Annotated in this window: 58 protein-coding genes and 2 tRNA genes (2 of these 60 cut by a window edge); 38 read left to right on the plus strand and 22 right to left on the minus strand. The window is 36.9% G+C overall.

Going from position 1 to position 57,671, the window contains the following annotated elements; translation table 11 throughout:
* From hutG to hutH, 4 genes are all read right to left on the minus strand, one after another.
* Positions 1-790: the 5' portion of a formimidoylglutamase gene (gene hutG / locus ACKWCD_RS10090; RefSeq protein WP_413983821.1), read on the minus strand. It extends 170 nt beyond the left edge of the window; the window shows 790 of its 960 coding nt (coding positions 1-790); its start codon is at positions 788-790; the stop codon falls past the left edge of the window.
* Positions 791-793: 3 nt separating this feature from the next.
* Entirely contained in the window at positions 794-2,797 is a 2,004-nt protein-coding gene (locus ACKWCD_RS10095) for a urocanate hydratase (RefSeq protein WP_413983822.1), read from the minus strand.
* A 280-nt stretch (positions 2,798-3,077) separates the two neighbouring features.
* Complete coding sequence (gene hutI / locus ACKWCD_RS10100; protein ID WP_413983823.1) at positions 3,078-4,331, minus strand: imidazolonepropionase; 1,254 nt, start codon at positions 4,329-4,331, stop codon at positions 3,078-3,080.
* Positions 4,332-4,421: 90 nt separating this feature from the next.
* A complete protein-coding gene (hutH, locus tag ACKWCD_RS10105; RefSeq protein WP_413983824.1) occupies positions 4,422-6,002 on the minus strand; it encodes a histidine ammonia-lyase in 1,581 nt (526 codons plus the stop codon).
* A 79-nt stretch (positions 6,003-6,081) separates the two neighbouring features.
* Between hutH and ACKWCD_RS10110 the strand changes: the two genes are divergently transcribed.
* Both ACKWCD_RS10110 and ACKWCD_RS10115 read left to right on the plus strand, forming a co-directional pair.
* Positions 6,082-6,972: a LysR family transcriptional regulator gene (locus tag ACKWCD_RS10110; RefSeq protein WP_413983825.1), complete on the plus strand. Its 891-nt coding sequence runs from the start codon at positions 6,082-6,084 to the stop codon at positions 6,970-6,972.
* Between the two features lie 43 nt (positions 6,973-7,015).
* Positions 7,016-7,570, plus strand: coding sequence for a nitroreductase family protein (locus ACKWCD_RS10115; RefSeq protein WP_413983826.1), 555 nt, complete (start codon positions 7,016-7,018; stop codon positions 7,568-7,570).
* Positions 7,571-7,573: 3 nt separating this feature from the next.
* On the opposite strand, the gene ACKWCD_RS10120 is transcribed toward ACKWCD_RS10115, so the two are convergent.
* Complete coding sequence (locus tag ACKWCD_RS10120) at positions 7,574-8,077, minus strand: DUF456 domain-containing protein (RefSeq protein ID WP_413983827.1); 504 nt, start codon at positions 8,075-8,077, stop codon at positions 7,574-7,576.
* Between the two features lie 232 nt (positions 8,078-8,309).
* On the opposite strand from ACKWCD_RS10120, the gene ACKWCD_RS10125 reads away from it, so the two are divergent.
* From ACKWCD_RS10125 to ACKWCD_RS10210, 18 genes are all read left to right on the plus strand, one after another.
* Positions 8,310-8,675: a BlaI/MecI/CopY family transcriptional regulator gene (locus ACKWCD_RS10125; protein WP_413983828.1), complete on the plus strand. Its 366-nt coding sequence runs from the start codon at positions 8,310-8,312 to the stop codon at positions 8,673-8,675.
* Positions 8,672-11,827, plus strand: a complete 3,156-nt coding sequence (locus ACKWCD_RS10130) for a TonB family protein (RefSeq protein ID WP_413983829.1) — start codon at positions 8,672-8,674, stop codon at positions 11,825-11,827. The genes ACKWCD_RS10125 and ACKWCD_RS10130 overlap by 4 nt, the downstream gene beginning before the upstream one ends.
* Positions 11,824-12,963, plus strand: coding sequence for a tetratricopeptide repeat protein (locus tag ACKWCD_RS10135; protein WP_413983830.1), 1,140 nt, complete (start codon positions 11,824-11,826; stop codon positions 12,961-12,963). Before ACKWCD_RS10130 ends, ACKWCD_RS10135 begins: the two co-directional genes overlap by 4 nt.
* A 42-nt stretch (positions 12,964-13,005) precedes the next feature.
* Positions 13,006-13,482 carry a ubiquitin family protein gene (locus ACKWCD_RS10140; RefSeq protein WP_413983831.1) on the plus strand — a complete coding sequence of 159 codons (477 nt, stop codon included), beginning with the start codon at positions 13,006-13,008 and terminating at the stop codon, positions 13,480-13,482.
* Positions 13,483-13,555: 73 nt separating this feature from the next.
* Positions 13,556-14,110, plus strand: coding sequence for a crossover junction endodeoxyribonuclease RuvC (gene ruvC, locus ACKWCD_RS10145; RefSeq protein ID WP_413983832.1), 555 nt, complete (start codon positions 13,556-13,558; stop codon positions 14,108-14,110).
* Positions 14,111-14,138: 28 nt separating this feature from the next.
* Positions 14,139-14,504 carry a four helix bundle protein gene (locus ACKWCD_RS10150; RefSeq protein ID WP_413983833.1) on the plus strand — a complete coding sequence of 122 codons (366 nt, stop codon included), beginning with the start codon at positions 14,139-14,141 and terminating at the stop codon, positions 14,502-14,504.
* Between the two features lie 43 nt (positions 14,505-14,547).
* Positions 14,548-15,678 carry a radical SAM family heme chaperone HemW gene (gene hemW / locus ACKWCD_RS10155; protein WP_413983834.1) on the plus strand — a complete coding sequence of 377 codons (1,131 nt, stop codon included), beginning with the start codon at positions 14,548-14,550 and terminating at the stop codon, positions 15,676-15,678.
* A 23-nt stretch (positions 15,679-15,701) separates the two neighbouring features.
* Positions 15,702-16,439, plus strand: a complete 738-nt coding sequence (locus ACKWCD_RS10160) for a cyclase family protein (protein ID WP_413983835.1) — start codon at positions 15,702-15,704, stop codon at positions 16,437-16,439.
* Positions 16,439-16,777, plus strand: a complete 339-nt coding sequence (locus ACKWCD_RS10165) for a DUF4260 domain-containing protein (protein ID WP_413983836.1) — start codon at positions 16,439-16,441, stop codon at positions 16,775-16,777. Before ACKWCD_RS10160 ends, ACKWCD_RS10165 begins: the two co-directional genes overlap by 1 nt.
* A gap of 16 nt (positions 16,778-16,793) precedes the next feature.
* On the plus strand, positions 16,794-17,420 hold the full coding sequence (locus ACKWCD_RS10170; protein ID WP_413983837.1) for a DUF4230 domain-containing protein: 627 nt from the start codon (positions 16,794-16,796) through the stop codon (positions 17,418-17,420).
* 7 nt (positions 17,421-17,427) lie between these two features.
* A complete protein-coding gene (locus tag ACKWCD_RS10175) occupies positions 17,428-17,862 on the plus strand; it encodes a Dabb family protein (RefSeq protein ID WP_413983838.1) in 435 nt (144 codons plus the stop codon).
* Between the two features lie 8 nt (positions 17,863-17,870).
* Complete coding sequence (locus ACKWCD_RS10180) at positions 17,871-18,230, plus strand: MmcQ/YjbR family DNA-binding protein (RefSeq protein WP_413983839.1); 360 nt, start codon at positions 17,871-17,873, stop codon at positions 18,228-18,230.
* Between the two features lie 4 nt (positions 18,231-18,234).
* The gene (locus ACKWCD_RS10185; protein WP_413983840.1) at positions 18,235-18,708 is read left to right on the plus strand and encodes a DinB family protein; all 474 of its coding nucleotides are present in this window, start codon (positions 18,235-18,237) and stop codon (positions 18,706-18,708) included.
* A gap of 41 nt (positions 18,709-18,749) precedes the next feature.
* The gene (locus ACKWCD_RS10190) at positions 18,750-20,522 is read left to right on the plus strand and encodes a MutS-related protein (RefSeq protein WP_413983841.1); all 1,773 of its coding nucleotides are present in this window, start codon (positions 18,750-18,752) and stop codon (positions 20,520-20,522) included.
* Positions 20,523-21,524 carry a metal-dependent hydrolase gene (locus tag ACKWCD_RS10195; protein ID WP_413983842.1) on the plus strand — a complete coding sequence of 334 codons (1,002 nt, stop codon included), beginning with the start codon at positions 20,523-20,525 and terminating at the stop codon, positions 21,522-21,524.
* A gap of 21 nt (positions 21,525-21,545) precedes the next feature.
* On the plus strand, positions 21,546-22,190 hold the full coding sequence (locus ACKWCD_RS10200) for a DUF998 domain-containing protein (protein ID WP_413983843.1): 645 nt from the start codon (positions 21,546-21,548) through the stop codon (positions 22,188-22,190).
* 135 nt (positions 22,191-22,325) lie between these two features.
* Positions 22,326-22,646: a hypothetical protein gene (locus ACKWCD_RS10205; RefSeq protein WP_413983844.1), complete on the plus strand. Its 321-nt coding sequence runs from the start codon at positions 22,326-22,328 to the stop codon at positions 22,644-22,646.
* Between the two features lie 119 nt (positions 22,647-22,765).
* Complete coding sequence (locus tag ACKWCD_RS10210; protein ID WP_413983845.1) at positions 22,766-23,248, plus strand: hypothetical protein; 483 nt, start codon at positions 22,766-22,768, stop codon at positions 23,246-23,248.
* A gap of 45 nt (positions 23,249-23,293) precedes the next feature.
* On the opposite strand, the gene ACKWCD_RS10215 is transcribed toward ACKWCD_RS10210, so the two are convergent.
* The 6 genes from ACKWCD_RS10215 to ACKWCD_RS10240 form a co-directional block, all read right to left on the minus strand.
* On the minus strand, positions 23,294-24,394 hold the full coding sequence (locus ACKWCD_RS10215; protein WP_413983846.1) for a DUF4407 domain-containing protein: 1,101 nt from the start codon (positions 24,392-24,394) through the stop codon (positions 23,294-23,296).
* 205 nt (positions 24,395-24,599) lie between these two features.
* Complete coding sequence (locus ACKWCD_RS10220) at positions 24,600-27,815, minus strand: M56 family metallopeptidase (RefSeq protein WP_413983847.1); 3,216 nt, start codon at positions 27,813-27,815, stop codon at positions 24,600-24,602.
* Positions 27,816-27,817: 2 nt separating this feature from the next.
* The gene (locus ACKWCD_RS10225) at positions 27,818-28,183 is read right to left on the minus strand and encodes a BlaI/MecI/CopY family transcriptional regulator (RefSeq protein WP_413983848.1); all 366 of its coding nucleotides are present in this window, start codon (positions 28,181-28,183) and stop codon (positions 27,818-27,820) included.
* A gap of 127 nt (positions 28,184-28,310) precedes the next feature.
* Positions 28,311-30,269, minus strand: coding sequence for an adenylate/guanylate cyclase domain-containing protein (locus ACKWCD_RS10230; protein ID WP_413983849.1), 1,959 nt, complete (start codon positions 30,267-30,269; stop codon positions 28,311-28,313).
* Entirely contained in the window at positions 30,269-30,859 is a 591-nt protein-coding gene (locus ACKWCD_RS10235; protein ID WP_413983850.1) for a Pycsar system effector family protein, read from the minus strand. Before ACKWCD_RS10235 ends, ACKWCD_RS10230 begins: the two co-directional genes overlap by 1 nt.
* A 287-nt stretch (positions 30,860-31,146) precedes the next feature.
* Positions 31,147-31,689 (minus strand): hypothetical protein, encoded by a 543-nt coding sequence (locus tag ACKWCD_RS10240; RefSeq protein ID WP_413983851.1) that lies wholly within the window; start codon positions 31,687-31,689, stop codon positions 31,147-31,149.
* 135 nt (positions 31,690-31,824) lie between these two features.
* Between ACKWCD_RS10240 and ACKWCD_RS10245 the strand changes: the two genes are divergently transcribed.
* The gene (locus ACKWCD_RS10245) at positions 31,825-32,403 is read left to right on the plus strand and encodes a PhnA domain-containing protein (protein WP_413983852.1); all 579 of its coding nucleotides are present in this window, start codon (positions 31,825-31,827) and stop codon (positions 32,401-32,403) included.
* Positions 32,404-32,484: 81 nt separating this feature from the next.
* Here the strand turns inward: ACKWCD_RS10245 and ACKWCD_RS10250 are convergent, their stop codons facing one another.
* Positions 32,485-33,873, minus strand: coding sequence for a dipeptidase (locus ACKWCD_RS10250; protein ID WP_413983853.1), 1,389 nt, complete (start codon positions 33,871-33,873; stop codon positions 32,485-32,487).
* 120 nt (positions 33,874-33,993) lie between these two features.
* On the opposite strand from ACKWCD_RS10250, the gene ACKWCD_RS10255 reads away from it, so the two are divergent.
* Positions 33,994-34,075: transfer RNA gene (locus tag ACKWCD_RS10255), tRNA-Leu, on the plus strand.
* A 154-nt stretch (positions 34,076-34,229) separates the two neighbouring features.
* Here the strand turns inward: ACKWCD_RS10255 and ACKWCD_RS10260 are convergent.
* The 4 genes from ACKWCD_RS10260 to ACKWCD_RS10275 all read right to left on the minus strand — a co-directional run bounded on the left by ACKWCD_RS10260 (position 34,230) and on the right by ACKWCD_RS10275 (position 37,434).
* On the minus strand, positions 34,230-34,358 hold the full coding sequence (locus ACKWCD_RS10260) for a hypothetical protein (RefSeq protein ID WP_413983854.1): 129 nt from the start codon (positions 34,356-34,358) through the stop codon (positions 34,230-34,232).
* A gap of 140 nt (positions 34,359-34,498) precedes the next feature.
* Positions 34,499-35,830, minus strand: coding sequence for a sugar porter family MFS transporter (locus ACKWCD_RS10265; RefSeq protein WP_413983855.1), 1,332 nt, complete (start codon positions 35,828-35,830; stop codon positions 34,499-34,501).
* A gap of 59 nt (positions 35,831-35,889) precedes the next feature.
* Positions 35,890-36,141 carry a hypothetical protein gene (locus ACKWCD_RS10270; RefSeq protein ID WP_413983856.1) on the minus strand — a complete coding sequence of 84 codons (252 nt, stop codon included), beginning with the start codon at positions 36,139-36,141 and terminating at the stop codon, positions 35,890-35,892.
* 18 nt (positions 36,142-36,159) lie between these two features.
* On the minus strand, positions 36,160-37,434 hold the full coding sequence (locus tag ACKWCD_RS10275) for a 3-deoxy-D-manno-octulosonic acid transferase (protein ID WP_413983857.1): 1,275 nt from the start codon (positions 37,432-37,434) through the stop codon (positions 36,160-36,162).
* Positions 37,435-37,512: 78 nt separating this feature from the next.
* Between ACKWCD_RS10275 and ACKWCD_RS10280 the strand changes: the two genes are divergently transcribed.
* From ACKWCD_RS10280 to ACKWCD_RS10295, 4 genes are all read left to right on the plus strand, one after another.
* Positions 37,513-38,667: a DegT/DnrJ/EryC1/StrS family aminotransferase gene (locus ACKWCD_RS10280; protein ID WP_413983858.1), complete on the plus strand. Its 1,155-nt coding sequence runs from the start codon at positions 37,513-37,515 to the stop codon at positions 38,665-38,667.
* Positions 38,668-38,720: 53 nt separating this feature from the next.
* Positions 38,721-39,743 (plus strand): UDP-glucose 4-epimerase GalE, encoded by a 1,023-nt coding sequence (galE, locus tag ACKWCD_RS10285; protein WP_413983859.1) that lies wholly within the window; start codon positions 38,721-38,723, stop codon positions 39,741-39,743.
* 79 nt (positions 39,744-39,822) lie between these two features.
* Positions 39,823-41,097 carry a metal-dependent hydrolase family protein gene (locus tag ACKWCD_RS10290; protein WP_413983860.1) on the plus strand — a complete coding sequence of 425 codons (1,275 nt, stop codon included), beginning with the start codon at positions 39,823-39,825 and terminating at the stop codon, positions 41,095-41,097.
* Between the two features lie 6 nt (positions 41,098-41,103).
* Positions 41,104-41,457, plus strand: coding sequence for a hypothetical protein (locus tag ACKWCD_RS10295; protein WP_413983861.1), 354 nt, complete (start codon positions 41,104-41,106; stop codon positions 41,455-41,457).
* 4 nt (positions 41,458-41,461) lie between these two features.
* Here the strand turns inward: ACKWCD_RS10295 and ACKWCD_RS10300 are convergent, their stop codons facing one another.
* Positions 41,462-41,995: an alpha-ketoglutarate decarboxylase gene (locus tag ACKWCD_RS10300; RefSeq protein WP_413983862.1), complete on the minus strand. Its 534-nt coding sequence runs from the start codon at positions 41,993-41,995 to the stop codon at positions 41,462-41,464.
* Between the two features lie 101 nt (positions 41,996-42,096).
* On the opposite strand from ACKWCD_RS10300, the gene ACKWCD_RS10305 reads away from it, so the two are divergent.
* The gene (locus ACKWCD_RS10305; RefSeq protein WP_413983863.1) at positions 42,097-44,877 is read left to right on the plus strand and encodes a 2-oxoglutarate dehydrogenase E1 component; all 2,781 of its coding nucleotides are present in this window, start codon (positions 42,097-42,099) and stop codon (positions 44,875-44,877) included.
* 21 nt (positions 44,878-44,898) lie between these two features.
* Positions 44,899-46,113, plus strand: coding sequence for a 2-oxoglutarate dehydrogenase complex dihydrolipoyllysine-residue succinyltransferase (gene odhB, locus ACKWCD_RS10310; protein WP_413983864.1), 1,215 nt, complete (start codon positions 44,899-44,901; stop codon positions 46,111-46,113).
* A gap of 72 nt (positions 46,114-46,185) precedes the next feature.
* Here the strand turns inward: odhB and ACKWCD_RS10315 are convergent, their stop codons facing one another.
* Positions 46,186-47,532 carry a cytochrome-c peroxidase gene (locus tag ACKWCD_RS10315; protein ID WP_413983865.1) on the minus strand — a complete coding sequence of 449 codons (1,347 nt, stop codon included), beginning with the start codon at positions 47,530-47,532 and terminating at the stop codon, positions 46,186-46,188.
* 117 nt (positions 47,533-47,649) lie between these two features.
* On the minus strand, positions 47,650-48,096 hold the full coding sequence (locus ACKWCD_RS10320) for a retropepsin-like aspartic protease family protein (protein ID WP_413983866.1): 447 nt from the start codon (positions 48,094-48,096) through the stop codon (positions 47,650-47,652).
* A 38-nt stretch (positions 48,097-48,134) separates the two neighbouring features.
* Here ACKWCD_RS10320 and ACKWCD_RS10325 point away from each other — a divergent pair, with 38 nt between their 5' ends.
* The 10 genes from ACKWCD_RS10325 (at position 48,135) to ACKWCD_RS10370 (ending at position 54,642) form a co-directional block, all read left to right on the plus strand.
* Entirely contained in the window at positions 48,135-48,902 is a 768-nt protein-coding gene (locus ACKWCD_RS10325) for a TatD family hydrolase (RefSeq protein WP_413983867.1), read from the plus strand.
* Positions 48,903-48,917: 15 nt separating this feature from the next.
* Positions 48,918-49,946, plus strand: a complete 1,029-nt coding sequence (locus tag ACKWCD_RS10330) for an asparaginase (protein WP_413983868.1) — start codon at positions 48,918-48,920, stop codon at positions 49,944-49,946.
* Between the two features lie 67 nt (positions 49,947-50,013).
* Positions 50,014-50,101 (plus strand) — tRNA-Ser (locus ACKWCD_RS10335).
* An 84-nt stretch (positions 50,102-50,185) separates the two neighbouring features.
* The gene (locus tag ACKWCD_RS10340; RefSeq protein ID WP_413983869.1) at positions 50,186-50,977 is read left to right on the plus strand and encodes a MotA/TolQ/ExbB proton channel family protein; all 792 of its coding nucleotides are present in this window, start codon (positions 50,186-50,188) and stop codon (positions 50,975-50,977) included.
* A gap of 91 nt (positions 50,978-51,068) precedes the next feature.
* Positions 51,069-51,449: a hypothetical protein gene (locus ACKWCD_RS10345; RefSeq protein WP_413983870.1), complete on the plus strand. Its 381-nt coding sequence runs from the start codon at positions 51,069-51,071 to the stop codon at positions 51,447-51,449.
* Between the two features lie 8 nt (positions 51,450-51,457).
* Positions 51,458-52,081, plus strand: coding sequence for an ExbD/TolR family protein (locus ACKWCD_RS10350; protein WP_413983871.1), 624 nt, complete (start codon positions 51,458-51,460; stop codon positions 52,079-52,081).
* Positions 52,082-52,104: 23 nt separating this feature from the next.
* Complete coding sequence (locus ACKWCD_RS10355) at positions 52,105-52,587, plus strand: ExbD/TolR family protein (protein WP_413983872.1); 483 nt, start codon at positions 52,105-52,107, stop codon at positions 52,585-52,587.
* 80 nt (positions 52,588-52,667) lie between these two features.
* Positions 52,668-53,354: a porin family protein gene (locus ACKWCD_RS10360; RefSeq protein ID WP_413983873.1), complete on the plus strand. Its 687-nt coding sequence runs from the start codon at positions 52,668-52,670 to the stop codon at positions 53,352-53,354.
* A 190-nt stretch (positions 53,355-53,544) separates the two neighbouring features.
* A complete protein-coding gene (locus ACKWCD_RS10365) occupies positions 53,545-54,144 on the plus strand; it encodes an ExbD/TolR family protein (protein WP_413983874.1) in 600 nt (199 codons plus the stop codon).
* Between the two features lie 12 nt (positions 54,145-54,156).
* The gene (locus ACKWCD_RS10370; RefSeq protein ID WP_413983875.1) at positions 54,157-54,642 is read left to right on the plus strand and encodes an ExbD/TolR family protein; all 486 of its coding nucleotides are present in this window, start codon (positions 54,157-54,159) and stop codon (positions 54,640-54,642) included.
* Between the two features lie 18 nt (positions 54,643-54,660).
* On the opposite strand, the gene ACKWCD_RS10375 is transcribed toward ACKWCD_RS10370, so the two are convergent.
* The 3 genes from ACKWCD_RS10375 to asnS form a co-directional block, all read right to left on the minus strand.
* Entirely contained in the window at positions 54,661-55,266 is a 606-nt protein-coding gene (locus ACKWCD_RS10375; RefSeq protein WP_413983876.1) for a hypothetical protein, read from the minus strand.
* Positions 55,266-56,723 (minus strand): RNA polymerase factor sigma-54, encoded by a 1,458-nt coding sequence (gene rpoN / locus ACKWCD_RS10380; protein WP_413983877.1) that lies wholly within the window; start codon positions 56,721-56,723, stop codon positions 55,266-55,268. Before rpoN ends, ACKWCD_RS10375 begins: the two co-directional genes overlap by 1 nt.
* 84 nt (positions 56,724-56,807) lie before the next feature.
* Positions 56,808-57,671 carry the 3' portion of an asparagine--tRNA ligase gene (gene asnS / locus ACKWCD_RS10385; protein ID WP_413983878.1) on the minus strand. It continues 570 nt past the right edge of the window, so the window shows 864 of its 1,434 coding nt (coding positions 571-1,434); its start codon lies beyond the right edge, outside the window — the gene reads right to left on this strand; it ends in the stop codon at positions 56,808-56,810.

The following is a 57,671-nucleotide window of genomic DNA, read 5'->3' on the forward strand; positions in this document are numbered from 1 at the left end:
ATGGAGCACTCACCCCTGAAGCGTAAGCAGAGGAAAATCCGTCGAGGTCTATCGTGACATAAATACAATCTACTTCTCGAATGAAATCTAAAACAACTTGAACCACCAGTTTCGCATAATGTGTTTTGAACTTGGTGTTCTCGATATAAGTTACCCCTAAATCGTTAGCTGTTTTAAACAACACTTTGTCATTGGCATCTTTTCGAATTCCTAAACAGAGGTATTTGAATGTTGAATTATCTTTTTTACAGTTTTCGGCTATTTGGAAAAAAGGAGTTCCAGAATTGTTGCCGGTTTTATTGGAGCGTAAGTCAAAATGCGCGTCGAAATTTATGACACCAATGGTTTTGTCTTTTCCCAGGTGATTTTTTATACCGTTATAATGTCCATAAGCGATATCGTGACCACCTCCAAGTAAAATAGGAAATGTACCTTGCTGCAATAGCTGAACCACTTTTTCAGCGAGATGAGTTTGAATATTTTCAAGCTTACCATCGATACACTCTAAAGTTCCTGCATCAATAAGCGAAGTGCTTTTTTTGAGATGATTGGGTAGTTTTGCAAGTGCTTTTCGGATCGCTTCAGGTCCGTCAAAAGCGCCAATTCTTCCTTGATTTCGTTTAACCCCTTCATCACAGGCATAGCTCAGAAGTGTAAAACTCTTTTTTGATTTCTTCGGAAGTGATTCTCGTTCAATATTGATGCATTGTACCTTTTCATGCAAATAGAGTTTCTTACCAGACTTTCGCCCAGTCCAGAATTCAGGATTTGTTTCAAGGTATCTGTTCATCTTTCAATCAAATAAATTGCTTAGCAACTCATCTTCTACTAAGTTAGGTAAAGTAACTTTTAGTTCAGGCGTGCGTTCCATTTCTCTTTTGATGGCGAAAATAGCTTCGTCATTTCTGGCCCAGCTTCTTCTTGATATTCCGTTATTCACATCATAGAACAGCATATTTTTTAATCGTTTTGAAGCTTCTGGTGTACCATCAAGCACCATTCCGAAGCCGCCATTCATGACTTCACCCCAACCGACTCCACCGCCATTGTGAATGGAGACCCAAGTTGCTCCCCGAAAGCTATCGCCAATGACATTGTGAATCGCCATGTCGGCAGTGAACTTACTGCCGTCGTAAATATTACTGGTTTCTCTAAAGGGAGAATCTGTGCCGCTGACATCGTGATGGTCTCTGCCCAAAACAACAGGGGCAGATAGTTCTTCGGATTGAATGGCTTGATTAAAAGCCTCTGCAATTTTCGCTCGTCCTTCCGCATCGGCGTATAGAATTCTTGCTTGCGACCCGACTACCAATTTGTTGTTTTCAGCTTCGCGAATCCAAGTGATGTTATCTTGCATTTGCTGCTGTATTTCTTTGGGAGCGGTCAACTTTATCTCCTCCATTACCCTTAATGCAATAGCATCTGTTTTTCTTAAATCCTCAGTTTTTCCAGAAGTACATACCCATCTGAAAGGACCAAATCCGTAGTCAAAACACATGGGGCCTAAAATATCTTGTACATAAGAAGGATACCTGAAATCGATATTGTTTTCCGCCATCACATCTGCGCCGGCACGGGATGCTTCCAAAAGAAATGCATTCCCATAGTCAAAGAAATAGGTTCCTTTTGCTGTATGTGCATTAATTGCAGCGGCATGTCTACGTAAGGTCTCTTGAATTTTCACTTTGAATTCCTCCGGATGCTCACTCATCAAGTGATTCGATTCTTCAAATGATAATCCGACAGGGTAATAACCACCTGCCCAAGGATTATGCAATGAAGTTTGGTCAGAACCTAAATGGATAAATAGATTTTCGGAGTCGAATCGCTCCCATACATCAACAACGTTACCTATAAATGCTAAAGCAACTACTTCCTTGTTTTGAATAGCTCTTTTGACGCGTGATACCAATCCATCTAAATCATCAAGTAATTCATCAACCCAACCTTGTTCGTGTCTTTTTTTCGCAGCCGCAGGATTCACTTCAGCACAGATCGTTATGCATCCGGCAATATTTCCCGCTTTGGGTTGGGCACCGCTCATACCTCCTAATCCTGCAGTAAGAAATATTTTTCCTTCGGGATTTTCATCCGTTTTCAAAACCTTTCGAAAAGCATTCATCACGGTAATTGCTGTTCCGTGGACAATGCCTTGCGGACCAATATACATGTAGGAACCAGCTGTCATTTGTCCGTATTGAGTAACACCTAAAGCATTGTATTTTTCCCAATCATCGGGTTTTGAATAGTTGGGAATCATCATTCCATTGGTGACCATAACCCTTGGCGCCTCCTTCGAAGATGGAAACAATCCCATCGGATGTCCAGAATAAATATGAAGCGTTTGCTCTTCGGTCATAGTAGCCAAATACTGCATGGTCAAAAGATACTGCGCCCAATTTTGAAACACAGCTCCATTACCGCCATAGGTAATCAACTCTTCTGGATGTTGCGCTACTGCAGGGTCTAAATTGTTTTGAATCATCAACATAATACCCGCCGCCTGAATGCTCTGCGCAGGGTATTCGTGAATAGGTCTTGCATACAATTCGTAATCAGGTTTGAAGCGATACATATAAATTCGACCATACCTTTTTAGTTCCTCAGCAAATTCCTTAGAAAGTGCTGCATGCCAAGCTGTCGGAAAATAGCGAAGTGCATTTCGAATGGCTAATTTTTTTTCATCCAAAGAGAGAATATCTTTTCGTTTGGGAGCATGATTCGCGTCGCGCCTATATTCCTTTTTCGGAGGAAGATTCTCGGGAATTCCCTGAAGTATTTGCTGTTTAAAAGTCATTTTTATTCAAATTTTTTAGCTCCCCTCCTTTTTCAAAGAGGGGAATGAATTGAGCTTTAGCTCAAGAAAGGGGTGGTAAAGCCCAAGCCTTTATTTTTATCATAAACAGAGCGTAAGAAAATTAACATCAGAGTTTACCACCCCGTCTTCTTGTTCTGCCTTTGGCAAATCAAGAATCCACCCCTCCTTGAAAAAGGAGGGGAGCTATTAAGGTTTTCTCAAAAAGATCGGTTTTATTTTTAATCATTTTCCTCAATTTAAGAATTCCCCCTTTTGGGGGTTAGGGGGCTTTGTGTTTATCAAAAACCAATTCCCCATTTTTCCAGACCATACAGGGTTTGAAATTGCCTTGATTGTATAAAATTTCTTGATAGTTATCTGTATGAAAACCAATGAAATCGCCGGTATACCCTTTTGCTAACTGGCCTCTATCGCTTAAATTCAAAGCAGCCGCGGCGCGGAAAGTGATTCCCGCTAAAACTTCCGCGTTAGAAAGCTTTTCAAAAGTTCCCAAAATTGATGCCTGAGTTAGCAAATCACCCATAGGTGCAGAACCTGGGTTGTGGTCACTTGCAATGGCTAATGCTCCACCTGCATCAAGAATCTTACGTGCCGGAGTGAAATCACAGCCTAACCCTATGGAAGCTCCTGGTAAGGCGGTCGCTATAACTTTGCTATTCGCCAGAAGTTCAACTTCTTTTGGTGTACTCGCTTCCAAATGGTCTGCACTTACGGCATCAAAATCAATTGCAACTTGACTCCCGGAAGTTGAGAATTGGTCGGCGTGAACCGTAATATCAAAGCCCATTGCCTTTGCTTTTTCGAAATACGGAGCGATTTGCTCTGCAGAAAAAGCACTTTCTTCAACAAAGGCGTCGATACGATTTGCAAGTCCTTTCTCCTTTAAAATGGGAAATAGTTTTTCACCTATTTCACCTAAGTATTGTTCATGGCTTCCATTGTAATCCTTCGGAAGCATATGGGCAGCCAAACAAGTCGAAATCAAATCGGCCGAAACAGCACTATTGGTTTCTTTAATAGCATGAAGCATTTTAAGTTCTTCATCAACTGATAAACCATAGCCACTTTTGACTTCAATAGTGGTTACTCCGTTTTTCAAATGGCGATTCGCTAGTTTGGTGGTTCTTTTTATCAATTCCTCTTTGGTAGCTTTTCGGGTTTGAGTTACGGTATCCCAAATGCCGCCACCTGCTTTTGCTATTTCCAAATAGGTTTTGCCCGCATTTCGCATGGCGTAATCTTTAGCTCTTGAGCCTCCAAAACAAATGTGAGTGTGAGAATCAATAAGGCCGGGAAGACAGGTATGATTTCCTTTTAGTTCATGAATTTCGATTCCTTCGGAACGCTTAGCGAGGTCATCAAAGTTTCCAATAGCTTTTATTTTTCCATTTTCAACTATGATTCCACCGTCTTCAATGATGTTAAGTTGACTATCAGAAATAGCACCCTTTAAGGATAATCCCGTCATGGGGATGATTTGTTTGAAGGGGCCAATGAGTTTCATTTTGTTCATGTTTTATTTTAATTCAGAAAATAGAGAAGAGAATATAGAAAAGAGATTTTCCCCCGTCTTTTTTCTCTTATCTAATCTCTTTATTCTTTTTTAATATACTTCAAATTCATCAGAGTATTTGGTCGCCAAAGAGATTTTCTCTCTCTTGCCTATTTCATTAATCAAGCGAAGTATAGTCTTGTCTTTTATCATTTGAATTCCCATTTCAATATCATTGGCAAAAACTCGGTCCTTATCTGCAAAGGCCACTTTTTTACGGACTTCTTTATGAATTTCCTCCAAGAAAATTCCTGATTTCATGGGTTTACGAAACTCAAAAGCTTGAGCGGCCGTAAGCAGTTCGATTGCTAATATTTTTTCGACATTACCAATTACTTGAAGTGCTTTTCTACCTCCTATGGAACCCATACTTACATGGTCTTCTTGTCCCAGTGAAGTAGGAATACTATCTGCACTGGATGGAAAACACAGACCTTTATTCTCACTCGCCAAAGCAGCTGTTGTGTATTGTAGAATCATGTATCCGGAATTGATTCCGGTATCTTCCATTAGCAATTTGGGTACTCCAGGACTGTTACCTTCAAGAGCTAAATAGATACGACGGTCTGAAATATTCCCGATTTCTGAAGCGGCTAAACAAGCATAGTCCAAAGCCATTGCGAGCGGTTGCCCGTGGAAATTCCCTCCGCTAATGGTGAGCTCTTCATCGATGATAACAGGATTATCCGTGACAGAGTTCAATTCAACTTCAACCAATTCTTTCAAATGCAGCCAGGCATTTCGAGAAGCACCGTGCACTTGTGGAATACATCGCAGCGAGTAGGGGTCTTGCACACGTTCACAATCAATATGGTCTTCCATGATTTCCGAACCTTTCAAGAGTCGTTTTACTCTTTTGGCAACATGTATGTTTCCTTTGAAAGGACGTAGGGCATGAAGCTCATTGAAAAACGGTTTGACCGAACCCTGCAAACCTTCAATCATCATGGCGCCAATTACATCTGCTTGCGAAAGACAAGAATGTAATTTCTCAACCACTTTGACAGCATGAGCAGCGATAAACTGAGTTCCGTTGATTAAAGCAAGCCCTTCTTTCGGACCTAATTCTAGCGGTTTAAGATTGTATTTTTTAAAGAAGCTGGATGTGTCATAAGTTTTTCCTTGGTGTTTGATTTTACCAAGTCCAATTAGAGGGAGGAATAAATGAGAGAGTGGTGCTAAATCCCCCGAAGCTCCAACTGAACCTTGCGACGGAACAATTGGTATAGCATCGTTTTCGATATGCCAGATAATTCGGTCTAAGGTGGTTTCCGCAATTCCTGAAAACCCTTTTGCTAAAGAATGTACTTTAAGAATCAACATTAATTTTGCAATCTCTTTATCTATAGGGTCACCCACACCAACACTATGACTTTGTAGAATATTAGTTTGCAGAATAGTGGTTTCTTCTTTGGATATTTTTGTCGTACATAAAGGACCAAAACCAGTATTGATTCCGTAAACAGGATGCCCCTTATCAACAATATTTTGAACGATTTCCCAACTAGAGGCTATTTTTTTTCTAGTAGATGAGCTTAGTTCTAATTTGGTTTTTCCAGATGAAATAGCCAAGGCAATGCCTGCAGTAAGCCAATCTTCTCCGAAACTAAAACTTGTGGGTGCTGAAATCATATACTTCGATTTTGGAGTATTAAAATTACATCTTATCTTTAATAATTACCAATACCATTTTTGTTAACATTCAATGCTTATGAGTTATCAAATAGAATTGCGCCATTTTAAATATTTTATGGCTGTTGCTGAAGAATTACATTATCGGAAAGCAGCCGAAAGACTATTCATTTCCCAGCCAGGTTTGAGCAGACAAATCAAGCAAATGGAAGAAATTCTCGATGCGCAGTTGTTCAATCGTACTAAGAAAAAAGTCTCGCTTACAGCAGCAGGGGAGTACTTGAAAGGCGAACTTGAATTCGTTTTAAACCACTTGGAGTTGACCAAAAAACAGCTAAAACTTATTAAGGAAGGAAGTTCGGGAGAATTACGTATTGGATTTCTTGGTTCAGCCATGCAACACGTTGTGCCGAAATTGTTGGTGCGCTTACGTGATACCCATTCTAATATAAAAACAAGTCTTGATGAACTCTCGAATCATGCTCAGGTTGATGCTGTTCAAAAAGACAAACTTGATTTGGGTTTTGTTCGCTTGGCTAGAGTCCCTAAAGAACTTCATATAAAGCCTGTTTTTGAAGATACATTCTCAGTAGTTCTGCCTAAGCATCATACCCTAAATCAAAATTCATTTAAGAGTATGAAGCAACTCAAGGAAGAAAGCTTTGTGCTCTTTTCACAAGATTATAGTCCCCTGTACTATGATAAAGTAATGAGCATTTGTGAAGATGCTGGTTTTACGCCAAAGGTGTCGCATCGGTCAGTACATGCACAGACCATTTTTACTTTGGTGGAAAATAATTTGGGCATAGCGATCATTCCCACTTCATTGCAGTATGGTTTTGATATGGATGTTAAATTCATTGAGCTCAAGAAAATTAAGCAACGCGCGCAATTGTCTGTTATTTGGAAAAAAGATAATCGGAATCCGGTGCTTCAGCATGGTGTGAATTTGCTGTTAAACGGACATTGATTCCCTCTTCAAAATCTTAAATTTGTATTCAAATAGAATAGCTATGATTTTTGATTTGATAAAAAAAAGGCGGTCTGTCTTTCCCTCAACATATATTAACAAACCTATTGCTAAAGCTGATATAGAGAGGATTTTGGAAGCCGCAAACTGGGCTCCCAATCATAAGAAAACAGAGCCTTGGCGTTTTAAGGTTCTGCAAGGAGAATCACAGGTGAAACTAGGTCAATTTTTATCAGAAAAATATCTTGAAGTTGCTGAGAAACCCAAACAAATTAAGACTAGGAAACTTTTAGAAAATCCCCCTAAAGCTGGGGCAATCATTGCCATATGCATGCAACGTAATGCTAACGAGTGTGTTCCTGAATGGGAAGAAATTGCTGCGACAGCAATGGCCGTTCAAAATATGTGGCTTTGTACTGCGGAACTAGGCATCGGAAGTTATTGGAGCTCACCCGGACTCATAAAACACATGGATGAGTTTTTCAACCTGAACGAAGGAGAAAAATGTTTGGGCTTCTTCTATATGGGGTATTATGATGCCGAACTTCCTGAAGTTACTAGAAAACCTATAGCTGATAAAGTGATTTGGATGGATTGAGACTTAGAACGGATTTAGTCCGGACCAATTATCAAATACAGTTTTAACAAACCACCCAGCAAAAATCATTGTGACCACGAACTTCATAAAAGTTCCAGTAAGGAATCCTAAAAATGAACCAAATGCAGCTTTTAAAGCTGTTTTGTTGTCTGCTTTATTTGAAAGCTCTCCTAAAAATGCTCCAACAAACGGACCTATAATAATTCCGAATGGAATAGGGGATAGAATACCTACAATAAGTCCAACCGTAGTACCTATCATTCCGGCACGAGTGCCCCCAAATTTTTTGGTGCCTACTGCGGGTATGACGTAATCCATAGCAAAAACAAAAAGAGCAACTGCTCCGGCAATTCCTAGATAGAGCCAGTTGTCTGGTACGGCATCAGTTAAATGAAGAAGTAATAATCCCACCCAACTTACCGGCGGGCCAGGCAATACAGGAAGAAAACTTCCTAGAATACCAAGTAGACATAATATAAATCCAAAGATAGGTAAGGCAATATCCATCAATCTCGTTTTGCTATAGGACGAAGATACTACTGAATTGTTACAGGTGAAATAAATTATTCAACTAAAAAATTAGTTTAAACTAAATATTTAGTTATATTTGTTCAACTAAAAAACTAGTTTGCGGTCTGGTAGAGCCTGCCTGCCGAAAGGCAGGCGCAGTCGAGACCTAATTCGAATATAGATAAACAGATTCCCGCGAAAGCGGGAATGAAAAATAAATAAATTTTCTATGAAACAATTGACAAAAGCAGAAGAAGAAGTAATGCAGATTTTGTGGCAGTTGCAAAAGTGTAATGTTGCTTCTATCATAAAAGAGTTGCCTGAACCAAAACCTGCCTACAATACCGTTTCTACAATTGTTCGAATTTTAGAAAGCAAGGGGTTTGTTGACCATGAACAAGAGGGAAAGGGCTATTTGTATTTTCCAATTCTAAAGAAATCGGACTATAGCAATCAATCGATTAATAAGTTGGTTGATGGGTATTTTCAAGGTTCTTTTAAGAGCATGGTGTCGTTCTTTATGAAAAAGAATGATATGAGTTTATCTGAATTGGAATCTATCCTAAAAGACATTAAAAAAGAAGACCAACCATGATACAATACATCTTAGAATGCATCGCATTCCAGTTAGTGTTTCTCATCATTTACGACTTGTTTTTGAAGCGGGAAACCTTCTTTCAATGGAACCGTTTATACTTAATTGGCACCTATATCATATCAATGGTTTTGCCATGGATAAAAATAGAGGCCATGAAAACCACTGTTCCGCAGTCGTTTCAGGCCTATCCTGAATTTTTGTGGAATACAAACGATATTGCCATAACCGCTACTACCGTGCAGGAAACCTCTTTTACTATTTCTTGGGAGTATGCGCTCCTCTATGGAGGTATGCTTTTAGCAACGGTATTTTTTGGATATAAGTTATACCAGATTTATAGTTTAAAGCGAAAGGGCGAAGTCCATTATTTTAAAGATTTCACTCAGATTGTTATTTCGAATAGCTCCATAGCATTCTCTTTTTTCAAATCTATTTTTCTTGGGGATAAAGTCATTGCAAAAGAGCATCAAAGTATCGTACAACATGAATTGGTGCATATTCGCCAAAGGCATTCGTATGACTTGATATTCTTTGAATTAATGCGAATTGTCGGTTGGTTCAATCCCTTAGTATATGTCTATCAAAGTCGTGTATCTGAATTGCATGAGTTTATTGCCGATGCTCAGGTGGCTAAAACGAATAAAAAAGAGCAATATGAATTTTTGTTATCGCAAGTATTCCAGACACAAAATATATCATTCATCAATCAATTTTTTAAAACCTCATTAATCAAAAAACGAATCGTCATGTTACAAAGAAATCAATCAAAAAAAATATGGAAGCTTAAATACTTATTGTTATTGCCTTTGGTTTTTGGAATGCTGGCTTACACCTCTGCGGAGCCAGAAGATGGTTTTTTAGAAAAAATTGAACAGTTAGAAAACAATGGTGATAAAGAACTTATTCTAGAAGTTCAAAAACAGATAGAAAAGGAAATGAAATCCTTTATCAATAGCAGAGGAGAAATTTTAGAGAATAAAGAATTTGATGTTCAAACGAAAGCAATATATAATTTATATCAAGACGCTTGGGAGAATAATAACTCTGAACATATTCTTTCAAAAAAGGCTTATTTCAAGAAAGTAATTATTTCAAATATGCTTTTTAGAAATATGGAAGACTTGATAAGCACACCAAATAATCCACTTGGGGATTACCGCGATATTATCACTTTACCATCAACAGGTGGATATGAAAATTATGTGAACAGAAAAAAAGCTTTTAAGATTCTGGATCAGAATTTAAAATACTCCATTGCCGCTTTTAACCAAGATATTATGTTGTTTGATAAGAGTGGGAAGTTTTCAAATCAATCGTTAGTTTTTGAGGTTATTGATGTAAAAGATTTGACAGGAAAAGAGTTAAAAAACCTAAATGATAAGTTATCAGAAGTTTTTGAAAAAGAAAACTCAAAGTACGCTGATATTGTTCTAGCGGATTCAAATTATGTTTTCAAAATAAGTTCTACTACCAAGAATTCTGAACTTCAGATGCACCTTAGAAACATGTCTTTCCCAATAGGAAAAACTGAATCCGATACCATTGATATTCGGGAGGTCAAAAACCGGAATAAAACCATAGTTCGAGACACCGACCCCATACCCTTTGCAAAAGTTGATCAAGTACCTGTCTTTCCCGGCTGCGAAAATTTCGATGATAAAAGAGCCTGCTTCCAAGAAATGATGCAAAGGCATATTAGTAAGAACTTCAACTATCCTAAAGAAGCGCAAGAAAAGGGAATTCAGGGTAGAGTAAACACCATATTTATTATTAGCAAAAAAGGAGAAATTGAAGGCTTGCGAATGCGAGGGCCAGATTCTCTTTTGGAAAAAGAGGTAGCTCGAATTATAGGTAAGTTACCCAAAATGAAGCCTGGTAAGCACAAAGGAAAGAAGGTTGATGTGCCCTTTTCAATTCCAGTGACTTTCAAATTAAAAGGTAAGGATAACTTTGAAATATTGCCTATAGACCCTAATCGATTTGGTCCTAAGGTTGCTGCAGCATTAAAGCAGTATAATCAGTTGGTGACAGAGCGAAGCAGGCTTTTGAAAAGCTCCAATGAGAAAAATCCCATCATAGTAAATCTTGATGAACAGCTGAGAAGACTAAAAGAGTCTTTAAGTAGTTCGTTGGAAGTTTCAGTGAATAACCTGAATAATTCTTTGGGCTCCTTGAAAGAGTCGATAAACAAGTCCAAATCATATTCAGCTGTAATTGACAAAAGAGGCGCTGAAGAACAGTATCTTTTACTGTTAAAAGAACGTGAGCGTTTGTTGCTAAATTCAAATGAAAAAAACCCTATCGTAGTAAATTTAGATATGCAATTGGAAAGTCTCCGAAAATCTATTTATCAAGACAGTGAAACAGTGCCCTTTGCCACCGTCGATAAGGTGCCAGTCTTCCCGGGTTGTGAAGATGTCGAGAATAAACGCAAATGTTTTAATGAAAAGATGCAGAAACACATTAGCAAGAATTTCAACTATCCAAAAGAGGCGCAAGAAAAAGGAATTCAAGGGCGAGTAGCTGTTATGTTTACAATTGCCTCGAATGGCTCTGTTCAAAACATAAGAAAAAGAGGTCCAGATGAGCTTTTAGAGAATGAAGTCGAACGTATCATTAAACGCTTGCCCAATATGAAACCTGGTGAGCATAAAGGAAAGGCTGTTAATGTTCCATTTTCGATTCCGATAACCTTTAAATTAAAAAAAGACAATGATAGCCTTCCGTTGAATTTAATTCTAGATGGCCCAAGTGGCAAAAGCCCTCTTGTAATTATTGATGGCAAGGAGAGTTTTAATGTTAAATTACATGAATTAGAACCTGATGAAATAGAATCTATAAATGTTTTTAAAGATGATGCCGCAACTCGAAAATATGGGGAGAAAGGAAAAAATGGAGTCATTGAAGTAAAAACTAAGAAGTTTGTTTTCAGTAAACCCAATCTTGATACAATAAAACTCGACACGAATAACGGTACAGACCCAATCTATTTTATTGATGGGAAGGAATCTTCCGGGGAAAAAGCAAAGGCAATAAATCCGAATTATATTGAATCAATTAACGTTTTGAAGGGTGAATCAGCGGAAGCCGTATATGGCAAAAAAGGGAAAAACGGAGTTATTCAAATAACAACTAAAAAGAAAGAGTGAAAAAAGCTATTTTTTTAATACTATTATCATGCCTCTTTCAAGCCGAAGCACAGTCTTCGGCTTTGACCATGGCAGACAGTTTATACGCAACTGGTAGCTATACAAAAGCCATAAATTTCTACGCTAAAGTTGGCTCGTCAAGAGGGAATCTGCAAATAGCAAGAGCATACAATTCTATTGGTAATTACGACAAGGCAATTCTGCAATATGAAAGCTTGATGGATGGGAGTCCCGAGTTGCAAATCGCCCGTTTTGAATTGGGGAAATTGTATCTAAAAACGAAACGTTTTGATGATGGTCGTAAACTGTTTACATCTTTGGTAAGTGATGATGCGAACAATCCAGAATACTTATATTATCAGGGAGAGTCTTTTCGAGAACTAGATCAAAGCGCGAGTAGTTTGGTTGCTTATAAAAAGGCTGTTGAAGTTGATAGTACCCATCTCAAAAGTATTTTTCAATTAGGAAAATACTTTGTTGTAAAACAAGAAACTCAAGAAGCCCTGAAATATCTTAATTTGGGCTTGCTTTTTTTTGAAAATGATGTGTCGCTAATTAATTTAAAGGCTTTAGCCCTATTCAATAATAACGAATATAGCAAGGCATTACCTTTTTTTGAACGTCTATTGGAGTTAGAGGAGCACAAACCTCATATCTATGGAAAATTAGCACATTGTTATTTTAAAGAGTGGGACTTTGAAAAGTCTAAAAATACCTATCACGCCTTAATTCGTATGGACAAAGACGATCCTGATCCATATTTTAATTTAGGACATGTTTTCCTAAAGGAGCAGCAATTAGACAGTGCCAAATTCTATATCAAAAAATCTAAAGAAGTTCAAGACCCTTCATTTCATAGGGAATATAGGAGTCTTGCTGGGATTGCTAGGGAAGAAGAAGACTTAAAAGGAGCTTTTGAATATTATAAATTGGCTTTTAAAGAAGAACCTTCAGATTATATGGCCTATTATCAAATCTGTACCACAGCAGATCAACTCTTTAAAGACCCTAACCTGAAACTACAGTATTATGAGAACTTCATAAAGAAGTTTGGTCCTGACATCAGATATTTTTCCGAAAGAGCTAAAAAACGCATATCTGAACTAAAACAAGAGCTTCACTTCGCGAAGGATTAATGTCCTTAAAAAATCGTAATTTCCGCCCAAGAACACAGGTACATGCGGAAGCTTTTCACAATATTGATTTTATGCGTATTTACGTCGTGCAGTCTATTTGAATCTACCGAAAAAAAGACGCAAAAGCTGGTCGAAAAAGAACTTTTACAAATCGACTGGACTGATGTTGACGACTACCCGCTATTTAGCGATTGTGATGAAACGGTTTCCAAGACGCTACAAAAAAGCTGTTTTGAACAGAAGATTATTTTACATTTGTCAGCGGACTTACAAGAGTTTCGACTGACAAGCCAAAAGGAAATCGAGGATGTGATTTTCCTTGATTTTGTAATTGAAAATACCGGAGATATATCAATTGTTGAAATAGAAAATAAGGAGATTTTTGGTAGTCAAATGGCCGACTTTAATGCTCGAATAGAACGAAGTTTGAAGAGCCTCCCGAGAATTGAACCTGCTCTAAAGAGAGGTATTCCTGTAAGTGCAAAATTTCGAATTCCAATTTTTCTAAACTCGAAGTAGTTTTATTAGAGACAAGAATGTCATGCGGAGCGCAGTCGAAGGGCTACAGTGCTAAAAATTAAAACACTAAGAATTGTCAAAAGAAAAAATCATATTAGGTATTGATCCGGGAACAACCATTATGGGTTTCGGACTCATAAAAGTAGTGGGCAAGAAGATGGAATTCATTCAAATGAATGAGCTGCTTTTAAGCAAATACAAAGACCATTATGTCAAACTTAAATTAATATTTGAGCGCACTATAGAACTCATTGATACCTATCATCCTGATGAAATAGCGATTGAAGCACCTTTCTTTGGAAAGAATGTACAATCAATGCTTAAGTTAGGTCGTGCTCAAGGCGTGGCAATGGCTGCGGGACTTTCCAGAGAAATACCAATCACAGAGTATCTTCCCAAAAAAATAAAAATGGCAATCACCGGAAACGGAAATGCGAGCAAAGAGCAAGTCGCTAAGATGTTGCAAAGTATGTTAGGGCTAAAAACACTCCCAAAGAATTTAGATGCCACTGACGGACTTGCGGCTGCTGTTTGTCATTTTTATAATGAAGGGCGTGTTGATATTGGGAAGAGTTATTCTGGTTGGGATGCTTTTGTCAAGCAAAATGAGAAGCGGGTAAAGAAGTAAAAAGTAATGAGTAATATGTAAACAGTTTATGAGACTTCAAGACCTAATTGCTTATCAAAAATCATTTAAGTTGGCTATGGAAATTTTTGAAATTTCTAAAAAATTTCCAAAAGAAGAAAAATATTCTTTAACCGATCAAATACGGAGATCTTCAAGAAGCGTAAACGCAAATATTGCAGAATCATATGCAAAACGTATATATCAAAAGCATTTCATTAACAAATTAACGGATAGTGATGGGGAAAACCTAGAGACACAGACTTGGTTAGAATTTGCTAAGGAGTGTAGGTATATTGAAAAGGAGAAATTTGATTCTCTTTTGGATGAAAGTATTCAAATAGGAAAGCTTATTCATTATATGATTCGCAACCCTGTTAAATTTGGTTCAAAATAACTCACCTTACTATTTACTTATTACTGTTCACTAATTACTATCGATGGCAGGTATCTACATCCATATCCCCTTTTGCAAGCAAGCTTGTCATTATTGCGATTTTCACTTTTCGACTTCCATGGGAAAGAAAGAGGCTATGGTCTCTGCACTTCGAAAAGAACTTGAACTTCGCAAAGATGAATTTAAAGACGAACCTGTCGAAACTATCTACTTCGGAGGAGGAACACCGTCAGTTTTAACATCCGAAGAAATCAATAGTATTATTCAATCCGTTTATGAAAATTATAAGGTTTCTGAGAATCCGGAGATTACTTTAGAAGCCAACCCAGACGATTTATCTAAGAATCAAATAATCGAACTATCCAAGAGTCCAATAAACCGTTTAAGTATAGGAATTCAATCTTTCTATGAAGAAGATTTAAAGCTGATGAATCGTGCTCATAATGCTCAAGAAGCTAAGAATTGCATCCGCGAAGCGACAAAACATTTCGATAACATATCTATAGACCTTATTTACGGAATCCCGGAAATGACGAATGAACGTTGGATTCAAAATATTGAAAAAGCACTTTCTTTTGGCGTTCCACATATTTCAAGTTATGCCTTGACCGTAGAACCTAAAACCGCTTTAGCAAGCTTTATCCAAAAAGGACTTATCAAAAATGTTGAGGATGAAGTGGCACAAGAGCATTTTAATATCCTACTAGAAAAAATGGAAGCGGCTGGTTTCGAAAGTTATGAGATTTCCAATTTTGGAAAACCTGGCTACTTCTCCAAGAACAATACTGCCTATTGGCAGCAGAAAAAATATATTGGTATTGGTCCGTCCGCACATTCATATGATGGTGAGCGACGGGGTTGGAACATTAATAACAATCCGAAGTATATAAAATCCTTAGAAAAAAATCAATTGCCCATTGAGATTGAAACGCTTTCGACTACTGACAAATACAATGAATACTTAATGACTGGTTTACGAACGATTTGGGGTGTTTCGCTGATCAAGGTCAAAGAAGAATTTGGGAAACAATACCATAAGTACTTATTACAACAAGCAGATAAATACGTCGATGAACAACTATTATTTATATATGGTGACAAATTAATAGCCACTAAAAAAGGGCGTTTTTTAGCTGACGGTATTGCAGCGGATTTATTTATGATTAACTTGTAAATACTGAATTAAGTTCAGCACATATGCTAGCCAAAATAAAAAACGACTTCATCGATTTATCCAAACCTTTAGATATATCTATCCCCCTCAGCGGAGATGCCAGCAACGTAAATGCTTGGTATGTTGACCACCCAAAAATTGAACCTCATACCGAAGGTGATTTTGTAGGGAAGGTTTCTGAAGGTGCTTCAACCAATTTCAATAATATTTCATTTAATCCGCATGCACATGGTACACATACCGAATGTGTTGGGCATATCACTAAGGATTTTCATTCTGTCAATCAAAATCTAAAACGATACTTTTTTAAAGCTGAGGTCATCACTTTAGCTCCTGAGAAATATCAAGATGATTTTGTTATTTCTAGAAAACAATTGCAGTATGCCTTGGGAAATAAAAAAAGGGAAGCTTTGGTTATTCGAACCTTACCCAACATAAATGATAAACTTTCGAAGAAATATTCGAATACGAATCCGCCGTATCTATTGGAACAAGCTGCAGAATTTCTTGTGGAAAAAGGAATAGAGCATTTGCTCATAGACCTTCCTTCAGTGGATAAAGAAAAAGATGGAGGCGCACTTTTAGCCCACAATGCTTTTTGGAACGCGCAAGGGGAAATTCGAAAACAGGCTACCATTACAGAATTTATTTTTGTACCCAACTCTGTAAAGGATGGAAAGTATTTTTTAAACTTGCAAGTAGCTCCTTTTGAGAATGATGCAAGCCCAAGTAGACCAGTGCTGTATAAAATTGAAGATTGATGAAAACTAGTTTAAAAATCGAAGAACTTTTCATGTTCGGACTAGGGGTATACCTCTTCAGTCTGTTGCCCTATGAATGGTGGTGGTTTTTGGTGCTGATTTTGGTTCCAGATATTGGAATGATCGGTTATCTGTTTGGAAATAAAGTTGGTGCCTTCATGTATAATTTGTTTCATCATAAGGGAGTGGCGATTGCGATTTACCTTTTAGGGGTTTATCTTTCCAGTACGATAGCGCAGTTAATAGGAATTATTTTATTTGCACATTCGGCTATGGATAGAATGATGGGCTACGGATTAAAATACGAGAAAGGTTTCAAATTCACGCATTTAGGATAGATAGGAAATAGTAATAATGGATAGCATATTTGATACGATATTAGGATTGATTCTAGGAGCAATTGCCACCTATTGGGTCTATACTTTCTTTAAGAAAAAGCAGAGTAAAGAAGTGACCCTTCATCAATCTACTGTCCTGTTAGAAAAAATAAGAAGTGTAAGTAAACTGGTTTCCGTTGAGGGCGAGTTTGCTGAAATCTATAAGTACGAGAATACGAAAGAACGTTTTCTGAGTTTGGTTTCTAGTAAGAAAAAGGCCTTGATTGTGATTAATGCAAGAGCCCAAATTGGTTATGATCTAAAGAAGGTACAAATAGAATCAGATGTAGATAATAAGCGTATTATCTTAACGAATTTTCCACAACCTGAGATTCTATCCATAGAACCTGAATTGGAGTTTTACGATATTAAAAACGGTATGTTCAATTCTTTTTCTCCAGATGATTTGACGACTTTGAACAATGAGGCCAAGAATCATATTCGAGAAAAGATACCAGAGAGCGGGTTAATGCAAACCGCACGCACGGAAGCTTTACAAGCTGTTTTAATTATAGAATCAATTGTCGCTACCATTGGTTGGAAACTGGACTATTCAGCTTTAAAAATTGAAGATAAAGAGAAGAAACTTCTTGAAAACAAATAGAAAATTCATGAAAAAAGCATTTTATACCTTACTATTTTTAACTTTTACAATGACCAGTTTTGGTCAAACTGATACTGATTCTCGTCTTCACGAGGATGACAATAAATCGAATAACATGAGAGAATTTGATCCTGCCTTTGCACATACCGTTTATTTCTGGTTGGCGAATCCAGATAGTAAAGAAGACCGAGAAGCTTTCGAAAAATCGCTTCAAAAGTTTTTAGACAACTCTGGCTATGCCAAAACTAGTTTTATTGGAGTGCCTCCCAGAGCTAGTCGTGAAGTTGTTGACGGATCATTCACATATTCTTTAATCGTGTCTTTCGAATCGGCAGAGGCGCAGCAAAATTACCAAGACGAGGCTCCTCATAAGTTGTTCATTGAAGAATCAAGTAAACTATGGACAAAAGTTATCGTTTATGATTCTAAGGGAGTAAACTAATTCGCTATATGAACATCGAAGAATTCAGAAACTATTGCATTTCTAAAAAGGGAGTAACCGAAAGTTTTCCTTTTGATGAACATACCTTGGTGTTTAAGGTAATGGGTAAAATGTATGCCTTATGCGGATTGGAAAGGGTGCCAACTCAAGTGAATTTGAAATGTGATCCTGAAAGAGCGATAGCACTTCGTGAAGAATATGATGGTGTGATTATTCCTGGGTATCACATGCACAAAGCGCAATGGAATACCCTAATGATTGAGCAATTGCCTCCTAAATTGATTCTTGAATTGATTGACCATTCGTATGAATTGGTAGTAGCCAAATTCACCAAAAAGCTAAAAGCGGAATTCGATACTTTGCAATAGAAAAATGAGAACTCAGCTAGAAATCATCGTTCAAAATCTCAAAGATTCTTTTGATGGAAAGCCTTGGTATGGAATTTCAGTAATGGAAAAGTTGAATGAAATACCTTGGCGAATCGTTAATGACAAAGTTTATGGTGAGAAATCTATAGCAATTTTGGTTCAGCATATAATGAACTGGCGGATTTTTGTCTTAAAGAAATTGGAAGGTGATCTTGAGTTCAATATTATTATAGATGGCGAAAATGATTGGGATGAAGTTCATGTCAAAAGTCCCGAAGAATGGAATTTTCTAAAACAGAAACTACAAAGTACTCAAGATAGTTTGATTCAGAAATTGTCTCAAGAGACAGATGAACTGCTAAACAAGGAAGTCCCTGGAAAAGACTACCTATTTGGACCCATTCTCATCAGTATTGCCCAACACGACATCTATCATTTGGGCCAAATAGCCATGCTAAATTCTATGAAGAAAGGCTAGGTGATAATACATATCTTTGCCTGCAAAATAGTATAGCTTTAATGCAAGACTTAGCTTCTTTTTACCAAACTCAAATTGCAAAGTATGCAGGTGCCGTATCTCGAATTAAGAGTCAATTGGCGGCTTCAAGTACGATTCGTTTAGTTGTCTTTATTGCAATTTTCGTTGCTATTTATTTTTTGTTTGGAAATACAAAATTGGTCTTTGGAATAGCTTTAGCAGGAATTGTTGCTTTTCTCTTTTTAGTTTCCCGTCATACCGATTTGCAGTATAAGAGAGATAAACTGTTGGCATTAAAACAAATCAACGAGACGGAGATTAAGGTTTTGCATAGGGATTTTCATAGTCTTCCTCTAGGAAATGAATTTAAAGACCCAACACATTTTTTTAGTCAAGATATTGATCTCTTCGGAAGAGGTTCTTTTTACCAATATAGTAACAGAACAGCCCTGCAGCAAGGAAGCGAAACTTTAGCAAAGTTCTTTAAGGAGAACGCTATTGATAACATAGCTCAAAAACAGGAAGCCATACAAGAACTTTCAACCATGCCAGAATGGCGACAAGAATTTTCTGCCGTCGCTTCCTTAACGAAGACCCAGACTACAACAACGGAAATACAGAAGTGGTTGGAAAACTATTCCTCTTTTGTGCCTCCAATTATGAAATACGTGCCGCTGGTGTTTTCAATTATTTCTCTAGTCGCTTTTGCCTTGTATTTTTTAGGATTTATTCATGGATTTATCCTTTTGTTATTAATGATAATAGGTTTTGGTATCTCTGGAGTTTTTACGAAGAGGATTACAAGACTAGGAGCCGACAGTTCCAAAGCGCAGTCCACTTTTGAGCAGTACAATCGTTTGTTGTTAATTATCGAGCAAACTGAATTTAAATCTGTCTTATTAAATGATAAAAAACAAAAGATCATCCAGAAGGGAAAAAAAACGTCTACGATTTTAAAAGAGTTCTCAAAACTCTTAGGGAATCTAGACCAAAACAACAATGTCTTTTATCTCATTTTTGGAAACGGTTATTTTCTCCGAGGCCTTGCCACTAGTTATCAAATAGAAAAATGGATTGCCGTGCATGGCGAATCTGCCAAAAAATGGTTTGAAGTAATCGCATTCTTTGATGCGTATATCAGTTTAGGAACATTCGCTTTCAATCATCCGAAGTACACTTTTCCTGTTTTATCTGATGATAGTATTGTTTTAAAATCCAAAGAAGCGGGTCATCCATTACTGAATCCTGAAAAGAGTGTTTTGAATAATTTTCAGATAGATAATGAACAGTTCTTCATCATTACAGGAGCGAATATGGCGGGTAAAAGCACTTTTCTACGCACGGTTTCTTTGCAAATTGTAATGGCGAATGTAGGACTTCCGGTTTGTGCCGGTGAAGTAAAGTACAATCCTATTAAGTTGATTACAAGCATGCGCACGACGGATTCGTTGACTGATGACGAATCCTATTTCTTTTCAGAATTAAAACGCTTGAAATTCATTGTTGATGAAATTCAAAAGGACCGGTATTTTATAGTTTTAGATGAGATTCTAAAAGGAACCAATAGTACTGATAAGGCAAAAGGTTCAAGAAAGTTTGTGGAAAAATTAGTGGGTTCGAAATCTACGGGTATTATAGCCACTCATGATTTAAGTCTTTGTGAAGTTGCAAAAGAGTTACCTCAAATTGAAAATCACTATTTCGACGCAGAAATTATAGATAACGAATTGCATTTTGATTATAAATTCAAAGAAGGCATCTGTCAAAATATGAATGCTTCTTTTTTATTGAAGAAAATGGAAATCGTTGATTAAATGGATTCATTAACGCAAATAGTTCTTGGTGCTGCAGTAGGGGAAGCGGTTTTAGGTAAAAAGGTTGGTAACAAGGCCATGCTTTACGGAGCTATTGCAGGTACAATTCCCGATTTAGATGTTTTAACGAGGTATTTCGTTGACACTGTAACAGCCACCGAATGGCACAGAGGTGTTAGTCATTCGATATTTTTTTCAGTTTTATTTGCGCCCATTTTCGGATGGCTCATATGGAAAACCAACTCCAAATCTAATGCCACTTTCAAGGATTGGTCTTGGCTCATGTTTTGGGGCTTATTTACACATCCTATTTTAGATGCTTTTACTACATGGGGTACGCAATTATTTTGGCCTTTTAAAATGCGATTAGCCTTTCAGAATATCTTTGTAATTGACCCGTTGTATACTTTGCCTTTTTTGACGTTTTTGATTTTGACTATGTTTCAAAAGCGAACTTCTCCCAAACGAAAAAAATATAATTACTACGGACTGTTCATCAGTAGTACATATTTATTAATAACGCTTATTTTAAAAGGATTTGCTTATAAGCAGTTTACCAACAACCTGCAAGAACAGGGAATCACATATGAAGAAATAGATATCCGCCCGGCTCCCTTTAATTCTATTCTATGGACTGCAAACGTAGATACTGAAGATGCGTATTTGATTGGTAACTATTCCTTTTTTGATTCACAGCCGATTGCATTTTCTTCTTATCAAAAGAATCATGAATTATTAGGAAGTTTAGCAACAAATGACAAAGTCGTTCGTCTTATTGATATAGCGGAAGGTTGGTATACGATAATCGAAGAGGATGAGAAGCTTTTCTTCAACGATCTGCGCTTCGGATTACTAAGTTTAAAGGCAAATGAAAAGAGATTTGCATTCACTTATGAATTGAAAAATGCCGAACAGGGGCTTATGGTCAACGAAACTCCAAAAACTCCATCAGATGCTGAAGGCTTATTGAATAGCCTTTGGACCCGCATCTGGGGAAACTAAATAACAAATAAAATACTTGTGATGCGGAACATCATTTTTATGGCTGGGGTGCTAGGTGCATTTTTATTTATAACTGCTAGCATATTTGGTGGAATCCAAATTGATGACTATAGTTTTATAAGTCAATTTATTAGTGAGAGCTATGCAACAGGAATTCCTAATGCTACATATTTGCGATATGCCTACATTGCTAGCGGTTCGTTATTTACACTTTTCGGACTTATGGCTCCGCATCAAATAACGAAGCCTAAGATTAAAGAAATTAGAGTCGGATTCTTCTTATTCGCGCTATTTTATGGGGTGGGGACAATTACTACAGGATTTTTTCCATGTGATATGGGTTGTAATCCAGATCCTGAAACAGCTAGCCTTTCACAGTTTATTCATAATACTACTGGGTTTTTGACTTATTCCGTAGTTCCATTTTGTTTAATGGGGATTGGCTTTTCTTCAAGGAAGTCGATGAATACAGTGAGCTTTTCTAAAACCTCGCTAACCTGCGGAATTTTAGCTTTTGTTTTTGTCATTCTCCTATTAAGTAACCCAACAGGAGATTATATCGGGTTATTTCAAAGAATTGTTGAGGCAAGTGTTCTTTACTGGGTAATTTATGTTGCTTTTTACATCCGAGGAACAAAAAATAAAACTTCCAAAGATAGAACCTGATCTAAAATTATCTTCTTAAACATCAAGGTATCTTTCAATGCCCTACAATTAAAGGCATTTCACAACAAAATTTATTACTAAAGTAAGATATATCCTACTTTTATTCAATAATTGAAGTGAAATAATCTTGGTGGAATGAAAGAAGCTCCAAACCTTTCTTATGTGGAGGAGATTGCAGGTAATGATCATATTTTTATGAAAAGATTTATCAAACTGTTCAAGGAAGAATTCCTATGGGAAGTTGGTATGTACTTACGTTATATTAATGAAAAAGAACCCAGATCAGCTGCTGAAATCGTTAGTAAGTCTAAATATAAACTAAGTATGCTGGGGCTAGAGAATGCTTTCGATTTCGCAAATACTCATGAAGAGAATTTACAAGCTGGAGATCTCAGTATGCATTCTGGATTTCAAAGAATTTTAAAAATCGTTAACGAATTTTTAAAAGGAATTTAAAATCATGATTTCTAGCTTTAATACCTCAATTATTTTAATTCATATCATAAAATTTTATATATGTAGCTAAATACTTACTTTTGATATCCCAAATCTATAATTTAACAAAACGTATTGTTATGATTAAAAACCTACTTATTAATCTCAAGCCGTATTTTAAAGTTTTAGTAGACAAATTGAAAAATCTACCGAAACCAAATTTTCATCATAAGCTGGTCGAAATTTTTCGAGCAGAAATAAATAGAAGGCGAAATATTTCTCAAGAGGTTCCCAATCTCTCTTATATTAAAACACTTTCAAACACCGATATTGAATTTCACAATGAGTTCTTGAAAACACTTTCTGAAGAGTACAGTTCTGATTTGCGGGCTTATTTATTTTGTATTGAGAATGGAGCCCCCAGGGCTGCTGCCTCTAAAGTTAGTAAGCTAAAAGATAAGCTCAATATTCTTGGAATGAAAAATGCCTTTAGTTTTGCAGAGCGGCATCAAAGAAAACTTCAAAAAGGAAACAAGAGTTCAGATCGAAAGTTTAAAAAGATTCTCGCTAGGGCAGATCATTTTCTGAATAAACAACAGCAAATTTATAAGTTGGTCAATTAAGAAATAAATAATTTAAATCCCTTTTATTTAGTTTGGCGAAGCAAATTATAAACTTTTGACCTGAATATCTTGAAAGGCTTCAGCCTGAAGTTTAAGTAGTTCTTCGGCTTTCTTCTTTTTATAGACGTAGACTTCTTCCTCTTCTTTTATCTCACCGTATATTTTCTCGTTAAGTGCGGTGTCCGTTGCTAATAATTCCTTTCGTTGTTGCACTTTTTGGGTCACCCAGGTTTTAATAGCACTTTCTTCATCTTCCAGTTTCAGGTCATATTCGCCTTTGGGAGCAAGAAGTTTAGCAATAATGGGAGAGGTTTCAATCGCTAGAAATAACAGAAATATAAAGAAGGAGGGCAGCCATGGTAGTTTCTCTAGAGCATTAATGCGTGCCATGAGTCCGTCGAAACCATCAATTATAGGCTGTGAATTTTTGACTACATCGACATATTCCGTGTTTAAAGTGGTGATTTGAGATTCAATTCCTGCAATTTTTGTCGCATTGGTTTCTTTGAGTTGTTGCAACTCTACTAGCGCAGCATCATGTTTTTCTCGTTTTTCAGCATAAACAGGTCCTTTACCTAATAGCATTGTACCAGCTGTACCTTCAGCTTCGGTAATATAGGTATCATACAAAGCGTTTGTCTCCGTTTCTTGCCTAGTAATCTCATCTTTAAGGACTGCAATATCTTGCTTTAGTTTCTCGACGGCTGGAGTATATTGTAATGCTAGCTGCTCTTTGTTGGCTAGAGTCATTTCATTTTTTTCTTCTAAGAGAACCTGATTGATTTCCTTTTCGAAAATCTTCATCTCCAGAGGTTTTGAAATTACGATGGCAATTATAACTGCCAAAGCAATTCGGGGTGTAGCTTGCAAAAATTCGCTGCCAAAGCTGTCCCTTTTTTTGATGGTGGAAACAATAAATCTATCAAGATTGAAGATTAATAATCCCCATATAAATCCAAAGAAAATAGATGCGAAAAGATTATCAAAAACGGTAAACAGAGCATAGCTGCTTGCGATAAAGGCCATAACTGCGGTAAAGAATACGGTGGCACCAATACCCGCATATTTGTTTTGTTCACCTTCTGAACAAGTCTTTAAAATTGAGGAATCCGCTCCGGAGCAGAGGATAAAGAAGTTTTGAAGCATGATGACTGATTTGATTGATGAATTTTCCAATTTCTGTTAGTTCGAGAGGAATCGAGAAAGGTTTGAATGGTTTTCGAAACTACTTGTTGTAACAAAGTTCTATTAAGGTAACTTGCTTTTTGATAATATTAGTATGCGAAGACATCTGATTGTTACAAAAAAAGCCTTCTAAATGAAGGCTTTGGGTCTTTTTTAAGGTTTTTTACTAATTATCAATCGTAATAGGCTCCTTTGATAATTTAACAACAGGTCTTTTACTATTTGAGGCTCTACTGTCCATATTTAATTCTTTATTGTCTTTAAGAAGTTCAATAGCCTTATCTGAGCTAATTTCTTTGCCTTCATAATAGAATTGAGCATTTTTTTTAGCCATATTAATTACATAATCTAAGGGAGATATAGGTTTAGGTGGTTTAGGTGGTTTTGGTGGGGTAATGTCATTAAGCGGGGGTACTATCGAAGTGCCGACATTTTCAGTATTGAATTGGGCTATGACCTTATCTTCTTTATATACTTTAGAAATTACTTGGCCTTCAATGATTTCTTCAGCGTGCGTTTGCTCTTTATCAATAATTTCGCCTTTACGATTTACTTTTTGTCCCCATCGATTGAAATATGTAGTTTTTTCTTTTTTAGTTACATAATACAAGGTCTGCCCATTTACTTCCAAAAATCCTGTTTTTACTTCTTTAGCCTTAAAACCTTTTGGTTGATTGATAGATGAGAATGACTTTGAAACTTTGCCATTTACAATGGTGTATTGGGCATTGCTATGATCATATGGATCTTGATTTGCGATAGTTTCGTCAATAACTTTATCGGCATATGCTAAATCACTTAGCTTAGCCCCTGGAGGATTAATAGATGCCCCACCTTTAATTGATTTAGATGTTTTTGGCGCCTTAAGGGGCTTTTTAGGTGTAGGGCCCTTAAATGCGACAACATCATTTTCTTTACCTACATAGTATTTGTTTGGAGATGGTGGAGGTGGAATATTGCTTGCCTCTCCGTTCATAACTCGGGGCGCTTTTGGCGCCGGCGGTGGCTCAGGAAAATCAGGAAACGGCTCTGCATTTGCTTTTTGCTTGTCTGACATTAAGCCATAGATATATTCCAAACGGTCTACATCTTGTTTTTTGATTTGGATGCTCTTACTTTCAGCGAGCATGGTATTGTATTTTTTGGCAAGGGTATTGTATTCTGCTATTTCTTTTTTTGTGGCGCTAACCTGATTTGACTTATTGTTGACATTTACAATACCAACATTTTCAACCAAAATACCAGCATCCCAGAGGATTTGAAGCAGTTGATTTATGTTGTCGTCTGATGCGTTTTCAGCATAGACATATGCTTTTGTGAATTTGTCGATACTGATGAAATTGGAATTGCTTAATTTTTTTATTAAATCATTTTCAACAATAATTTCGCTATTGAAGAATAGCTGACCTTTCTTATTATATCTAAAAATTAACTTTTCATCTTTTTTAAGCTTATTTGAATTTACCTCAAGCTCTTTTTTAGCTACTTGTCTAGGTGTAGCATTTTCAATAAAACCTTCTTCGATAGGTTGAATCGAGGGGTCGCTGTATTGGACAAGAATTCGGTATACAGAATCAATTACTTGTTCAGGAGAATCAACATCTATATAAATAATGGAACGTAGTTTTTTTAGTTTTTGTTCTTTTGATAGTTGTGAGACTAGTTTAGATAGATAAGTATCTAGGTCTTTAAGAGCAACGAGATCATCTTGAACTAAAAGTTGCCCTTTTTTATTGATGTTAATAACAATAGGTTTCGTTTCATATTCAAAAGTCATCTTATTTGCCCGCAAACGAACTGTCTCAGCAGTAATAGGAATGTTCTCTTTATATTCACCTTCTTGCATAATGTACTCTTCGGTAAAGATCTGAGTGGTTTTTGCTCCTGACTTGCGCAACTCTTCAGTGACCTTATCTACAAAATTCGAATGCAGAATACCTTTAGAATATACCTGAACTGTAAATCCTTTTTCTCTATCAGGTTTTTTGAGTGAAGCGGTAATTGTTTTTGCAAGTTGATCGGGTATGATGAGCTTATCTTTATACCAGATTTCATTCTCATTTTTTATTTCAATCCAAACGATTTCATATAAAGTAGTATCGTCTTCAATACATCCGGTTTCACACAATACTTTTTTTCTTCGAAGTTTAATGGCTTCACTTTTAGTTTTACCACTGTACAAGCTTTTTTTAAAGCCTTTTTTGCCTAATATGTCAGCTGTTCTTTTACTGATATGTTCTACATTAGAAATACCAAATCGGTGAAATTCTGCCTCAACTTCTTCAATTAAATGTACTTGACTCTCATTATAAAGAATATTTCCAGTCACATAATTTCTTATATAAAAGGGTTCAAGACTAGGATTTATGAGATGCGCTTCTTTGGCTATATCTTTCAATAAGACCTTTTCGCCATTCATCATTAAGTTTCCGTTTTCAAGTATTTCTACGTTTACGTCATTGATAACCATATTCTCATCACTGTTTTGAAGGTAGGTTACCATATTGCGTTCACTAAACCCATACAGCATAGCTGCTAGTAGTGGCAATAGCAAAAGACTTCTAAGTAAAATTGCCTTTTTTGATGTCTGTGTTTTCATGATTGTAAATCGTTTTTTGATTGATGAATAATTGATTGCATTAGCTAAGGGCTGATACTTCTTTTCGCTATCGGGTGATAAGTACGATAGTAGGGTGTTTTTATAGGTAGTCTCGTCGATATCTTTTTGTAATACTGCTTGATCTGCTAAGAATTCATGATTTAGTTTTATAGCTTTTTTTGCTAGATAAATGAATGGGTTGACCCAAAGGATGACTTGGAGTAGTTCTACGAAAACAACATCCCAGCTGTGTTTTTGCTGTGCATGAGTTTCTTCGTGTAGGAGTACTTCTTTTGGAATTTGTTTTGACTCAAATTTGGTCTTATTCAGAAAAATATAGCTAAAAAAGGTATGAGGTGTTATTTTTTCCCGTAAAAGAACTTGTGTAAATCGATTCAATTTATACTTCGGATTTTTGCGGATTCTTCTAAAAATTTGAAATAGATTACGAATAAATTTTAATCCGAAGAAAAGCAATCCCAAGAAATAAATACCCCACAATATGGGAGCAACATCTAAAACGTCTGCTTCCAATGCTGGCGGGACATTGATAACTTCGTCAGGCACCTGTGTGGGTTGGGTTACTGAATAAGAAACTTCAGTAGGAGGTGCAACTTCAACATATTCTGTAAATACTAATGCAGGAACTATTAATGAAAATACCAAGGCTCCGAGCAGATAAAATCGCTTGAAGATATGTATGCTCTCTTTTTCTAAAAACAACTTGTAGAATACAAATAAAATGGCCAGACAGGCTACAGATTTTAAGATAAATATCAACATAATTACTTCTTTTTTATTTCGCTATCTATGAGTGCTTTTAATTCTTCCAGTTCGCTCTTGCTCAAATTAGTTTCTTGGGTGAAGAAGGAGGCAAACTGACCAGGACTGTCATTGAAAAAGTTTTTGATGAGTCCGTTGACGTGTTTTGAGAAATAGTCTTTCTTTTTTACAAGAGGGGCGTATTCTCGAGATCTACCAAAACTTTTATACGCCACAAAACCTTTGGCGGTCATACGCTTTAAAAGTGTGGCGACCGTCGTGGTAGCGGGTTTTGGTTCGGGGTAGGCATCTAACAAATCTTTCATGAAAGCTTTCTTTTGCTTCCAGAGTATGTTCATGAGTTCTTCTTCCGATTTTGATAGCTGCATGTTCTACGTTTTTAGAATTAACTCTACAAACATAGAATAAATATTTTAATTCTACAAGTGTAGAGTAATATTTTGTAATTGGCAACTCATTTCCAGGGTAATGAGAGGAAGTGATATTCTTGCAATGTTATGCATTACTAACGAACCACATGTCAATTTGGCCTTTGCCTTTTGCCTCAATTTTACCACGGTGTTCAAAGGATAGGCTAGGGTTATGCTTTACCATTTCGTAAGTGTCATTTGAAATGTTCACTTTACCTACTTCACCATTGCTTTCAACTCTTGAGGCAGTGTTTACTGTGTCGCCCCAAACATCATATTGAAATTTCTTGACCCCGACTATACCTGCCACTACCGGTCCGGTATGTATGCCTACGCGCATTTCGAAGGTCAATTCATCCAACATTTTTTTTTCTGCGATTCTCGATTGCATAAAAGCTTGCATCTCAAGTGCGGCCATAATAGTTTTTTCTACAGAATCGTTCGAAGGTACCGGTAATCCTCCTGCTGCCATGTAGGCATCACCAATAGTCTTGATTTTTTCGACATCATATTTTTCACAAATCATATCAAAGCTTTTAAAACAATTGTTTATTTCACTTATCAGTTCGGTTGCCGAAACCTTTGCCGATTGCTCGGTAAATCCCTTAAAGTCGGTAAATAAAATCGATACCATTTCAAAGTCACGTGCTTTTGCCTCACCTTTCTCTTTAAGTTCTGCTGCTATTTCAGCAGGCAAAATATTTAGAAGAAGATTCTCGGAGCGGTCCTTTTCTTTCTCGATAATGGCCTTAGACTTTTTTACATAACGCCAACGGCTGAAAAAACCTATGGCAAGTATTAGAAACAGAACTCCTGCAGTTATCGCTACATTTCTGTTTCTATCCTTATACCGTACCTCTTCTTGATGTCTCATCTGTACTTCTAAATCTTTTTCAACTTGTAGCAGACTATCTGCCTGCATTTGTTTTGTGAACTCCATTTGCTGGAGTTTGATGGTGGTTTCCTCAGTTTTTAAACTATCAGTGATAGCGAGCATTTTTTCATGATAGTCTAGGGCCAGGGAAGAATTCCCAAGAGCTCTATGAGATTCATAAAGACATTCATAAGCATATTCTTGATTGCCGAGATCTCCGATTTCCTTTGCTTCAGATAAACTTTTCTTGCAAGCAATAATAGCTTTTGAATATTGAGTCCGCTCTATATAGATATCTGCAATGCTCAATCGATTTGTAATGCCGCCTTGCACATCATTTATCCGTTCACTTATATCCACGCTTTTTTTTAGGGTTTCAAGGGCCTTCTTATATTCTCCTTTTTCAAGTAGCGTAGCACCAATCCCTCCCAAAGCCGCAGCAACGCCTAATTGGTTGCCGGTCATTTCGTCAATCTTCAGTGCTTTTTGATAGTATTCAATTGCTTTGTCGAATTCTTCCCCGTTTAAATAGAGGTTCCCAATATTGTTGTATGTCGTGGCATTAGCGAACTCATCATTAATGCTATCATTTATTTTCTTGCTTTGTAAATAATATTTTAATGCTTTTTCATGGTTCCCTTTCGCGTTGTAAATACTCCCGAACTCATTGTAAACATCACTTTTCCCTTCCAAATCATTGGTATCTTCGTATAGTTTTAAACTTTTCTCATAGTAGTTGATAGCTTTTAGATAATCTTCATTGTCATGATAGACATAGCCAGTTCTCAGTAAAATATCAGCGGCCCCAGTTTTATACCCAATTTTTTCAGCTATTTTCAATCCTAACTTGTAGTCCGCAAGGGCCTTCGTATAGTCCCCAATGCGAAACAAAGAATACCCTTTTAGATTCAAAGCATCTACTACCCCTTCTTGATTGCCAGACTTTTTAGTGAAATTATAGAGCTGTTCGGCCAAGAAAATAGCACTATCGGGTTGTGTACGGAATGCCCCTTCATAAATGTAATTTTTAAAGGCTTCAGCTCGTATTGTATCAGCTAAGCTGTGATTTTCCCATTCTTTTTGAAGTGAGTCGAGATTATTTTGGGAAAAAACGTTAAGTGGCAAAATCAACAAAACCCAATACCAGTATACCTGACCAAGTTTATTCATCAAGATAGGTTTGTCAATGTATAGTAGACGACTGTGATAAGTAGTAATGCCAAACTTATAGCTAAAAACAGAATAGCACGTTTAACATTTTTGAATTTCCAAGCTGCAATTTTGGAAATGACAAAAATTTGCTCACCTAATTGTTGAAAAAGTTCTTTTTCATCAAGACTTATTTCATAAAAAGTTTTGGCGAATTGTTTTATGTCACCAAATTTAGTGATGACGTCTCCGAAGAAAAAGACATTATGGTCATAGTTGCCTTCAATTTTTGGTGTGAAACAGCGAATGCAAAAATATATTGAAACCGCAGTTGCCAAAAACCAGAAACCGGCAATCGTATATAGTAAAGTATCAATTGTTGACATTCCTAGAGAAGGCTGAATACTTTGATAAATCAAGTTGAGTAGAATACCATAGAAAGAAAGTATTAATCCAGCCTTAATTTCACTGGCTTTTATCATACCATTTACATGATTCATACTGCCCCAATAGTGATCTACAAGTTCTTCTCTATGAGTACCTTTATTACTAACTTCTAAGGGTTTTTTAGGCTTTTCTGATTTTTGGTTTTCATCATTATCTTTAGCCATCGGTATTTTGGTTTGGTTGGTATTAAAATTTCCAATCACACTCCACATAAGTGTTGCTCATTTTGTCCGGGGTTTTTAAAGAAAATGGTTGTAGTGGAAGATAATGAAAATTTCAAAATTACTATTCAAAATTTTCGTTTGTTCAATAATCTATTTACTCATTTTAGTAAAATAAGGATAGAAATGTGGAATGGGGAAAAGAAAAGTTTTAGGATAGAATCGGATGGCTTAAAAAACCATTGTTACTTCACTACTCTAAATAAGAAAGACTGGAAAAAAATAAAGATTTAACCATTAGCACCTTTCGGATTCGCTAAAATGGAGAATATAGCGGTGAAAAGCCCTATAACCAATAAAACATTACCATTTATTACTCCAAATTCCCAGTGAAGAATTTTAAATAATGAGGCTATTACAATATAAACTGTAGCAAGGTCCGCAAGTAAGTAGGAAAGCTTTTCTGTGCCAAAACTTTGCAGTAAAAGTCCACTTTGAACAATTTCTTGAAGGATAGCAATTATTTCTTTGACGTAAAATAATACAAAAGCAATAAGCGCTGTCTTTGTTAGTATGGTAAGTATATGACCAAATGGTAAATGAAGAATACTTACGATATAATTACATGAAAAAGAAACGATAAGTAGAAGTCTAGAATAATCAAGAGGTACTCTATGCTGTTTTTGATAAAATTGAATAGAATGAAAAACAACCATTCCTACAACTCCTATCATAATTAAAGGCCATGAAAGGAATTTGAAAAGTGCTCCGAATACAGTAATAGATATACTTAACCTGAAAAACAGGGAAGTTTTTTGATTTGAGATCGCCATTGAGAATATGTTTGCATAGTAGGTGAGTCAATAACGCAAAAAACTGCCTTATAGTGCATATTTTCAAATTAGAAGGCATTGACTAAGACCAATCACAGATAAAGCAATAAGTTTGTGCGAATTAAAAGCGAATCAATGAGTTTATTCGAGCAATTAAAAGAGCGAAGTGGATCACAATGCGAATTGTGTGCAGTACCAGATAATTTACAGGTATACGAAGTGCCTCCCAAATCAATAGTTGGTCTTGACAGAAGCCTATTAGGCTGTGAAACTTGTATTGGTCAAATTGAAAACCCGGATACGACAGATGCCAATCATTGGCGTTGTTTAAACGACAGTATGTGGAGCGAACATGAAGCGGTAAAGGCCGTTGCATGGCGAATGCTTTCGCGTTTGAAATCTGAAGGTTGGTCTCAAGATCTACTCGATATGATGTATTTGGAGGAGGAAACCCTAAAATGGGCAAAAGAGACAGGAGAGGGTGAAGAAGAGGGCGAAAAAATAATTCACCGTGATGTGAACGGAGTCGTCTTGCAAAATGGGGATAGCGTTGTACTCATAAAAGATCTTAAAGTAAAAGGCTCAAGTATGGTTGCCAAACAAGGTACTGCAGTGCGTCGAATATCTCTAGATCGCGAAAATGCAGAATTCATCGAAGGCAAAGTTGGACCTACTCAGATTGTTATTATTACGAAGTATGTTAAGAAAATCTGAAACGATTTTCAAGCTCCAAATAAAAAAAATCCCAAATTCCAATACTTTTTTTGGAATTTGGGATTTCATTTTTTGGAATTTTCATCTCTTCATTTCAGTAAAATACTGATAGAAATATGGAATAGTCTCTATCCCTTTTAGGTAATTCCAAACTCCGAAATGTTCGTTGGGGGAGTGGATAGCATCACTGTCCAATCCAAAGCCCATAAGAATCGTTTTGCTTTCCAATTCTTTTTCGAAAAGGGCAACTATAGGAATACTTCCTCCACTGCGTTGTGGAATTGGCTTTTTGCCAAAAGTAGTTTCATATGCTTTAGAAGCTGCTCTATAACCAATGGTATCAATTGGTGTCACATAGCCTTGTCCGCCATGGTGTGGTGTCACTTTTACGGTTACTCCTTTGGGGGCGATACTTTCAAAATGTTTGGTAAATAGCTCAGTAATTTCTTCCCAATCTTGATTAGGAACTAAGCGCATAGATATTTTAGCGAATGCCTGGCTTGCGATTACGGTTTTGGCACCTTCACCAATATAGCCTCCCCAAATTCCATTAACATCTAAAGTAGGTCTGATCGAATTTCGTTCATTGGTGGTATATCCTTTTTCTCCATAAACAGACTCAATAGCTAAAGCATCTTGATAATCCTCTAAAGAAAATGGAGCCTTTGCCATTTCAGCACGTTCTTCTTGTGATAATTCTTCTACCTTATCATAGAATCCTGCGACCGTAATGTGATTGTTTTCATCATGAAGTGAAGCGATCATTTTGGTGAGAATATTAATCGGGTTGGCTACCGCACCACCATATAATCCTGAATGTAAATCACGATTTGGGCCTGTTACTTCAACTTCAACATAACTTAGGCCACGCAACCCAGTAGTGATTGAAGGTACGTCATTGGCAATCATTCCGGTGTCGGAAATCAAGATAATATCGTTGTCTAATTTTTCTTTATTATTAGCTACATAGATTCCTAAATTATCACTGCCAACTTCCTCTTCACCCTCAATCATAAATTTCACATTGCAAGGCAGTTGATTGCTTTTAACCATATACTCCAAAGCCTTAACATGCATATACATTTGGCCTTTGTCATCGCAAGATCCACGTGCAAAAATTGCGCCTTCAGGATGTAATTCTGTTTTTTTGATTACGGGTTGATAAGGGGGAGAATCCCATAATTCAATAGGGTCTGCGGGCTGCACATCGTAATGCCCATAAACTAATATTGTGGGTAAATTTTCATCTATGATTTTCTCCCCATAAACAATGGGATATCCCGCTGTTTCATGTATTTCGGCGATGTCGCATCCAGCTGCGAGAAGAGACGATTTAATAGCTTCAGAAGCATCTAAAACGTCTTGTGAAAATGCAGGATCTGCACTTACTGAAGGAATTTTTAGAAGTGCAATCAACTCATTCAAAAATCGTTCTTTATTTTGTGAAATGTAATCTTTTGGATTTTGCATTGAGATAGCGTTTTGAATCACCTAAAATTACAAAAGAACTTTTGCCTGGGGATTATTTAGAGAATTGATTTTTTAATTTATATTTGCACCCCGTTATACCGAATTATTCGGAAAGGAAATGCAGGCGTGGTGGAATTGGTAGACACGCTAGACTTAGGATCTAGTGCCGCAAGGTGTGAGAGTTCGAGTCTCTCCGCCTGTACAAAAGGAAAGCTTCTCATTATTGAGAGGCTTTTTTTATTTTTTTGAATAAAAAAAGGCCCGTCTTTTCAGAGGGCCTTTCTATGGCAAAAGTCAAAATAATAACATTTTTAAAGTAGGTTTAAAGATTTTTTGGGGAACATAATCTGAAAGGATTATAAAATGCCAACGGACCAAAGTAGCATAGTTACAACAATGGAAAGTAAAATACCAACCAAAATCACAACCATCACGCTTAGGAAACCATTTAGCACTTTTACTCCTTGAGTAACTTGCTGTTCCATTTTCTAGTAGTTTGTTCCAAATTACAAAATTCCTGGAGAGAACAAATGCTTTTGGTTAATATTTCGACTAACTGACATATCTTTTATATGTTTTCGGGATGAAATACTGTTTTTGTCGATAAGATGTAGAAATGTTAAAATTAGGTACTTTTGGTATCTCCGCTTAATTTTTTACTCAATTCCTCTAGAGAGACTCCCTTGGTTTCTGGCATCATGAATCTGACAAACAAGAGTTGCAGGACCATCATAAAGGCGAAAAATCCAAAAACGGGGCCTGGGCCAATCCAAGAAAACAATAGGGGAATTGACGAAGGAATCAACCAAGCCAAAACCCAATGTACTGAAGTGCCAAAGGACTGACCGGAACCTCTGAGGTGATTCGGAAAAACTTCTGAAATGAAAACCCAAATTACAGCTCCCTGACCAATGGCATGTGACGCAATAAACAGAAAAAGAAATATAGGTACAGCAATTCCTTCCCATTCTAAAATGAAGGCTAATGCAACTAAGGTTAATGATAAAATATATCCGATTGAGCCATAATACATTAACTGTCGTCTGCCTAAGCGATCGATTAAGGATATGCCAATTATTGTAAAAATCAAATTTGTTATCCCTATTCCAATACTGCTTAAAAGAGCGGTGCTTTCTCCTAGACCTGCAGCTTCAAAAATCCGAGGAGCATAATAAAGAAATGCATTAATGCCAGAAAATTGATTGAAAAATGCAATAAGAAAGGCAAGCATTAGTGGAAACCGATACTTCTTAATGAAGATGTTTTCAGAAGCATTTGAACTCTCATTTGAATGTGCAATTTCAGCCTCCAAATCCGCCAAGGTAGTTTCATTACTCATTGAGGCCAAAACGATTCGGGCTTCTTCAGCTCTATTTTTTGTTAAAAGCCATCGCGGACTTTTAGGAACACCAGTAACAAATAAGGTGTAAATCACCGCAGGAAAAGCTTCTACACCAACCATCCATCGCCAATCATTCTCTGCTACTCCGCTAAGAACATAATTCGAAATAAAAGCACAAAGAATTCCGAAAACAAGCATTAACTGATAGAAACCTACCAAACGACCTCTGTGTTTTGCGGGCGCAATTTCTGATATGTACGCAGGTGCTGCAACGGTGGAGGCGCCGACTCCAAGACCTCCAAGAAATCTGAAAGCCCCAAAAGTAACAGGGTCGAGCGCAAGTGCTGATCCAATTGCCGACACTGAATATAGTATTCCGATCCAAATTAGAGTATTTCTTCTACCGATTTTATTGGTAGGAATACCCCCAAGAATTGCACCTACTAAGGTGCCAAAGAGTGCCATGCCAATAACAACAATACCATGAAAGGTATCAGAAGAATTCCATAACAATTGAAGTTTTTTTTCGGCACCTGAGATAACAACAGTGTCAAAGCCAAAAATGAAACCCGCAAGGGCTACAATTAAGGAAATTCGCACAATTTTTGAGTCCATATGATTAAGTTGGTGGTTTTGGTAAAGCTAACAAAAAAAACCAAATCTTAATTAGGAACTTATGGAATTGCAGTAACTGGTTTGAGGGTGTCCATTGCTTTGACTTTCTTCTTTTTAGCCTCTTGATCAACGGGCTTTTCAATCGATTTTTGTTGCTCTAATTTAGGATTAGATTTACCTCTTTTTTTATATTCTGTAGATGGAATTGGACTTTTGTTTGGTTCCCCAGTTCGTTTTTCATTTACTCCGTTTTGGCAAGAAGACAAAGAGAAACAGAAAACTAAAATAAATAGAATTCGGGGAAATTTCATAACAACTAAAAATTGAGGCTACAGTAATCTACGAATGTAATCGACTATTTGGACGCTTGCACCTTTATTTTTAGCGATGTAATTAGCATTAATTTCACCGGCTTCTTGGAGTAATTTTGGACTGTCAAGAATTTTTTTCAACTGCTCATTGAAACTCCATTGATCGCAGATAGGTAGCAAACCCTTGAGAGAAACTAGGTCTTCAGCTTCCTTGAATCCTGAATAATTAGGGCCAATAATAACCGGAATTCCGAAAACCGCGGGTTCTAAGGTATTGTGAAGCCCCGTTGCAAAACCGCCACCAACATAAGCTATATCGGCATAGCTATATATTTTAGTTAGCATTCCTATCGTATCAACTATAAGAACTTCAAAGTTTCCTATGGTTTCTTCGTCAAGTTTAGAATAGATGGCAGTTTTCTTTGTTATAGAGCCTGCTAAACCTAAAATTTTATCAGTTTTAATCGTATGAGGAGCAAGAATAAATTTTAAATTTTTCGGAGCGTGATTGATATAGTCAACAAGAATGGCCTCATCTTCGGGCCAAGTGCTTCCAGCAACAAAGCATTGACGATCTTTCTTGAATTTTTTGATGAATGACAGTTCATTATCCCTTTCTAAAATTTCTGAAACACGATCTAGTCTGGTATCTCCAGAAATGTGTACATTTTTTATTTGAATTGATTCCAACAACAGTTTTGAACTTTCGTCTTGCACAAAAAAATGGGTAAAACTTGCCAAAGCCTTTCGCATAAAACTTCCATACCACTTAAAATAGATCTGTTTTTTTTTAAAAAGAGCAGAAACTAATACTGATGGAATTTTTCTAGTGTTTAATTCATTTAAAAAATTTGGCCATATTTCGTATTTCACGAAAATCACCAATTCCAGATTTGCTAATTCTACAAATCGCCTTGCATTCTGTTTCGTATCTATTGGGAGATAAGTGACAAGGTCTGCAGCACTAGTATTCTTTTTAACTTCATAACCAGAGGGTGAAAAAAACGTTACTAGAATTTTATATGAAGGAAATTCATACCTCAGTTTTTCAATTATAGGAAGTCCTTGTTCAAATTCGCCAAGCGATGCCGCATGCATCCATATGACCTTATCAGTTTCAGAAATGGCATCTTGTAGTTCAGAAAATATATCATTCCTTCCATCGACAAAAAGTTTCATCTTTGAATTAAAGAGCGCCGCAATTTTCAAGTGAAACCAGGCAATGTGAGCTATCAGATTGTAGATAAAATTCAAATCAGAAATCTTTGCAACGAAAATACACTTCTTTGGCATAAAATCATTGAGAGTGGTTTTGTATTTTTGACATCGGATAAGTCGTAGAACTTTCCATTGTTAACAAAACCCATCTTCATGAAGAAAATTCAAATGGTAGATCTAAAGGGTCAATACCACGAAATTAAAGATCAAGTAAATACAGCAATTGACAACATTTTAGAGACTTCAGCTTTTATCAATGGGCCTGATGTAAAAGAGTTTCAAAAGGAATTGGAAGGGTATCTTAATGTAAAACATGTGATTCCCTGCGCAAATGGCACAGATGCGCTGCAGATTGCGATGATGGGATTAGGATTGAAACCAGGAGATGAGGTTATCACGGCAGATTTTACGTTTGCGGCAACCGTAGAGGTAATTGCTTTATTACAGTTGACACCAGTTTTGGTTGATGTTGAATCCGATACTTTTAATATAGATATTGAAGCCGTTAAAAAGGCGATTACTCCAAAAACCAAAGCTATTGTTCCAGTGCATTTGTTTGGTCAATGTTCAAATATGGATGCTATTATGAATATAGCTGAAGAACATAATCTTTTTGTAATAGAAGATACTGCCCAAGCGATTGGAGCAAACCATACTTCTGCTAGTGGTAAAAAGCAAAAAGCAGGAACTATAGGCCACGTTGGCTCAACGTCTTTCTTTCCTTCAAAAAATTTAGGATGTTACGGAGATGGTGGTGCAATTTTCACCAATGATGATGAGCTAGCACATACTCTAAGAGGAATGGTGAATCACGGAATGTATGTGCGTTATCACCATGATGTAGTTGGAGTGAATTCGAGATTAGATACGATTCAGGCGGCAGTTCTAAGGGCTAAGTTGCCTAAGTTAGATGAATATTGTGATGCACGAAGAGAGGCAGCTCGAAAATATAATGCTGCATTCGCAGGACAAGAAAATATGATAACTCCCAAGACGGTAAATGGTTGTGAAGGAATCTGCGATACATGTGATTGTCATGTTTTTCATCAATATACTTTGAAAATCACAAACGGAAAACGAGATGCTTTGGTTGAACATTTTAAGGAAAAAGGTATTCCTTGCGGGGTTTATTACCCTATTCCACTGCACAGGCAGAAGGCATATTTGGATGACCGATATAGGGAAGAAGATTTTCCAGTAACCAATCAATTGGTAAAAGAAGTAATTTCTTTGCCCATGCATACGGAGTTAGATAATGAACAGATCGATTACATTACTTCTACCCTCATTGGTTTCGTAAATGGTTAATACTATGCTATGATTTGTTTAGAGGTTAAAAACAATCATTAAAAAAGGAATAAATGAAGATTCTCGTAACAGGAGGTTTAGGTTTTATAGGTTCACATACCGTTGTAGAATTGCAAAACGAAGGTTTTGAAGTTGTTGTCATTGATGACTGCTCGAATTCTTCTGAAGAAGTTTTGGAGGGGATTAAAGCAATCACCGGAAAGACTCCAATCTTTGAAAAATTAGACCTTAAAGAAAAAAATGATGTTGAAGATTTTTTTCAAAGACATCATGATCTCGCTGGAGTTATTCATTTTGCAGCTTCGAAAGCAGTTGGGGAGAGTGTTGAAAGACCCTTATTGTATTACGAGAACAATATTGGAACCCTTGTTTATATATTGAAAGAACTTTCTAAGAAGAACCGTTCCAATTTTATTTTTAGTTCTTCATGTACAGTTTATGGGCAAGCTGATGAAATGCCAATTACTGAGAATGCACCTGTAAAAACTGCTGAGTCTCCCTATGGGAATACCAAACAAATGGGTGAGGAAATCATTGCAGATACTTGTAAAGTTACAGAGGGTCTGAATGCGATCGCACTTCGTTACTTTAACCCTATGGGTGCGCACCCGAGTGCTGAAATAGGGGAGTTGCCTTTAGGAGTTCCTCAAAATTTGGTTCCTTTTATTACGCAAACCGGAATAGGAATTAGAGAGCAATTATCCGTTTACGGAGATAACTATCCGACAGAAGATGGTACAGCTGTTCGTGACTATATTTATGTTGTTGATTTAGCAAAAGCCCATGTAATTGCTTTAAAGCGCTTGCTAGAAAACAAGAACGAAGATAACTATGAAGTATTTAATGTAGGTACAGGTAAGGGTAGTTCCGTTTTAGACGTTGTTCAGAGTTTTGAACGTGTTTCTGGTAAAAAATTGAATTATAAAATTGTTGATAGAAGGGTTGGTGATATTGTAACGGCTTATGCAGATACGACTAAGGCAAACGAAGTTTTAGGTTGGAAATCGGAATACACTCTAGATGAGGCTATGAAATCAGCTTGGGACTGGGAACAAAAGGTTCGAAGTAAGTCTTAAGTTAAAAGGACATTTCAAAAGGAGTACTGCCATGGAAATTTGTATATTTCATGGCATTTTTTATTTAAACCAACCTATCATGAAAAAACTAGTCTTTGTTATCTCACTTTTCTCAATAACGCTTATTTCAGCCCAAGACACGTATCTGCAGTGTGGAAATATTGTCGATACTGAATCTGGAAAAGTTTTAAAAGAAAAAACAATTGTTGTTTCAGGGAATAAAATCAAAAGCATCCAAAACGGGTTTGTTAATGGTTCTGATAACGATAAAACAATTGACTTAAAAACGAAAACAGTACTACCCGGATTCATTGATATGCATGTACATATTGAAGGAGAATCTAGTCCAACGAGATATATCGAGCGTTTTACGAAAAACCCAGCTGACGTTGCTTTTCAATCTACTGTTTATGCGGAAAGAACATTGATGGCTGGTTTTACAACTGTGCGTGATTTAGGAGGTTCTGGTGTAAATATTGCTTTGCGAAATGCAATTAACAAAGGAACAATTAAAGGTCCTCGAATTTTTACTGCTGGCAAAACAATAGCTTCCACGGGAGGTCATGGCGACCCCACGAATGGAATGCGTGAAGATTTAAGAGGTAATCCTGGTCCAAAGGAAGGGGTGGTGAATTCCCCTGAAGATGGTAAAAAAGCAGTCCGCCAACGCTATAAAGACGGTTCCGATGTAATTAAAATTACAGCAACTGGCGGTGTGATGAGTGTTGCTAAAAATGGACAAAATCCGCAGTTCACTATTGAGGAGATTAAGGCAATTGTGGCAACTGCAAAAGATTACGGAATGCTTACCGCCGCACATGCCCATGGTGATGAAGGAATGCGCAGAGCAGTCGTAGCTGGAATCAAAACCATAGAACACGGTACTCTAATGGAAGAAGCTACAATGGACCTAATGGTAAAACATAACACCTATTTAGTGCCCACGATTTCTGCGGGAAAAGCAGCTGCAAAGATGGCTGATATTCCTGGCTACTTACCGCCAGTGGTTGCTAAGAAAGCACGTGAAATTGGTCCAGTTAGTCAAGTTACTTTTGGAAAGGCTTACAAGAAAGGAGTTCCCATTGCTTTTGGAACAGATGCAGGCGTTTCTCCGCACGGCGAAAATGGCAAAGAATTCGGCTTCATGCACGAAGCAGGAATGCCAATAATGAAAACGATTCAAGCGGCTACTGTGACAAACGCTGACCTTCTTGGAATGGCTAATGAACTTGGACAACTAAAAGAGGGATTTATTGCTGATATTGTCGCTGTTGATGAAGATCCAACGAAAAATGTGAATACGCTTGAAAAGGTCGTGTTCGTGATGAAGGAAGGTGTTGTTTACAAACAGTAATTAAATATGCTCCCAGACTTTTCGAATAGTGTTACTCTATTTCAAATAGCTCAAAAAGAACAATTGTATGACAAGCTAGTGAGTCAATTGCAAAAGGATTTTGCCTTGGTAAATATTGATATCGATTTATTTTCTGATATCAAGTCCGATGCCTTAAAAACGATTCTTCGCGAAAAAATCTATTATCTGATTTTAGAGAAATTCACAGAATACCTCAATCTACTTTATGTAATTGATGTACCTGAAAAGGCATTCAAAGAAATACATATGACTGATGCCGTTGAGGTAGCTGAACAAGTTACTTTTTTGGTGCTAAAAAGAGAGTTGCAAAAGGTTTGGTTGAAAGCGAAGTATGGCTGATTTTTTAAAAATATACCCTGACAAACGGAGTCCAAGCATTTAAATAGATGCTGTCTTGATTGTCATGTAAAACATTGTAGCGAATACCTACAGTTGCAAAACTTGTAGTATAGCCAGCGCCAATAAAAAGAGCCGGAGACCAATAATCACTTTCAAAAGTACCTCCAATGGTTTGTATGGAAGAGTTGACCCGCAACTGTTCAAATTCAGCTGATAGTTGTATTTGAGGAATTGGGTTTCCTAGAACAATAGCACTTGGGCCGTATGCCCAGAATTTTTGATTGTTGAATTTAAAAAAGTTCACATTAGCTCCAAGACCTGCGGCTACATAATCGTTGAATTGATAAATCGCACTAGGTGCAATAGAACCGTTGAAGCCTCCATTTGAAAAGTTAAAGCCGATACCACCACCAAAACGGACTTTATTCCAAAAGTCACTTTTTTGGGTGGGGTTTTGAGAAAAGCAAGAAAGACTTCCTGCGAAAAGACAAGCTCCAAAAAAGAGCATTTTTAAACCTGAGGGAACAATTTTGTTCATAATATTCGTTTTTTAGTAACTAATACATTCCAAGATACATCCAGAAATGGGAAATATCGTATTTTTGATAAGAATTTCTTCCAAAGAGAGACAAAATTTTTATGGATAAATATTCCTTTTTAAACGCTGCACATACTTCTTTTTTTGCAGAATTATACGATAAGTATTTAACAAGTCCCGATAGTGTTGAGCCTAGTTGGCGTGCTTTTTTTCAAGGTTATGATTTTGGAATGGAAAGTTCTTTAGATGAGCTTGACCTTCCATCGGCAAATGGAGCAGTTGCTATTCCGCAATCACTTCAAAAAGAGTTTCAAGTGGTGAAACTTATTGATGGGTATCGAAGCAGAGGACATTTATTTACTAGAACGAATCCAGTTCGTGAAAGGCGTAAATATGTGCCTACACTTGAAATCGAGAATTTTGGATTAAATGATGCGGATTTGGATACCGTTTTTACTGCGGGAGAAATATTGGGCATTGGCCCAAGTTCGTTGCGTAAAATAATTCAGCATTTGACCAATATCTATTGTGATGCCATTGGTGTTGAGTATATGTATATTCGAAAACCTGAGCGTGTAAAATGGATTCAAAACTGGATTAATGTCAACGATAACCAGCCAAATTACGATAGTGAAAGAAAGAAACATATTCTTAAAAAGTTAAGTCAAGCGGTTTCTTTTGAGAGCTTTTTACACACAAAATATGTGGGTCAAAAGCGTTTTTCTTTGGAGGGGAACGAATCTCTTATTCCGGGCTTAGATGCCATTGTTGAGCGCGCAGCTGAAATGGGTGTTGAGCAATTCGTAATGGGGATGGCGCACAGAGGGCGTTTGAATGTATTGACGAATATTTTTGGCAAAGCAGCGAAGGATATTTTTAGCGAGTTTGATGGTAAAGATTATGAGCAGGAAATCTTTGATGGCGACGTAAAATATCACTTAGGATGGACCTCAGACAGAAAGTCCGATAACGGCAACAAGATTAAAATGAATATCGCACCGAACCCTTCGCATTTGGAGACGGTAGGAGCAGTTGTTGAAGGAATTGCACGAGCAAAGCAAGATTCACAATATGCTGATGATTTCTCTAAAGTACTTCCGATTGTGGTGCATGGAGATGCTGCCATTGCCGGTCAAGGTTTGATTTATGAGCTAGTGCAAATGGCGACCCTCGACGGTTATAAAACCAACGGAACCATTCATATTGTCGTGAATAACCAAATCGGTTTTACTACGAATTATTTAGATGCAAGGTCATCGACCTATTGTACTGATGTAGGTAAGGTTACTTTGAGTCCGGTATTGCATGTAAATGCTGATGATGCAGAGGCTGTTGTTCATGCTTCCCTTTTTGCTTTGGAGTATCGAATGCGTTTCAATAGAGATGTTTTCTTAGATTTATTAGGATACCGTAAATATGGCCATAACGAAGGTGATGAACCTCGTTTTACGCAACCAAAATTATATAAGGCGATTGCTAAACATTCAAATCCTAGGGATATCTATGCGGCAAAATTAATCGCTGAAGGTGTTATTGATGATGGCTATGTGAAGCAACTTGAAAATGAGTATAAAGCTTCGCTGGAAGAAGAATTAGAAGATTCCCGAAAAGAAGACAAAACAATCATTACACCATTTATGGCCGATGAATGGAAAGGCTTCGAAAATGTTCGTGAATGGGAAATGATGGATGCGGTTGATACCAAATTCAATAAGAAAAAACTAACGGCGATTGCAAAAGTTATTACCGAACTACCCGAAGACAAGAAGTTCTTGCGTAAAGTGGAGAAATTAGTAAACGACCGTCGAAAAATGTTCTTCGAAAATGATAAACTTGATTGGGCGATGGGCGAACTTTTGGCCTATGGAAGTTTATTAGAAGAAGGCTATGGAGTTCGAATTTCAGGACAAGATGTAGAACGAGGAACCTTTTCTCACCGTCATGCAGTAATGAAAGTTGAGGAAAGTGAAGAAGAAGTATTGTTGTTAAATCATCTTTCTGATAAGCAGGGGAATTTCCAAATTTATAATTCCCTTTTATCCGAATATGGAGTTGTAGGATTTGATTATGGCTATGCCATGGCCAGTCCGAATACCTTGACCATCTGGGAAGCTCAGTTTGGAGATTTTAGCAATGGTGCTCAAATCATGATTGACCAATACATTTCTGCAGCAGAAGACAAATGGAAATTGCAAAACGGATTGGTAATGTTATTGCCTCATGGCTATGAAGGTCAGGGCGCAGAACATTCATCAGCTCGAATGGAGCGTTACTTACAGCTTTGCGCTAGAGACAATATGTATATTGCTGATTGTACTACTCCAGCGAATATGTTTCATTTGTTAAGAAGACAAATGAAGGTAAACTTTAGAAAGCCTTTGATTGTATTTACTCCGAAAAGTCTGTTGCGTCATCCAAAGGCTGTTTCGACTGTTGACGAATTAACATCAGGCAGTTTTCAAGAAGTAATTGACGACGCTTCGGCCGATGTAAAGAAGGTAAAGACTCTGGCTTTCTGTACAGGTAAATTCTATTATGATTTAATTGCCGCAAGAGAAGAACATAAGAGAGATGATGTTGCCCTAGTTAGGGTTGAACAATTATTTCCTGTACCAGCTGATGAAATGCAAGCGGCAATTAAGAAATACAAAAATGCTGACGATTTGGTTTGGGCACAAGAGGAGCCAAAGAATATGGGTGCATGGAGTCATATGTTGATGCATTTTGAAGGTGCTAGTAAATTTAGAGTGGCATCGCGACGCTTTTATGCTTCGCCAGCTGCAGGTAGTTCTGTGCGATCGAAGAAGCGTCATCAGCAAGTCATTGATTATGTTTTTGACAAGACAAAAAGTAATATGACACTAACAACAAAGAAAAAATAATATAGCTAACGATAGATTATTATGATTTTAGAAATGAAAGTCCCCTCTCCGGGAGAATCAATAACGGAAGTCGAGATAGCAGAATGGCTAGTTGAAGATGGCGATTATGTCGAAAAAGACCAAGCGATTGCCGAAGTTGATTCTGATAAGGCAACTCTTGAACTTCCGGCAGAACAAAGTGGAATTATAACACTGAAAGCTGAAGTGGGTGATGCCGTCGAAGTTGGTGCCGTTGTTTGTCTTATTGATACGGCTGCTGCGAAACCTGAAGGTGGAGAAGCTTCGAAGAAAGAAGAAACAAAGGAGGCGCCTAAGGCTGAGGTTAAGAAGGAAGAAAAGCCGGTTGCCAAAGAAAGTTACGCCACAGGAACCGCTTCGCCAGCTGCTAAGAAAATATTAGATGAAAAGGGTATTCCTGCAAATTCAGTAAAAGGAACGGGTAGAGATGGCAGAATTACGAAAGAAGATGCCGTAAATGCTACACCATCTATGGGAACACCTACAGGTGGGAACAGAGGTGAATCGCGCTCTAAACTTTCAATGCTTCGCAGAAAAGTAGCCGAGCGGTTGGTTTCAGTAAAGAATGAAACCGCAATGTTGACTACCTTCAATGAGGTTGATATGTCCCCGATTTTTGCGCTACGGAAAGAGTATAAAGAAGACTTCAAAGCCAAACACGGTGTTAGCTTAGGCTTTATGAGTTTCTTTACAAAAGCAGTTGTTCGTGCTTTGGAAATATACCCAGCAGTGAATTCAATGATTGACGGTAAAGAAATGCTTTCTTATGATTTCTGTGATATAAGTATTGCAGTTTCAGGACCAAAAGGATTGATGGTTCCTGTAATTCGCAATGCTGAGAATTTAACTTTTAGAGGGGTTGAAGCTGAGGTAAAGCGTTTAGCGATTCGCGCACGTGAAGGCGAAATAACGGTTGATGAAATGACAGGCGGAACATTTACGATTACCAATGGTGGTGTTTTTGGTTCGATGTTGTCTACTCCAATTATTAATCCACCACAAAGTGCTATTCTCGGAATGCACAATATTGTTGAGCGTCCAATTGCAAAAGAGGGTGCTGTTGTAATTGCTCCGATTATGTATGTAGCGCTTTCTTATGACCACAGAATTATTGATGGAAAAGAATCTGTTGGATTCTTAGTAGCAGTTAAAGAAGCTTTGGAAAATCCAGAAGAAATATTAATGGATAATAATGTGAAGAAAGCTTTAGAAATGTAATCAAAATACCGGAAAATAAAAAAGCGTGAAAGGAAACTTTCATGCTTTTTTTTTATTAGCTATATTTTTTTGTTAGTCACACCCCATATCTGATTTAGATGCTGCATCCGCATTTGGAAAGCACTGTCCGGTAGGTAAGCTTTCAGGAACGTAACGATCAAGATTGTTGTCGTGCAAACCGTCTTCAACAAAAGCCACGAGTTGGTCAATTTCTTCTGTGGTTAATCCTAGTGCTGTAAATTGATTCGATAATCGGTTTGAGGGAACATCGCTATTTTCGGCGACAGCTTTGTTTTTATATTCAATAACTTCTTTTACAGAGGTAAAGCTTCCGCCGTGCCCTAAGAATTTAACATCCTTTAGATTATATAAAGTTGGCGTTTTGAACTTGTAGTCATCGTCTGGGTTTTTTGTGAATCCACCTCTTCCTTTTTTCGTTCCTTCATCTACAATTCCATGGATGTCATCTCCAGACAGATCATTCATGCCCAAAGCGTGAAATTCCATTCCGTTTAATCCGGGTCCTGAATGACAAGTATAGCATTTTCCTTTTCCAAAGAACAACAGAGCACCTTTCTTCTCAAGTTCATTCATCGCATCATTTTCGCCATGTAACCACTTTTGAAAAGGAGCTTCAGAGGCTACTACAGTTCGCTCATAAGCTGCAATTGCAAGAGCTCCATAAAGTTTGGTGTATCTTTCGGTTTCTTGAATATTTGGGTAAGCTTCATCAAAAAGCTTCTTATAAGTGGCATTATTCTGAATCATTTCAGGGTCAAACTTTAGGCGATGTACATCTGACCCGGCAATAGCTTGTGTTTCAACACCTTCAAAACCTAAATTGTTGGTTGCTTTCGGAGTTCCAGCAGTCCATTCCGCTTCCGTCCCAGCATTCGTTTTTGTTCCACCAAATTGACCATTCCATAACATAACATCTTGAAACGCAGTATTCAAAATTGTAGGAGACCGAATAGGTTGCACGTCGATTAAAGCTTCGTCATAGTTGCTGTCCATAATTCGGGCTTCTCCAAACAATCCGAAGCCAGAGCCTCCTTCACCAATGCCTTGCTTCATTCCACTTTGAAAACCTGCTTTAGACTGATGACAGCTTGCACAAGAATAGGTGCCCATTCCTTCACTTTGTTTGGGGTCTAAAGCCAATCCAGTTTCGTGAAATAATAATTTGCCTAAATCAATTTTAGCCTGTGTAATTGGATTTTTAGGGTCTTGTGGTATTGAGGCCAATGAATTATCACGTAAAAGCTGAAGCCCCACTGTAGAACTAACACTATTAATTTGGTCTATTAATACCTGGTTTTCTACGTCGATATCAACATATATGTCTGGGTCTTTCGAACACGAAAGTGTAAGAAACAAACCAGATAGCAGCACCGCAGCACGAATTCTATGGTTTTTCATTGTAGGTTAAATTTGGGTCCCAAAGTGAAGAAAATCTAACTTAAAAAGCAATTTTCTTCGCTTAAATCATAAAAAAATCAGATAAGCTAATTATTTGTAAATCAGATAAATGAAATTTTATTTGCGTTGTTTTAGGTAAACAAAACGCTTATTATAATCAATAATTGCCTTTGCTTTTTTAAGAACATCAGCACCTATAATACCATCAACGGGTAATGCTTGGTGTGCAGTAAGCGCCTCGTTAACATGAACTAGGTCGAACAATACAATTTTAAGTTTGTTCTTTTTCCAATTTCCTATTTCAATTTGGTTTTTAGTGGAAATCAAGGTTTCCATGTTTGTGGCCCCGGCCCCCGCTGCCTTAATTTTGGATTCTTTAGAGGTAAGATTGAAGAATTCCAATTTATCAAAACCAATACAAGTATTTGACGCTCCGGTATCTAAAATAAATCGTCCGGTAATACCATTTATTTTAGCGACAATTTCAAAATGATTTGTGGCCGTAAGCACTAAAGGAACTTTTGTGTAGTTTTTTTTTAACAGGAACTTTTTCAAACTTGCCATGTATTCTTTTTCTGCAAAGATAAGTCTATTTTTACGCCATGATCTTGACAGATACCCATACCCATTTATATAGTGAAGCTTTTGATGAAGACCGAGAACAAGTTGTTCAGAATGCTATTGACAAGGGTGTAGAGCGTTTCTTTATTCCTGCAATCGATTCCACGTATACTCAAGCGATGTTTGATTTAAAAGATGCATTTCCTGAACATATGTTTTTGATGATGGGTTTGCATCCAACACATGTGAAAGAGAACTATCTAGACGAGTTGAAACATGTTGAGGAAATGTTAGCTGCAAATAGGTTTTATGCCGTCGGTGAAATCGGAATTGATTTGTATTGGGATAAATCCTTCCTAAAGCAACAGCAGGAAGCATTTCGTTTTCAGATTCGTTTGGCTAAACAATACAAGTTGCCTATAGTCATTCATTGCAGGGAAGCCTTTGATGAAATATTTGAAATTTTAGAAGAAGAGAAAGGAGATGATCTTTTTGGTATTTTCCATTGTTTCACAGGAACATTAGAACAGGCTCATCAAGCCATATCCTATAATATGAAGCTGGGCATTGGTGGAGTAGTAACATTCAAAAATGGAAAAATAGATACTTTCTTAAACCAAATTGATTTGAAATACATCGTTTTGGAAACTGACTCACCCTATCTAGCACCAGTGCCTTTTCGAGGAAAACGCAACGAAAGTTCATACCTTATTAATATACTTGAGAAGCTTCAAATAATTTATGGGAAGAGTGGAGCTGAAATAGCAGCTATAACGACAGCAAATTCCAAAACCGTTTTTGGTATTTAATGAATACATACTTGAATGGAAAAAAAGACAAATATTTTACTAATATATACTGGTGGTACCATAGGGATGGTAAAGGACTATAATTCCGGAGCTCTAAAGGCATTTAATTTTAAAAAGCTGCTTAAGAACATTCCTGAGTTAGCGCAACTTGATTGTCATATCGATTCCATTTCTTTTGATGAACCTATTGACTCTTCAAATATCAATACGTCACATTGGGTAGATATTGCAACCATAATAGAAACGCATTATGAAAGCCACGATGGTTTCGTTGTACTTCATGGAAGTGACACCATGAGTTATTCTGCTTCAGCTTTAAGCTATATGTTAGAGAATTTGCGGAAACCGGTTATTTTCACGGGTTCACAACTTCCTATTGGTGATTTACGTACTGACGCGAAGGAAAATTTAATCACATCTATTCAAATAGCGGCTTTGCAAGAACGAGGAAAGTCCGTAATTCAAGAAGTGGGTCTTTATTTCGAGTACAAACTTTATAGAGCAAACCGGACAACTAAAATCAATGCTGAACATTTTGAAGCTTTTGAATCACTTAATTATCCGCCCCTAGTTGAATCTGGGGTGCATTTAAAAGTTTATAAGGAATACCTCATGCCCAAAACAAGAGCAAGGAAGTTGGTTGTTCATAAAGAGTTAGATAGCAACGTGGCTATTTTGAAACTTTTTCCGGGCTTTAATGAGCTTCTTTTAAAAAGTATTCTTGAAACTGAAAACCTTAAAGCTTTGGTTCTAGAAACTTATGGTGCAGGAAACGCTCCAACAGAAGGTTGGGTAATTGAAAACTTAAAGCTGGCAATAAAAAAAGGTTTGCATATTGTTAACGTGACGCAATGCTCAGGAGGGAGTGTTATTATGGGACAATATGAGACTAGTGAGCAGCTGAAAAAATTACAACTTATTAGTGGTAAAGACATTACAACTGAAGCTGCAATTACCAAACTAATGTATCTTTTGGGGAGTGAGGTTTCTAAGGGGTCTTTTAAAACTGTATTTGAAACTTCTTTACGTGGTGAAATGAATTAAAAATACTTGTTTTAATTTCTGTAACTAATATTTTTTTTGTTATTTGGCGAACCTTAAAGGCTGAACTAGAGAGGTGGCCGAGTGGTCGAAGGCGCACGCCTGGAAAGTGTGTATACACCAAAAGTGTATCGAGGGTTCGAATCCCTTCCTCTCTGCAAATAAGTTTTACTTTTATTATTGCTATTTTTTTTTATCTTTAACCCGATTGATTAACTAACTAAATTTTAAGTTTGAAAGAAATGAAAAGATTATTCTCTATCCTAGCATTGGCTGGGTTGTTTGTATTAAGTACAAATACTGTAAATGCAAAAGCGACTACAGCTAATGTAGTTTCAAATCTAACAACCACAGTAGCAGCTACAGCTGTGATGCTGCAAGATGACGCTCCCGCCGCTGCGGATAGGAGTTTTACGCAGGTTTTAAAAGAAATGTATATCAAGGGTGGAGCTGGTTTCATGAGCTTCGTATTGATTTGTTTGATTTTAGGATTAGCGGTTGCTATTGAAAGAATTATTTACTTGAATTTGGCAACCACAAATACTGCTAAGCTAAGACAATCAGTAGAAGATGCTTTGGCTTCGGGTGGAGTAGAGGCTGCAAAGGAAGTATGTAGAAATACAAAAGGTCCTGTTGCTTCTATTTATTATCAAGGTCTCGATAGAGCTGGAGAAAGTGTAGAGGCTGCTGAAAAAGCGGTTGTTTCTTACGGTGGAGTTCAAATGGGTCAACTAGAGAAGAACGTTTCTTGGTTATCTTTATTTATAGCAATTGCGCCGATGCTTGGTTTCATGGGAACTGTAATTGGTATGATTCAGGCCTTTGAGAAGATTGCTGCGGTAGGTAACTTAAGTGCATCGTTAATTGCAGGTGATATTCAAGTGGCTCTTTTAACTACGGTATTCGGACTTATTACAGCGATTATCCTTCAAATTTTTTACAATTACATTATCGCTAAGATCGATAGTATTGTAAATGATATGGAAGACTCTTCAATCTCTTTGATTGATATGTTGGTAGATCACAAAAAATAATAGTCCAACCTAATACCAAAGTATAATGTATAAAATTGTAAAAATTGGATTAATAGTAATTAGTGTAATAGCTTTTATACTGTTGTTCTTCATGCCAGATAAAGATATGCCGATGGCTGAGGCTATGAATAGTGGAGGAATTAATGCTATGCATTGGTTAGCATATATCTTACTATTTATCGCTGTAGCAACTACGGTAATCTTTGGATTGAAAAATATGATTTCTTCTCCAGGGGGACTTAAAAAATCTTTAATGGGTATTGTTGGTCTTCTTGTGATCCTAGGTATTGCTTACGGGCTTTCAAGCGGAACTGATGTAAGTGTTGAAGATATGATGAGAGTCAATAACATTGAGACTAGCGAGGGCACAATCAAAAGTGTTGGAGCAGGTATCAATATGTTTGGTCTTTTACTGTTAGTAGCAGTTGGCGTTATCGCATGGGGCGCAATTAAAAAAGCAACAGGTAAATAATATAAATTATGGCTAGAAGAGGAGGAGCACCAGAAGTAAGCGCCGGTTCTATGGCAGACATTGCATTCTTGCTACTTATCTTTTTCTTGGTAACTACTACCATTGAAACAGATGCAGGTTTAGATCGTATGTTGCCACCAATTGAACCGCCAGAAACTGACGTTATTATTAAGCAAAAGAATATCTTCCAAGTTAATATCAATAAAAACGGTCAATTATTGGCTGATGATAATTTGATTGAACTTAAAGATTTAAGAGCGTCAGCTATGGAGTTCTTAGATAATAATGGGGATGGTTCTTGTTCGTACTGTAAAGGCAAGAAGAATCCAGAATCATCAGATAACCCATCAAAAGCTATTATCTCGCTTAAAAATGATAGAGAGACGAAGTATAGTACCTATATAACTGTTCAAAATGAGTTAGTAGGTGCTTACAATGAACTTCGAAATAGAGAGGCACAAAGATTATTCAAAAGAACTTTTGTTGACTTGGAAGCTGAGTATTTGAATCCAGAAACAAAAGACAAGATGGATGAAGATGCATTAGAAGAATTGAAAGCTAAAGTGAAGCGGATTCAAGAATTGTTCCCGCAGAAACTATCTGAAGCAGAAACTTCTTCGGCCTCAAGTTAATAACAAAGCTTAAATAGATATATATGTCAAAGTTTGCAAAGAAAAAAGATGGTGAATTGCCTGCGGTTTCAACGGCATCTTTACCAGACATTGTTTTTATGCTTTTGTTCTTTTTTATGACAGTAACTGTTATGAAAGATAGTTCGTTAAAGGTTAAAAATGAATTGCCTGTAGCGAGTGAGATCAAGAAGTTAGAAAAGAAAGACAGAGTAATTACGATTTACGTTGGAAAGCCGAATCGTGAGTTTGAAAAAGTTTTTGGTGGAGAGCCGAAAATTCAATTGAATGATAAGTTTGCTAATCCATCTGAAGTTGGAGATTTTATTTTGATGGAGCGTGCTAAAAAGGCTCAGGAACTCCAAAATGTTCTTACAACTTCTTTAAAGGTCGATAAGGATGCTAATATGGGTATTATTTCAGATATCAAATTAGAATTGAGAAAAGTAAATGCACTGAAAGTAAATTATACTACTGGAAGTGGAGACGCTTTTAATAATATACAATAAGAAAGTTTAGAATTTCAAACTTATAAAAACGCTTCAAACAATATGTTTGAAGCGTTTTTTATTTCGTTAATTTTGTTTTCATGAAGCAGCTGGTTTTATGGCTTTGGATTTTTATTCCTCTAGGATTGTTTTCTCAAACCGATCAGGTTAGTAATACGACTAACTCACGTTATTTTGAAGATCAGTTTTATGCAGGTCTTACTTATAACTTCATTTTAAATCAACCCGAAGGTGTAAACCAACAAAATATCTCTTATGGAATACAAACGGGTTTCATCAAAGATATTCCGATGAACCAAAAACGAACAATGGGCTTTGGAGTTGGAGTAGGTTTAGGACTCTATACGTATTATACAAATATTCGTGCTCTAGATAGTGGAAATGAAATAAGTTACGAGATTGTTGATGGGGTAGAAGATTTCAAAAGGAGTAAGCTTGAAATGCATTTGGTGGAGTTTCCTTTGGAATTTCGTTGGAGAAATTCAGATGCGTCTACCTATAGTTTTTGGCGTATATATGCGGGAGTTAAATTGGGATACGCTTTCAATGCCAGGTCAAAATACGTATTAGAAAATGAAAAAGAATCCTTTAGAAATACCGACATTAAGAGTTTTCAATATGGTCTTACCTTTAATTTTGGATATCATAACTTCAATATACATGCCTACTATTCCTTAACAAGGCTATACAATGATGGTATTACTTTAAGCGGTAATGACATTGAAATAAGCCCTCTTCGTATAGGTCTCGTCTTCTACATCCTTTGACAATACCTTTAGTGTTCAGGTGTTTTTAATAATAACAATTAACAATTATTTAAGAATTGGCATGCTTCTTGGTGCTTATGTATTGCAGTAAATCGTTCATGGTTTCTGTTTTAGATTTGCCCTTAGTCTTGCAATAGAATTTCTCTCCCACTTTTGTAGGCATATTGTTTAACACTTCAAAAATCAAGATATGGCAAGCAGAGAAGAAGCACCTCAGGTTAATGCGGGCTCTATGGCGGACATCGCATTTTTATTACTCATCTTTTTTTTGGTGACTACAACTATTGAAACCGATAAAGGTTTAGATCGTAAGTTACCTCCAAGTATTACTACCCCACCGCCACCAATTCCAGAACGGAATATTCTTCCCATTTTAATCAATGGGCAAGATCAGTTGATGGTAGATAATGAGATTATTGATCTCAAAGATCTAAAGGGTATCACCATAACTTTTTTAGATAATGGCGGCGCATCTCAAGAGTGCGATTATTGTCAAGGACAGCGAGATGTAAAGTCTTCTGACAGTCCGGATAAGGCTATTGTTTCTTTAATGAGTAACCGCGAAACCACTTATGGTTTGTATATAAGTGTACAAAATGAATTAGTGTCGGCGTACAATACCTTGCGCAATCGTGAAGCACAAAGACTTTATAAAACTGATTTTACGGCTTTAGAAGAGCTGTATGGTGATTCTGAGACTTCCTTCGAAACAAAGATCATATTGAAAAATCAGATTCGAAGTATTCAGAAATTGTATCCTATGAAATTATCAGAAGCAGAACGTCAATAAAAATTTAGAGCTATGTCGAAATTTAAATTCAAAAAAAACGAAAAAACCCCCGAAGTATCAACTGCTTCTTTGCCAGATATTGTTTTTATGTTGCTGTTTTTTTTTATGACTGTAACTGTAATGAAAGATGATTCTTTAAAGGTAGTAAACGAACTTCCAAATGCAACTGAGGTTAAAAAGTTGGAGAAGAAGGACCGGATAATTACTATTTATATTGGTAAACCCGCAAAGCCTTTTGATGAAGTTTTAGGTGAACAGCCTAAAATTCAAATAAATGATAGTTTTATTTCCATTTCGGATGTTGGTGCTAAGGTTCTAGAAGCTATAAATAATAAACCAGAGGCTATTCGAGGTTTCGTGACCATCTCATTGAAGGTTGATAAGAAAGCTTCTATGGGGTTAGTTGATGATGTGAAAGAAGAGTTGCGAAAGATCAACGCCTTGAAAATCAATTATACAACCTACGAAGGTGATACTCTTAAAAATTTAGAAGACTAGCTATACTACTCTGAATTGTTATAACCAGAATTTGACTGTTAAGAGTTGTGAAAATATACCTAATAAAAAGCCTACGAGTATTGCGGCCCTGCCATTTGATTGAAGATAAAGGCGAGATGTTGCTACTATTCCAGTTAATAAAATGACTAAGCTTAGGGCTATAGTGATATTGATTTCGAAATGCACACTAAGACATACTAAATACATAAATAAGCTTCCCATCCCCATTAAATGAATGCTGCTTTTAAAATTGAAAAATAGGAGTACTATCGAACCAAGGGTCGCACCAATAAGTCCAACAAAATAAAAGTGTAGTTCTGCAGCGTAATTATTCGGAATTACTTTGTAAATAATCATAAAGAGTAAAGAAATTCCTATGTAAAGCAGATACTTGCGTTCTTGAATATTGGGTGTAAATGCATTGTTGATGACCCCAATATTTTTGAGAATGAGCAATGCGATGATTGGAATAATGACGGTTAAGATAAAAATAGGTAAGATGTTTCCGCTTTGAAATGCTGGGGGGGAATACTTTGGAGTAATAAGAAAATAGGCTAAGGTGCCTGCAATGGGGATCAGTATAGGGTGAAATAAGTAAGTAATTCCTTTTAGAAATAACTTCATTATATCTGCTTTCTCAATCGTGCAACAGGAATATCAAGCTGTTCTCGATATTTGGCAACGGTCCGTCGAGCAATTGGATATCCTTTCTCTTTTAATATAGCCGCTAATTTGTCATCAGTCAAAGGCTTCTTCTTAGATTCCTCTTTAATTACCGTTTCTAAGATCTTTTTGATTTCTCTTGTCGAAACATCTTCTCCTTGGTCATTCTTCATCGATTCTGAGAAAAATACCTTAATCAGTTTCGTGCCATAAGGTGTGTCGACATATTTGCTGTTGGCAACTCGAGAAACGGTTGACACATCCATATCAATTTTGTCGGCAATATCTTTAAGAATCATTGGGCGAAGATTGCGCTCATCTCCTGTTAAAAAATATTCTTTTTGATATTGCATAATGGCATTCATGGTAATGAATAAAGTCTGCTGTCGTTGGCGAATGGCATCAATAAACCATTTAGCCGCGTCAAGCTTTTGCTTAATAAACATGACCGTGTCTTTCTGAGATTTCGACTTTTCCTTAGAATCTTTGTATCCCTTAAGCATATTGTTATACTCTCTAGAAACATGCAACTCAGGAGCATTTCTTCCGTTTAGAGTTAGTTCGAGTTCTCCCTCGACAATTTTTATAGAAAAATCAGGAACAACATGTTCGACTATTCGATTGTTCCCAGAATAGGAGCCTCCCGGTTTGGGATTCAATTTTTCAATTTCAGAAATTCCTTCGCGGAGCTCTTCTTCAGAAATATTGTGTTTTTGGATAAGCTTCTTGTAATGCTTTTTAGTGAATTGTTCAAAAGATTTTTCAAGAATAGCTATAGCCAATTCTATGCTCGGAGTGACTTCTTTTCTTTTTAATTGAATCAATAAACATTCCTCCAAAGAACGAGAAGCTACGCCGGGCGGATCTAACTCTTGAACAATTTGAAGTACCTTTTCAATCGTTTTCTCCTCGGTATAAATATTTTGAGTAAAGGCAAGGTCGTCTAGTATGTCGCCTAATGGTCTTCTGATATAACCGCTTTCATCAACACTACCCACTAAGAATTCCGCTATCGCCCATTCTTCATCGTTTAAATAAGAAGTATTTAATTGGCTAAGCAAATATTGATTGAAAGAAATACCTGCCGCATAGGGAACACTTTTTTCCTCATCATCGGCACTATAATTATTTGCCTTCGTACGATATTCTGGAATTTCATCATCACTCAAATAGTCATCGATATTGATGTCTTCTGTGTTGATGTCTTCAGTACCATCTTCCCTTTCAAAATCGTCTTCGAACTCGTCGTTTAAACTCTCAGCTTCTTCTTTGCCGGCTTCTAAGGCCGGATTCTCTTCCAATTCTTGCTTCAAACGTTGCTCAAAAGCCTGTGTAGGCAATTGTATCAACTTCATCAGCTGAATTTGCTGAGGAGATAGTTTTTGTGATAATTTAAACTGTAAATATTGTTTTAGCATTGGGGTATACTTCTACCTTTCTAAAGTTAATGAAAAAAACAGCATTTTATTTCACTCGACCTACACATAAACGTTGTAAAGCGTTTAAAATTCGGCATTTTGTGGTGTTCTAGGGAAAGGAATCACATCACGAATATTGCCCATACCTGTTGCGAACAAAACCAAGCGTTCAAAACCTAGCCCGAAGCCACTATGTTCTGCAGTTCCAAATTTTCGTAAGTCTAGATACCACCAAAGCTCTTCTTCGGGAATATTTAGAGCAGCCATTTTTTCTTTTAAAACATCTAGTCGCTCTTCTCGCTGCGAACCTCCAACTATTTCTCCAATTCCGGGGAAAAGAATATCCATTGCACGGACTGTTTTTCCATCTTCATTTAAGCGCATATAGAATGCCTTGATTTTTGCGGGATAATCAAAAAGAATAACTGGACATTTGAAATGCTTCTCCACTAAGAAACGTTCATGCTCGCTTTGAAGATCAGCTCCCCATTCATTGATTGGGTACTTAAATTTTTTCTTTTTATTGGGTTTGCTGTTGCGGAGTATTTCGAAGGCTTCGGTGTAAGAAACACGTTTAAATGTGTTACTCGAAACGAATTTCAGCTTCTCTATCAAAGCCATTTCACTACGTTCTGCTTGAGGCTTTGTTTTTTCTTCGTCTAACAAACGCTTCTCTAAAAAGGCAAGGTCATCAGCACAATTTTCCAAAACGTACTTGATGACATTTTGCATAAAATCTTCAGCCAAATCCATGTTATCATCCAGATCGTTGAATGCTACCTCGGGTTCAATCATCCAGAATTCGGCCAAGTGTCTTGAGGTATTTGAGTTTTCAGCTCTAAATGTAGGGCCGAAAGTATATACTTTTCCAAGAGCCATGGCGTAAGCTTCAGCTTCCAACTGTCCGGAAACCGTAAGATTGGTTTCCTTTCCGAAGAAATCCTCCTT

It is taken from the genome of Maribacter taeanensis, assembly GCF_047345145.1.
GTDB lineage: Bacteria > Bacteroidota > Bacteroidia > Flavobacteriales > Flavobacteriaceae > Maribacter_C.

Excerpts from the sequence above, each read along its gene's own strand:
- ACKWCD_RS10360 (WP_413983873.1), top strand. The coding sequence starts at position 52,668 with ATGAAGCAGCTGGTTTTATGGCTTTGGATTTTTATTCCTCTAGGATTG.
- odhB (WP_413983864.1), top strand. The coding sequence starts at position 44,899 with ATGATTTTAGAAATGAAAGTCCCCTCTCCGGGAGAATCAATAACGGAA.
- hutI (WP_413983823.1), bottom strand. The coding sequence starts at position 4,331 with ATGAACAAAATGAAACTCATTGGCCCCTTCAAACAAATCATCCCCATG.
- ACKWCD_RS10265 (WP_413983855.1), bottom strand. The coding sequence starts at position 35,830 with ATGGACTCAAAAATTGTGCGAATTTCCTTAATTGTAGCCCTTGCGGGT.
- ACKWCD_RS10095 (WP_413983822.1), bottom strand. The coding sequence starts at position 2,797 with ATGACTTTTAAACAGCAAATACTTCAGGGAATTCCCGAGAATCTTCCT.
- ACKWCD_RS10215 (WP_413983846.1), bottom strand. The coding sequence starts at position 24,394 with ATGCTTCAAAACTTCTTTATCCTCTGCTCCGGAGCGGATTCCTCAATT.
- hutH (WP_413983824.1), bottom strand. The coding sequence starts at position 6,002 with ATGATTTCAGCACCCACAAGTTTTAGTTTCGGAGAAGATTGGCTTACT.
- ACKWCD_RS10120 (WP_413983827.1), bottom strand. The coding sequence starts at position 8,077 with ATGGATATTGCCTTACCTATCTTTGGATTTATATTATGTCTACTTGGT.
- rpoN (WP_413983877.1), bottom strand. The coding sequence starts at position 56,723 with ATGCTAAAACAATATTTACAGTTTAAATTATCACAAAAACTATCTCCT.
- ACKWCD_RS10160 (WP_413983835.1), top strand. The coding sequence starts at position 15,702 with ATGCTAGCCAAAATAAAAAACGACTTCATCGATTTATCCAAACCTTTA.
- ACKWCD_RS10325 (WP_413983867.1), top strand. The coding sequence starts at position 48,135 with ATGATCTTGACAGATACCCATACCCATTTATATAGTGAAGCTTTTGAT.
- ACKWCD_RS10245 (WP_413983852.1), top strand. The coding sequence starts at position 31,825 with ATGAGTTTATTCGAGCAATTAAAAGAGCGAAGTGGATCACAATGCGAA.
- ACKWCD_RS10240 (WP_413983851.1), bottom strand. The coding sequence starts at position 31,689 with ATGGCGATCTCAAATCAAAAAACTTCCCTGTTTTTCAGGTTAAGTATA.
- ACKWCD_RS10290 (WP_413983860.1), top strand. The coding sequence starts at position 39,823 with ATGAAAAAACTAGTCTTTGTTATCTCACTTTTCTCAATAACGCTTATT.
- ACKWCD_RS10190 (WP_413983841.1), top strand. The coding sequence starts at position 18,750 with ATGCAAGACTTAGCTTCTTTTTACCAAACTCAAATTGCAAAGTATGCA.
- ACKWCD_RS10320 (WP_413983866.1), bottom strand. The coding sequence starts at position 48,096 with ATGGCAAGTTTGAAAAAGTTCCTGTTAAAAAAAAACTACACAAAAGTT.
- ACKWCD_RS10110 (WP_413983825.1), top strand. The coding sequence starts at position 6,082 with ATGAGTTATCAAATAGAATTGCGCCATTTTAAATATTTTATGGCTGTT.
- ACKWCD_RS10130 (WP_413983829.1), top strand. The coding sequence starts at position 8,672 with ATGATACAATACATCTTAGAATGCATCGCATTCCAGTTAGTGTTTCTC.
- ACKWCD_RS10250 (WP_413983853.1), bottom strand. The coding sequence starts at position 33,873 with ATGCAAAATCCAAAAGATTACATTTCACAAAATAAAGAACGATTTTTG.
- ACKWCD_RS10230 (WP_413983849.1), bottom strand. The coding sequence starts at position 30,269 with ATGAATAAACTTGGTCAGGTATACTGGTATTGGGTTTTGTTGATTTTG.
- ACKWCD_RS10350 (WP_413983871.1), top strand. The coding sequence starts at position 51,458 with ATGGCTAGAAGAGGAGGAGCACCAGAAGTAAGCGCCGGTTCTATGGCA.
- ACKWCD_RS10315 (WP_413983865.1), bottom strand. The coding sequence starts at position 47,532 with ATGAAAAACCATAGAATTCGTGCTGCGGTGCTGCTATCTGGTTTGTTT.
- ACKWCD_RS10200 (WP_413983843.1), top strand. The coding sequence starts at position 21,546 with ATGCGGAACATCATTTTTATGGCTGGGGTGCTAGGTGCATTTTTATTT.
- ACKWCD_RS10180 (WP_413983839.1), top strand. The coding sequence starts at position 17,871 with ATGAACATCGAAGAATTCAGAAACTATTGCATTTCTAAAAAGGGAGTA.
- ACKWCD_RS10235 (WP_413983850.1), bottom strand. The coding sequence starts at position 30,859 with ATGGCTAAAGATAATGATGAAAACCAAAAATCAGAAAAGCCTAAAAAA.
- ACKWCD_RS10280 (WP_413983858.1), top strand. The coding sequence starts at position 37,513 with ATGAAGAAAATTCAAATGGTAGATCTAAAGGGTCAATACCACGAAATT.
- ACKWCD_RS10300 (WP_413983862.1), bottom strand. The coding sequence starts at position 41,995 with ATGAACAAAATTGTTCCCTCAGGTTTAAAAATGCTCTTTTTTGGAGCT.
- ACKWCD_RS10270 (WP_413983856.1), bottom strand. The coding sequence starts at position 36,141 with ATGAAATTTCCCCGAATTCTATTTATTTTAGTTTTCTGTTTCTCTTTG.
- ACKWCD_RS10185 (WP_413983840.1), top strand. The coding sequence starts at position 18,235 with ATGAGAACTCAGCTAGAAATCATCGTTCAAAATCTCAAAGATTCTTTT.
- ACKWCD_RS10365 (WP_413983874.1), top strand. The coding sequence starts at position 53,545 with ATGGCAAGCAGAGAAGAAGCACCTCAGGTTAATGCGGGCTCTATGGCG.
- ACKWCD_RS10205 (WP_413983844.1), top strand. The coding sequence starts at position 22,326 with ATGAAAGAAGCTCCAAACCTTTCTTATGTGGAGGAGATTGCAGGTAAT.
- ACKWCD_RS10330 (WP_413983868.1), top strand. The coding sequence starts at position 48,918 with ATGGAAAAAAAGACAAATATTTTACTAATATATACTGGTGGTACCATA.
- ACKWCD_RS10125 (WP_413983828.1), top strand. The coding sequence starts at position 8,310 with ATGAAACAATTGACAAAAGCAGAAGAAGAAGTAATGCAGATTTTGTGG.
- ACKWCD_RS10370 (WP_413983875.1), top strand. The coding sequence starts at position 54,157 with ATGTCGAAATTTAAATTCAAAAAAAACGAAAAAACCCCCGAAGTATCA.
- ACKWCD_RS10165 (WP_413983836.1), top strand. The coding sequence starts at position 16,439 with ATGAAAACTAGTTTAAAAATCGAAGAACTTTTCATGTTCGGACTAGGG.
- ACKWCD_RS10340 (WP_413983869.1), top strand. The coding sequence starts at position 50,186 with ATGAAAAGATTATTCTCTATCCTAGCATTGGCTGGGTTGTTTGTATTA.
- ACKWCD_RS10140 (WP_413983831.1), top strand. The coding sequence starts at position 13,006 with ATGCGGAAGCTTTTCACAATATTGATTTTATGCGTATTTACGTCGTGC.
- ACKWCD_RS10170 (WP_413983837.1), top strand. The coding sequence starts at position 16,794 with ATGGATAGCATATTTGATACGATATTAGGATTGATTCTAGGAGCAATT.
- hemW (WP_413983834.1), top strand. The coding sequence starts at position 14,548 with ATGGCAGGTATCTACATCCATATCCCCTTTTGCAAGCAAGCTTGTCAT.
- ACKWCD_RS10355 (WP_413983872.1), top strand. The coding sequence starts at position 52,105 with ATGTCAAAGTTTGCAAAGAAAAAAGATGGTGAATTGCCTGCGGTTTCA.
- ACKWCD_RS10295 (WP_413983861.1), top strand. The coding sequence starts at position 41,104 with ATGCTCCCAGACTTTTCGAATAGTGTTACTCTATTTCAAATAGCTCAA.
- ACKWCD_RS10150 (WP_413983833.1), top strand. The coding sequence starts at position 14,139 with ATGAGACTTCAAGACCTAATTGCTTATCAAAAATCATTTAAGTTGGCT.
- ACKWCD_RS10220 (WP_413983847.1), bottom strand. The coding sequence starts at position 27,815 with ATGTTGATATTTATCTTAAAATCTGTAGCCTGTCTGGCCATTTTATTT.
- ACKWCD_RS10305 (WP_413983863.1), top strand. The coding sequence starts at position 42,097 with ATGGATAAATATTCCTTTTTAAACGCTGCACATACTTCTTTTTTTGCA.
- ACKWCD_RS10375 (WP_413983876.1), bottom strand. The coding sequence starts at position 55,266 with ATGAAGTTATTTCTAAAAGGAATTACTTACTTATTTCACCCTATACTG.
- ACKWCD_RS10210 (WP_413983845.1), top strand. The coding sequence starts at position 22,766 with ATGATTAAAAACCTACTTATTAATCTCAAGCCGTATTTTAAAGTTTTA.
- ACKWCD_RS10225 (WP_413983848.1), bottom strand. The coding sequence starts at position 28,183 with ATGCAGCTATCAAAATCGGAAGAAGAACTCATGAACATACTCTGGAAG.
- ACKWCD_RS10260 (WP_413983854.1), bottom strand. The coding sequence starts at position 34,358 with ATGGAACAGCAAGTTACTCAAGGAGTAAAAGTGCTAAATGGTTTCCTA.
- ACKWCD_RS10345 (WP_413983870.1), top strand. The coding sequence starts at position 51,069 with ATGCCAGATAAAGATATGCCGATGGCTGAGGCTATGAATAGTGGAGGA.
- galE (WP_413983859.1), top strand. The coding sequence starts at position 38,721 with ATGAAGATTCTCGTAACAGGAGGTTTAGGTTTTATAGGTTCACATACC.
- ACKWCD_RS10275 (WP_413983857.1), bottom strand. The coding sequence starts at position 37,434 with ATGCCAAAGAAGTGTATTTTCGTTGCAAAGATTTCTGATTTGAATTTT.
- ACKWCD_RS10115 (WP_413983826.1), top strand. The coding sequence starts at position 7,016 with ATGATTTTTGATTTGATAAAAAAAAGGCGGTCTGTCTTTCCCTCAACA.
- ACKWCD_RS10175 (WP_413983838.1), top strand. The coding sequence starts at position 17,428 with ATGAAAAAAGCATTTTATACCTTACTATTTTTAACTTTTACAATGACC.
- ACKWCD_RS10195 (WP_413983842.1), top strand. The coding sequence starts at position 20,523 with ATGGATTCATTAACGCAAATAGTTCTTGGTGCTGCAGTAGGGGAAGCG.